This window comes from Consotaella aegiceratis (assembly GCF_036541425.1).
GTDB classification, from domain to species: domain Bacteria; phylum Pseudomonadota; class Alphaproteobacteria; order Rhizobiales; family Rhizobiaceae; genus Consotaella; species Consotaella aegiceratis.
Window position 1 is genome coordinate 53929 of record NZ_JAZHFT010000007.1, and the last position, 54787, is coordinate 108715.

Below are 54787 nucleotides of genomic sequence, written 5' to 3' on the forward strand. Positions count from 1 at the left end.
CTGGCGGTCCATGAGCGCGACGCTTCGGACCGCTCGGGGCTTCTGGAGATCCTGCAGTCGATTCAACCGCCCGCCGGCCTGTTCGTGCGCGAAGACCCCAGCGGATGTCCGATCGCCGTCGCGCTGGCCATTCAGGACCGGGATCTCGCGGGAGTCCTCGATGTGGCCGTCAGTCCCGGTATGCGCCGCCAGGGCGTGGCGCGCGACCTGGTGGCCACGGCCTTGCGCTTTGCCATGCACAAGGGCGCGCGCACCGGTTGGCTGCAGGTCGAGGCGGACAACGCTGCCGGGCTGGCGCTCTATCGTGGCCTGGGCTTCGAGGAGGCTTATCGCTACGTCTACCGGGCTCCGCCGGACGCGGGTCTGGACGCGGCGCCGGTCGACCCCGCCTAGGAGGTGCCGCCGATGGCTCGATCGAAGCTTCTGCTGGTTGCCGCTTGCGCCCTTGTCGACGCCGATAACCGTGTGCTGATCGCTCAGCGTCCGCCGGGCAAGACGCTCGCCGGTCTCTGGGAGTTTCCCGGTGGCAAGGTGGAGGAGGGCGAGACGCCCGAGGCGACGCTGATCCGCGAGTTGGAGGAGGAGCTCGGCATTCGGGTGAAGCAGGCCTGCCTGGCGCCCCTGACCTTCGCCAGCCACGCCTATGACGACTTCCACCTGCTGATGCCGCTCTATATCTGCCGACGCTACGAAGGCATCCCGGTGGCCCAGGAAGGCCAGACGCTCAAATGGGTGCGCGCCAAGGCGTTGCGCGACTATCCCGTGCCGCCGGCCGACGAGCCGCTGATTCCGTTCCTCATCGACCTGCTGTGAACCCGCAATCGGGCGGGCTGCTTCGGCGCGGACGCTTTTGCCTTGCTGGAAAAGGCTTCTCGGCCAGCCGGTTATCCTCGGCTTAAGCCAAAATTCACGCCTTTCAGGCACGCTCGACCTCAGGTTGATCATGCGGTTGGACGACACCGCAAGACCACGGGCGGAGAGTGTCGTGGACGTGTTTGAGGGCAACGATAGAAACGCCGGCTATTCGGGCTCGAACAGCCTTCGGGTTCTGGCCGACGCCAGCACCGGGCTCTTGCGGGCCACGCTGCTGTTCGGGTCGATCGTCATCGCCCTGTCCCTCATTCTCGCTCCCGCTGCCGACCGCGAGGCTCGCACCCGGATGGCCGACGGCGCGGAGTTCCTCGACCCCGTGATCACCGGGTCGGTCAAGCAGCCCGGCGGCAGTCACAGCACCTACGTGGTCATGCGCAGCGTGCTGCAGACGCCCGGCGCAGGCCCGTGCCTGCTGTTTCCCGACGGAAGGCGGAAGGGGGAGTGCTGGGAATGACCTGGTCGAAACCTCGCACGCTCTTCTGGCCTCGCGAAATCGCCGCCTTCGCCGCCAACGGCTGCGGCGCCACGATGATCGAATACGCGCTGCTGGGCGGTCTTCTCGGCATCGTCGCCATCGGCGCCCAAGAGATGGCCGACCCTTCGGCCGACCCGTCACGCCCCGGCGTCTTTGCGGTCGCTTCAGCTAAGTCGCATTGATCGGCCGACGATCGCGGCTGGCCGCAGGCTTGTCCACCCAATGACGGGCATTGCCCTACTGAAGGCGCTCCGTGATCTGTCATGGACGCCAACGAGCGCGCGCGGGTCGATCTCCGGCTTAGGACTGAGATGGGCCGGAGGAGACTGTCAGCTCCACAGCATCAGCTGGCGGAAAGTTGCCAACCCGCAAGCGATCTATGCCCTTCTGGAGGGTCTATCCGCAATTCGAAAACGGACATTTGTTTGGCGGCTGCTTTCCATTGAGAGGGGCGCAAGAAGAGGGCAGCGCTTTGGATGGCGGACCTGAGTGTGGTCGTTTCAATCAATTGCGGCGTTCCCACATCGAAATCAGCAGCTGCACTATGACAACATGCCCATTTTTTTCAGCCAGGCGATCACCAAGTTGGGCCATTGCCCGATCGGCAGATCCGGCTTTCGCAACGCGAACGCGTGACCGCCCTTGTCGAAGATGTGCAGTTCGGTTGTCACGCCTGCTTTCTTGAGCCTTTCCGCGTAGACCAAACTATTGCACACATTGTCGACGTCGTCGTCGCGCGCGTGAACGAGAAATGTCGGCGGCGCGTCCTTGGTCACCTCGAAATTCGTTCGCCGCGGCTGGCCAGAGTCGAAACACATGTGCCCCGGGAAGGCGGCGATCGCGAAGTCAGGCCGGCTGCTTAGCGTGTCCACCTCGTCTACGGGTGAATAGTTGGTCTTTAGGATATTGCTTGCTTCCGCCACCAAAAATCCGCCAGCGGAAAACCCGATCACGCCAATCTTGTGCGGATCAACATTCAGGGCCTGCGACCGTGCTCTGACAAGTCGGATCGTGCGTTGAGCATCCTGAAGGGCCCTGCGGATCTTCGGGATTACCCGGCAATGGCATTTCGTGTCCCAATAGTCATCACTTCCCGGCACCCGATATTTGAGAAGCACGCAGGTCATGCCATTTGCGGTTATCCAATCGCAGATCTCGGTGCCTTCCAAGTCCATCGGCAGGGCACGAAACCCGCCGCCGGGAAAAACCACGAGCGTAACGCCGGTGTTCTCGCCCTTTGGCGGATAGATCGTCATCGTCGGATTGGAGACGTTGAGAACCGTCTGGGTTCCGGGCTTCAGACTTTCGGGCGGCAGAGAAATTCCCTGCATGTCTAGCGCGCCGTGCGGCCAGATTGGAATTTGCCGGGCACCCGTCGACGGTTGCCAAACTTGATCTTCTGCGGCCTGGGATTGCCAACTCGCTGTCAACACGCCGGCCAGAGCGCATAGGAGCAAGAAAAATATCCGTGACATCTTTCCGCGTTTCCCTTGTTGTTAATCGGCTAATTTTTTTTTTGGCGTTCATGACAATTGAAATGTCTGCATTCGGACGTCTACGCTCAAAATTTTGAGCGTCCCAAATGGGCGCTGCCCGGCCACAAATGCGGAACGAGAGCTCTATGGTCGACCGCTACCGCTCCTTTGACGATCTAGCCAACAACGCGCGGCTAGGAATCGACTATCGCATTCGCTTCGCGGACCGCAGCACGGCGTGTGTGATTATTGCGCCGCACGGCGGATGGATCGAGCCGAACACGTCGGAGATCGCCGAGGCGATCGCGAAAACAGACCTCTTGTTCTACACCTTTGAGGTGCTGAATAACGGCGCTCACAGCGACTTCCACATAAGCTCTCACCGCTTCGACGAACCCAATGCTATCGACATTGTCGGCAAATGCGCGACCGCAGTCGCAATCCATGGCCGGCAGGACGATGGGAGGGAAGCGGTCTGGTTGGGTGGTAGGGCCACCGCCCTATGCGATGCGATCGGCAATTCACCGCACGCCGCCGGTTTCGAGGCCAAGCCCAACAAAAAGCTGCCCGGACACAACCGTACAAACATCTGCAACCGCACGCTTTCAGGCGAGGGAGTGCAGCTTGAGATTCCGCGATCGCTGCGCCGCCAGCTGGCGTCCGATGCGAATTTCCTAAGGGTCTTTTGCCAAGCCGTCCGAAACGCGATCTTGTCTTCGCGCCGTAAGTGAACGACTGCTTTCAGCAGCGGTCCGAACGGCATTTGGATGGCAGACTGGGCGCCATTTGGCCGATTTTGGCGAGCGATCGGAGGTCGTCTTGCGCTCGCTCATCCCTCAAGCCGTGCCGCCGGCAATCATCCTCTGCCGCCGAGGGGGCCGCCGGCGTTAGCCCAACTCGTCCGACCGGTCTTTCAGGGCCGAGGCGAGGCTGACCTTGGCACTGCCTGGCCGAAGCGGCTTCTGCTGGCTTTCGTGCGGCTTCCAGCCCGACAGGTAGACGATCTCGAAGGTCGCCCGCAGCCGCCCGTCCGGGTCGGCAAAGCGCTCCTGGTAGATTTCGGCGGCGCGGAAGAACAGGCCGCGCGGCGTCGGCGCCCTGCGTCGTTCGACCAGCATGTTGGCCATGCCCATGGCCCTCAGGTCGGCCATCAGGTGGAACAGGGTCGCATAGCGGACGGTGAGCTGGTCCTGGTCGACCACGGGCAGGGCAAATCCGGCGCGTTGCAGCAGCGCGCCGGCATCGCGGATATCGACGAAGGGCGCGACGCGCGGCGATACGCCGCCGGAGAGCTCGGTTTCCGCCTGGAGCAGCGACGCCCGCAACTCGGCCAGCGTAGCGCCGCCGAGCAGGGCGGCCAGAAACAGGCCGTCGGGCCGCAGCGCGCGCCGGATCTGGATCATCGCGCCCGGCGTGTCGTTGGTGAGGTGCAAGGCGAGCGGCGAGAGCACGAGGTCGACGGCGTTGTCGCGTAAGGGGAGGGCTTCCTCGTCGCCCACCACCGCACGGATCGTGCCGGCCAGCAACGCGGGATCGCGCTCGACCCGGATCACCTCCGCGACCTGCGATCCGGCGGCCAGCCGATGGGCGAGTTCGCCGGTATGGCCGCCCAGCTCGACCGCCGTCTCGAAGCGTCGGTCGACCAACGACAGGCGGTCGACGAGTTCGTCGCAGACGGTATCCAGCAAAAACCGCGCCTGCCGGGCGTCCGGCCGCCGCGCCGCGGCGACGCGCCGCCGGTCGAGCAGTCGCCTGTCGAACAGATGCTCGCTCATTCATGCTCCTCGTTCCGGCTCGCCCCGGTCACTTGCCGCTTGTAGCTGATGGTAAACGGAGTATCGTCAAGGCGCTCTGGGATCGGAGGGATGCTGCCATGGCGTTCTGGAAGCGGGGGAGCAGTGTGCTCGGCGGGCCGTTGTCGCGACTGCTGTTCCCACCGATCTGTCCAGGTTGTCAATCGGCGACGGTGCGGGCCGGCGCGGTGTGCCCGGCCTGCTGGAAGCGGCTGCGCTTCATCGAGCGGCCCTATTGCGAGGTGCTGGGCCTTCCCTTCAGCTACGATCTCGGCCGCGGCTTCCTCTCGGCGGAAGCGATCGCCGATCCGCCTCCCTTCGCGCGGCTGCGCGCCGCCGTCCTTTACGAGGATCTGGCGGCTCGGCTGGTCAGCGCCCTGAAATACGGCGACCGGGCGGATCTCGCGCCGATGATGGCCGCCTGGATGGCGCGCGCCGGCGCGGAGCTGCTGGAGGAGGTCGACGTCGTGGTGCCCGTGCCGCTGCACACGGGCCGGCTGTGGCGGCGTCGCTTCAACCAATCGGCCGAACTGGGTCGTCATCTCTCGCGACGATCGAACCTGAAGATGGCGCCCTTGGCGCTGGTGCGCGTGAAGGCGACCAAGAGCCAAGTCGGGTTGGGACCCAAGGAGCGTCACGACAACGTGCGCGGCGCCTTCCGGGTGAAGGACGAGAGACGCTGGGAGATCGAGGGCCAGCGCGTGCTCCTGGTCGACGACGTCTACACGACCGGCGCAACCGCGGCGAGCGCCACGCGTGCCCTGCAGCGCGCCGGAGCCCGCGACGTCGACGTGCTGACCTTTGCCAGGGTTGCGGCGGGCGCGATCTGAAGCCATATGATCCAGGCTTTTCACGAAAGAGGTTCTGGATGGCGAAGGTCACGATCTATACCCGACCGGGGTGCGGCTACTGCGTCAGGGCGAAGCATCTGCTCGATCAGAAGGGCGTGGACTACGACGAGAAGAGCGCCGGTTCGGCGCCGGAGCTGCGCCAGGAGATGATCCAGCGCGCCAACGGCCGCTCGACCTTTCCGCAGATCTTCGTCGGCGAAACCCATGTGGGCGGCTGCGACGATCTCTACGCGCTGGACCGCTCCGGCGGTCTGGACCCGCTCCTTGCAGCCTGACATTGGCACCGATCGCCGTATAATGCGCTCATGACGACCTTCACCGCCGCCGTTCTGCAGATGCGCTCGGGCCTCGAGCCGACCGACAATGCCCGGATGTTCGAGGACTTGGCACGCGAGGCGGCAGGGCAGGGCGCGACCTATCTGCAGAGTCCGGAAATGACCGGCATGCTGCAGCGCGACCGCGCCGCGCTGATGGACCGCCTCAGGCCGGAACGCGAGGATCCGGTGGTGACGACCGCCGCCAGGCTTGGGCAGGAGCTCGGCGTTCACATTCATCTCGGGTCCGTCGCGGTGCCGGCGGGCGACGGCAAGGTCGCCAACCGCTCCTTCGTCTTCGCGCCGGATGGGCGTCGGCTCGCCAGCTACGACAAGATCCACATGTTCGACGTCGACCTGGACAATGGCGAGAGCTGGCGCGAGTCGCGCACCTACCGGCCCGGCGAGACGGCGCGGCTCGTCGATCTCCACTTCGGCAGCGAGACGGCGCGGCTTGGCCTGGCCGTCTGCTACGACCTGCGCTTTCCGCTTCTCTTCCAGCGCCAGGCGCTCGCCGGCGCCGAGATCCTGAGTGTGCCGGCGGCGTTCACGCGGCAGACCGGCGAGGCGCATTGGCACGTGTTGCTGCGGGCGCGGGCCATCGAGAACGGCGCTTTCGTCATCGCGGCCGCTCAGGGCGGCCGGCATGACGACGGGCGCGAGACCTACGGTCATTCGCTCATCGTGGATCCCTGGGGGCGCGTTCTTGCCGAGGTGGACGGCGACGAGCCGGGCATTGCGCTCGCCGTCATCGACACCGACGCCGTCGGCGCGGCGCGGGCGAAAATCCCCAATCTGGCCAATGCGCGACCCTTCGAGTTGCAATTCGCAGGCCAGCCGGGCGGGGCCGCGTCATGATCCGCTTCGATCTTCGTTGCACGCCGGCGGGGCACGGCTTCGACGGTTGGTTCCGCTCGAGCGAGGACTACGAGACGCAGGCCGCCCGAGGTCTCGTCACCTGTCCGATCTGCGGCGCGACCGCGGTGGAAAAGGCCCTGATGAAGCCGGCTGTCTCGACCTCGCGCAAGGCGGCGGCCCGCTCCGAGGTGATGAACGCCGAGGCCGCCAAGGCCTACGCGAAGCTTCAGGAGATCGCCCGGCACGTGCGCGCCAACGCAGACTATGTCGGGCCGAAATTCGCCGAGGAAGCGCGCAAGATCCACTACGGCGAGATCGATGCGCGGCAGATCTACGGGGAGGCCTCGCCTTCTGAGGTCAAGAGCCTGTCGGAGGAGGGCATCGAAGCCGTCCCCTTGCCGCCCTTGCCCGAGGATAAGAATTAGGGCCGGTCTCGCTCGCCGAGCGGCATCCCGACGGCGTGGTTCCGGACGCGAACGGTGGCCTTCGAAAAACGGTTTCCCGAGCCCGCGACGAATCATTAAAGACTGACCCTCGACATACACGGCCGGTAAGCCGGGCTGACGGATCGGCGCTTTCGATATGTCGACGTGCAGCCGGCCCGTGCCATATATGCTCGCGATGCTGCATATGCCCGTGATGCCGCAGGGAGATTCGAGTGCGTTTGTATGCGTTTATGCAAGGCTTGGCATGGCCTCGCTCCTATGTCGGCAAGTTGCTCGCAATCTGCTTCGTCGGGACCCATGTGCCTTTGATCGTTCTTTGCGTCTGGGCTTTGTCGCGCGGCGATTTCAGTGATCAACTGCCCACTCTTGGGGTTGCGCTCGTCGCGACCCTTTTCGGTACCGGGCTGACGATCTATGCGGTGAGCCAGATGATGGCAACGACCGGGGCGCTCGACCGCTACGCGGCGGAGCGCGAACTCCCAAATCTGCCGTCCTCCTATGGCGATGCGGCCGGCCGCTTGATGGCACGCGTGCAGACGGTCGTGGTCGACCTCGACAATTGCCTGGGCGAGCTCGAAACCCAGGCGGCCACTGACCCGCTCACCGGCCTGGCGAACCGACGCTGGCTGAGCGCATCGGGCAATCAGGAGGTGAACAACGCCCGTCGCAAGGATGGCAAGCTGTCGATGCTTCTGATCGATGTCGACAACTTCAAGGCCCTCAATGACGTCCACGGCCACGAAGTCGGCGATCGTGCGCTGATCGTCGTCGCCGATGCGATCCGGGCGTGCATACGCGACAGCGACCGGGGCGTCCGGCTCGGCGGCGACGAGTTCTGTGTGGTTCTTCCAGACGTCGACGGAGCGACGGCGAAGCTCGCGGGAGAGCGCATCCGCGAAGCGGCACGCCGGGCCTCGAGCGATATCTTGGGCACGGACTGCCTGACCTTGAGCGTCGGGGTGACGAGCTTCGGCCCCTCGGATCGGTCCTTCCTCGATCTGTATCGCCGCGCTGATCGGAGCCTCTACAGGGCCAAGGCCTCGGGACGGGACCAGCTGACGTTCGGTTAACGAGGGACGCGCGTCTCAAGTCCGCACGCCTGGATCGTTCGCCAGCGCGGGAGGCCTAAACCAGGTCTCGCAGTCTCTTCTCTCTGGTCCAGAGGACTGCGCCCCACCCCGCCTCCAGGGCGGCTTCGACATTTGCTCGGGTATCGTCGACGAGAACCAGCGATTCCGGCCGGTGGCCGCTTTGGCATGCGGCCGCTTCGAAGAAGGCGCGCTCCGGCTTTCGCGCTCCGATTTGAGCGGAGTAGACGATCCCATCCACGTGGTGGCGCAGACCGAGATCATTCATCAGATGAGCGGCCCGCAGATGGTCCTGGTTGGTCGCCAGAACGATGCGAATTCCGCGCCGTCGAAGGTCGCTGCAATCGGCGAGGGCAGCCTCGTCGAGACGTGCGTCCATTGCGAACCAGTAGTCGATGAAATCTTGCGGTTTCAAGGATGGCGCCAGACCAGCGAGTGCGGTTTCAATCACGCTCCATAGCTGTTTGCGGCCGGTCACGATCTCGTTCCAGTGCGGCTCGAAGAGTACTGCGTGCAAGGCGTCGCGACTGATGCCGAGATCCGACCCGATGTCGGTCGCCCAGAACAGGCCATCGGCGGGCCGCCCGTTGACGAGGACGCCGTCGACATCCAGCATGAGGCATCGCTGCATCGTATCTGTGCTCCCCGCGGCAGATCTATCGCCAAGCGATCATCGATCGAAGAGCGGTCGCGTACAAGAGAACAGGACCGTCGCCGGCAATTCCAGAGGGACCGTCGATGACCGCGGTCCACGACCTCGTAGGTCGATTTCAGACTCCCGTTGTGGACCGCCGAGGCAAGTCACTGGTCCGAGGCGTCGGACGTCACCGAGAGTTCAGGGCTCAAGGGTCTGACAGACGGGATCGGGTGGCGAGTGTCGAGATAGAGCCAGGTGTCGACCTTCTGGCTGTCGCAGCGCGGGCAGCGAATGGGAAGTTTGGGCTTGGGGTGGCCGATCCAGACGAAGTCCGGCCCCACCGACTGTTGAACCTGCTCGAGATCGACGTCGAACGCTGCCCGGCACTCAAGGCAGAGCCCGTGCATGGTGGATCGAGCCTCCCGGAGGCCGCCGATAGTATGAAGTGGGCGTGCGCTGAGCGTCATTTTTCGGGAGATAGAGTCGGACACGGATGGCGGCAAGACGGTTTTAACCGTCTTGTCATCGATGGGGCTGGGGCAGAGGGCAAAGGCGACGCTGAATGCGATGATCCGATGCGTCTCCAGCACGATGCGGTATTGACAAGGGTTAGCTGGTAGCTAACATCATGGGTATGAAAGCCGTTCAATATCAGAAGCAGGCGCTGAAGGTATTGCGGCGCATGCCACGGAATACGGCTCAAACAATCCGCCAGAAGATCGAGCAATATGCGGAAGACCCAAAAAGCCTTCGCAACAACGTCAAACTGTTGGCAGGCAGGCCGGGCAAGCGGCTGCGGGTCGGAGACTGGCGGGTGATCTTCGACGAAGACGACTGCGTCATCGATATTCGTGAGGTCGGACCTCGGGGCAGCATCTACGAGTGACAGGAGCACGGTCGTGCAGGTTGATTTCATCGAGAAGGACGGTGTCCGTCTGGCCGTGCTGCCAGAGGCCGAATTTCGGCGTCTGGTGGAAAAGGCCGAGATGGCCGACGACATCGCCGCTTATGACGATGCCAAGCGTCGCTTGGCGAGCGGCGAGGACGAGATGATACCGGCTGAGTTTGCCCACCGCCTCCTCGACGGGGAGAACCCGATCCGCGTGTGGCGAGAATTTCGCGGCATGACTGCCACCCAACTCGCCGAGCGCATCGGCATCGCCAAAGCTTATCTGTCGCAGCTCGAGAGCGGTCGGCGCGAAGGCAGCATGCGGACGCTGCGCGCTTTGGCCGAAGTGCTCAAGGTCGACGTCGATGATTTGATTTGACGCTGAGCCCGAGGCCGTCGATCGCACACTTAGCGTGACTTAGGCGCGAGAATGGTTTCTCGCCCGTCGCGAGAGCGTTCTGCCAGCCGTACCGCGCGTTTTGCGGAGAAAGTGGTGGGTGATACAGGGCTCGAACCTGTGACCCGCTGATTAAGAGTCAGCTGCTCTACCAACTGAGCTAATCACCCAAACCGGCGACCTGCGCCGCAACGCTGTTCGCGTTGACGGCGGCTATATAACCAGCCTGTTCCCGCCTGTCCACCACCGTATCGGCGGAGTCTGTGCATTTTCTGTGATGCTTCGTATCGGCACCGGAAACCGGGAGAGGGCGAGCGCTCGCGGCGGGCTGCGGCTGGCCGACAACGCGGCGCGCCCAGGCGTCATACGCCGGGGACAGCGCCCCATCGGGCCCATGCCTTCTCCAACGCCGATCGTCGGATCGGCGCGACACGGCATAGGTTGGGATGAGGAGGATGAGGAATGCGACCGTGTGAGCTGGTCTCTCAGGACGCGGCTTTCCATTCCCGCCAGTGCGTCGGGTTCACGTTGACGAGGCGGCCCGTCTTGGCGTTGATCCAGCCTTCGATCGTGCGCCGGCACGGGAAGACGAGCGGATGCGGATCGTCGTCCTCGATGACGGCCAACTGCAGATCGCGGTCGAACAGGGCGCTGGATATTTCCTTCCACATACCCGTGACTATAGCCAACGCGTCGCGCATCCCCTTGATCTGGATTAACTCTTGCAAAAAAGCACGGGCAGCCTTTCACTCTGCGGGCTGCTCGGTTTCGCCCGGCCGGAGTGACGTCGGATCCAATCGATGAGGCGCGTGAGCACAAAGACCGTTTCGGACCGGAAATAGATTCAAGTCGTCATAAAGATCGTAACGCTGAATTCACCCTAGCCGAAAAGATCAGCCCACCAAACTTCCTTTACGCCACTCTGTTCATTCCCTGGCAACGCCGGCAAGACCAAGGTGTCCTCGTCGCGACATCAGCTCCTCGACGAAGAGCTGAAGAGAGGACAGGGTGGAATGGACGCCAGAGTCATCCAGAAAGTTCGACCGATCTATGTCGATCTCGACGGAACGCTGATCAAGACCGATCTACTATGGGAATCCTTGGCCATGCTGGCGCGCCAGCATCCGCTGACGCTGTGGCGCGTTCCGTTCTGGATGGCCGCCGGCAAGGCACGGCTCAAGGCCGAACTCGCCAAGCGCATCGACTTTAAGGCCGAGCTTCTGCCTTATCGCGAAGAGCTCGTCGCGGAACTGGCGTCGGCGCGCGCAGACGGTCGGCGGATCGTCCTGGCCACCGGCGCCAACGAGCGGCTCGCTCAGGCGGTCGCCGATCATCTCGGCATCTTCGACGACGTGATGGCGAGCAGCGACACGATCAATCTGACGGCCGATCGCAAGCTTCAGCGCATCGAGGCCGAGGCCGATGCCCACGGCTTCGACTATGTCGGCAATTCGCGTGAGGATCTCTGCCTTCTGGAGGCGTCGGCCGAGCCGACCGTGGTGGCGCCGGATCGCCATGCGGGACATTGGCAACGCCAGACCGGGGCACGGCGGCTGAATGACGACGGCAGCCGCGCACGGGCCGCGCTGCATGCGATGCGGCCGCACCAATGGGCGAAGAACGTCCTGGTTTTCGTGCCGCTGACGCTCAGCCACGACTTCCTCGACTTTCCCATGCTGATCGCTGGTCTGCTGGCCTTTTTCAGCTTTTCGTTCGCGGCGTCCTCGGTCTACATCTGCAACGATCTTCTCGATCTGGAGTCGGACCGGCGCCACAAGACCAAGTGCCGGCGCCCATTCGCCAGCGGCACGCTGCCCATTCCGGCGGGGCTCAAGCTCGCGGCCGGGCTATTCGTGGCGGCCTTTGCGATCTCGGCCTTCCTGCCGCCCGACTATCGCCTGATCCTGATGGCCTATTTGGTGATGACCTCCGGCTATTCGCTGTTCATCAAGCGGATGCTGTTGATCGACACGCTGGTGCTGGCCGGGCTCTATACGGTGCGCATCGTCGGCGGCGCGGCGGCTGCGGACGTCGGCATCTCGTTCTGGCTGATCGCCTTTTCGATCTTTTTCTTTCTCTCGCTGGCGCTGGTCAAGCGCTACACCGAGATCGTGGATTTCGGCGGCGGCGCGGAGCGCTCCAAGACCGGGCGCGGCTATGTCGACGTCGACCTGGAGACGCTCAGCCAGGCCGGCATGGCCTCGGGCTTCGCCTCCGTGCTCGTTCTCGCCCTTTATATCGACAGCTCCGACGTGCGGCATCTCTACGATGTGCCTTGGCTCATCTGGCCGCTCTGTCCGCTGGTTCTCTATATCATCGTGAGGATCTGGGTCCTCGCCCGGCGCAACCAGATGCACGACGACCCGGTGGTCTTCATCATGCATGACTGGCGCAGCCAGATCATGATCGGGCTCGGCGCCATCATGTTCCTGACGGCCTCCTATGTCTGACGCTCGCTACGAAAGCTGGGGACGCCTCGACCGCGATCCCGTGCACGCCCGGCCCCTGGACGAGGCGCCGTTCCGCCAGATCGGCGAGGGAGGGCTGCTGCCCTTCGGCAACGGCCGTTCCTATGGCGACAGCTGCCAGAACCGGGCCGGCGAACTGATCGATTGCCGCGGCGCCGACCGCATCCTGGCCTTTGATTCCGAACGCGGCGTGATCATCGTCGAAGCCGGCGTCCTGCTGCCCGAAATCATCCGGATGGCGGCGCCGAGCGGCTGGTTCCTACCCGCCACGCCCGGCACCCAGTTCGTCACCGTCGGAGGCGCCATCGCCAACGACGTGCACGGCAAGAACCATCACCGCCGCGGCACGTTCGGGCGCTGGGTCAGGGCCTTCGAGCTCGAGCGCTCCGATCGGGGACGGCTGGTCTGCTCGGCGGACGCCAATGCCGACCTTTTCGCCGCGACGATTGGCGGCATGGGGTTGACCGGGGTGATCCGCTGGGCGGAGATCCAACTCCTCAAGGTGCCGTCGCTGACCATCGACCAGACGACGCTTCGCTTCGACCGTCTGGACGACTATTTCGACGCGGCGGCCGAGGCTGACGACGCCCACGAATATTCCGTCGCCTGGATCGACTCTCTTGCAACCGGCCGATCGCTGGGTCGCGGCCATCTGATCATGGGCGACCATGCCGAGGAGGGGGACCTGAAGGGGCGGGCGGGCCGGCCGCTTTTCAGCGTGCCGTTCACGCCCCCGATCAGCCCGCTCTCCGGCCTTTCGCTCAAGGCGTTCAACGAGGCGTTTTTCCGCAAGATGCCGAACGGATCCAGCCGTCGCCGCAGCCGCTTCGAGCCGTTCTTCTATCCGCTCGACCGCGTCGGGCGTTGGAACCGGCTCTACGGGCCGCGTGGCATGCACCAGCATCAGAGCGTCGTGCCCGACGACGTGGCACGCGAGGCCGTGCGCGCGCTCATCGAATGCGCGCAGGCGCATGGCCAGGGCTCGTTCCTCACGGTGCTGAAGCGCTTCGGCGCCGTGCCGAGCCCCGGCATCCTCAGCTTTCCTCGCCCCGGTTACACGCTGACGCTCGATTTTCCGCACCGCGGCGAGGCGACGCTCAAGCTGCTCGCGGAGCTGGATCGGCTGGTCGTGGCCGCCGGCGGCGCGCTGAACCCCTACAAGGACGCCCATATGGCTCCGGATGTCTTTGAAGCCTCCTTCGCCAATTGGGGCGAACTGGAGCGGTATCGCGATCCGGCGATGGTCTCCGACTTCTGGCGCCGCACCGCACTGGCATTGCCGGCGCCCGCAGCCGCCCGGATCGCGGCGGAATAAACGCAACGGACGCGGTCCGGCCGGGTCGCCCGGCCGTCGCGGACTGCGATTGTGGGACCGCTTCGCGAGCGGCCTCGTCGAGAAAATCCTAGTGGCATTCCGCCAATGGTCGCGGGGGTGCCGGTCACCGGGAAGGTGCGAATAGCATGGCGAAGTACATACCCTTCATTCTCTTCACCGTGTTCACCAACGCGGCGGCCCAGGTCATGCTGAAATACGGCATGATGCAGCTCGGCCCGCTGTCGTTTGCGGGCGTGAACCCGGTGCTCAAGATCCTGCAGATCGTGTTCAGCCCGTTCGTCTTCCTGGGGCTCTGCACCTTCGTCATCTCGATGGCGTCGCATCTCTTCGTGCTGTCGAAGGTCGAGCTGTCCTTTGCCTATCCCTTTCTGTCGCTCGCTTATGTGGTCGTCGCGGTGATCGCCTATTTCGTCTTCCGCGAGGACCTCAACGCCTCGCGGATCGCCGGCATCGCGCTGATCTGCATCGGCACGATCTTCATTGCCCAGGGCGGCAGCCGCATCCACGAGGACGGCGACGTCGCCGCCCTTACCCCCGATTCCGCGCACGAGGTTTCCCGATGAAACACATCCTGTTCGGCGGCGACGGTTTCGTCGGCCGCCATCTCGCTCAGAAGCTGGTCGAGGACGGCGAGGAGGTGATCGTCGCCGACATCGCCAAGAGCCCGCTGCCGCACTACGCCCAGTGCCGCCACATCGCGACCGACGTCACCGATCAGGCCGCGGTCGACGCGGTGCCGATCGCGGCCGACGACATGGTCTACAACCTGTCGGCCAAGATGCTGTCGCCGATCATGCCACGCGCCAAGCGCCACGACTTCTTCTGGCCGGTGAACTACCACGGCACCGAGCACATCATCCTGGCGATGGAAAAGGCCGGCGCCGGGCGGCTCGTGCACTTTACCACCGACATGATCTATGGCCACACGGTCGTCACTCCGATGACCGAGGATCATCCCGTCGCGCCGCTCGGCGAATACGGTCTGTCCAAGCTCCGGACGGAGGAACTGGCTCAGGTCTGGCGCGACCGCGGCATGCGGATCTCGCTGTTCCGGCCGCGCCTCATCATCGGGCCGGGCCGGCTCGGCATTCTCGAAAAACTGTTCAAGCTGATCGATCGAAACCTTCCTGTCCCGATGATCGGCTCGGGGAAGAACCCCTATCAGTTCATCTCTGTTTTCGATTGTGCCGAGGCGGCCCGTCTCGCCTGGAAGGCGGGCGTGCCCAACGAGGCCTACAATCTGGGTTCGCTCAATCCGCCGCCGGTCCGGAAGCTCCTGGGCGACCTGATCAAGGATGCAGGGTCGAAATCCTTCCTGCTGCCGACGCCCGCCTGGGCGGTGAAGCGGACGCTGGATACCCTGGATCTCGTCAACATGCCGCTGATGGATCCCGAGCAGTATCTCATCGCCGACGAAGAGTGCGTGCTCGACGTCGGCAAGGGCGAGCGCGATCTCGGCTGGGTGCCGCGGTACCGCGACGAGGACATGCTGATCGCCGCCTATCGCGAATATCGCGCCAAGCTCGCGGGCCGGCTGTCGTCGGCCGCGGCCCATCCGGCCCCGGCCGAATAGCTGGCCAAACAAGGAGAATTGGGATGCTCGATCGTCCGACCGTCGTCGCTCCGCCGCTGGCCGAGCCGCTGCATCAGGGGCCGCCGAAGCCCAAGCTGATCAGCCTGGAGGAGGCCAAGGCGATGGACGTCGCCACGATGGCCAACCTGTTCAAGGATCATATCAACCCCGGCCAGTTTCATTTCATGAAGCTGCTCGGCTTTCACAAGGTGAAGGTCGAACGCGCCGAGGGCATGTACTATTTCGACCAGAACGGCCGGAAGATCCTCGATTTCTTCGGCGGCTTCGGCTCGCTGGCCTTCGGCCACAACCATCCGCGTATCATTGAGGCGCGCAAGCGCTTCCAGGACGAGCAACGCCACGAGATCGCCATCGCCTTCCTGTCGCAATATGCGGCGGCGCTGGCCAAGAACCTCGCCACCGTCTCGCCCGGCGATCTCGACATGGTGTTCCTGGGCTCGACGGGCTCGGAGGCGATGGAAGCCGCGATCAAGGTCGCCGAACGAGCCTCGGGGCGCAGGAACTGCAAGATCCTGCATGCCGAGAACTCCTTTCACGGCAAGACCAAGGGCGTGCTTTCGCTCACGGATTCGCCGCTTTACCGGGGCGAGTTCAAGCTGGTCGACAACACTGTCAAGGTGCCGTTTGGCGATCTGAAGGCGCTCACCCGAGCCATCGAAAGCGATCCGGACATCGGCGTCGTGGTGCTGGAGACGGTCCAGGGGGGAGCCGGCATCGTCGAGGCGCCGGCCGAGTACTGGCAGGGCGTGCGCGCGGTCTGCGACAAGCACAAGGTGCTTTGGGTGGCCGACGAGGTGCAGTGCGGCTACGGCCGGACCGGCCGCTTCTATGCCTTCGAGCACTACGGCGTGGTGCCGGACGTGACCGCGCTCGCCAAGTCGTTCGGCGGCGGCAAGGCGGCGATCGGGGCGATGATCGCCCGGCGCGAGGTCTACATGAAGGCCTACGGCACGTCGAAGACCGCGATGATCCACGCGCATGCCACGTTCGGCGGCATCGGCGAGGCGTCCGCAACGGCTCTCGAGGCGCTGGAGACGCTCTACGACGAGGACCTGATCGGCAACAGCGCGATGGTCGGTGCCTATCTGAAGGAGCGGCTCGAGACGCTTCGGGCGAAATATCCGACGATTATCAAGGAGGTGCGCGGTCGGGGCCTATTCGTTGGTCTGGAGTTTCAGGATTTCTCGCGCACACTGCCGTTGGCTCTGCGGCCGATGATCGCCGTCCTCGACGACAAGCTGAAGGGCTCCCTGTCCGGCTTCATCGGGGCGCTGCTGCTGCGCGACTACGACATCCTGGTTGCCTTCACCGAGTACAACCGCAACGTCATCCGCCTGGAGCCGCCGTTGATCTGCCAGGACGAGCACGTCGATACCTTCTGCGACGCGCTCGACGACTTGCTGTCGCGCGGCATCGTCGCAATCGTCAAGGATTTCGTGAAGTCCCAGATGGGGTGAGCTGTCCTCGGCCCCACTGACAGGAAAAGCCGGGATGCCTATCGGGCGTCCCGGCTTTTCCTATTGAACGGGTGCGGTGTCGCCGGCCGGTCGGTCGGCGGAGCGCAATCCGGTTCTGATGTAGCCGTCCCAGCAGGGCGACAGCGCGACCCGCTGGTGGCCCTCCAGGCCGGCCTGGTAGATGGTCCTTAGCGCGATATTGGCGCCGGTGATCGGGCATTTCGGATAGAGCACGAGGTCGGTCCGGGCGACCTCCGCCAGCACCGCGTCGCTGGGCGGCGGGACTGCGCGATAGGGATCGGCGCCGATGGCGACCAGCCGGGGCGCGTGGCGGTCGAGCAGCCAGGGGAACGGGTTGACGAAGTTCAGGTTCATGATCGTTTCGAACCGGACGGCGTGGTCCGCCTCGTAGCCGAGGATTGCATCCACCGCCTGGTCGACCGCCATCAGCCAGGTGATCTGGAAATCCGGATCGGTGTAGAGCGTGAAGCCCGGCAGTTCGCCCTGGTCGGCGATGTACTGATAGGTCTGCGGAAAACGCTGGTAGACGTCGAGCATGGTTCGGGCGTGCGCCATGAATTCGGAGCGCTGGTTGACCGCGCCGAGTGTCTTCAGGTGCTGGTTTGCGAGCTTTTCGTATTTGATCTGCCCGATGAAGGCGCGGGCGCTGCGATGCAGGATGTCGACCGTGGTCGGCAGGACCGTCGCCGCCACCAGGCTGAAGATCACGACGAGCCCGCGGCCGTGGAACCGCGTGGCGTGGATGAGGACGACCAGCAGCACCGGCCAGATGAAGATGAAGGCCTGCCCGCCGGTGTTCTGGGTTTCGAAGAACAGGGCGGCGAACAGGACGACGGCGAGCCAGCATGCGTCGCCGTCCAGGAAGGTTTGCACCCTGACAAAGGCGGATGGGGGAGGAGAGGCCGGCGAGGCCGGTCGCTGCGGCCGCATCAGCAGCAGCGCGAGAACCAGCAGGCAGCCCGAGGCGAAGACGCCGAAATGGATGGACGCCGCCTGGACGAAGCGCGGCAGCAGCTCGCCTTCGTTGAGGAATACGAGCGCCAGAATGTCCCTGACATAGGCGCTGACGACGCCGGTCAAAGCCTCCAGCGCTCCCAGCCCCGCCAGAAACACGAGTGCCGCGCCGAACGCCACCGACAAGGCGAGGCGTCCGACGGCGAAGGCGAACAGGCAGAGGATCATCGCCGCGACGAAGCCGGTGATCTTGCCGAGAAAGAGAGCGAGCGCGCAGACCGCCACGACCATCAGCAGCGTCTTCTTGCCGCGAACCAGGGCCAGGGCGGCGGTCAGCACGTAGAGCAGATGAACGGTCTGGCGATTGTAGATGCCATAGCCATCGACGCTCGGAAAATGCGAATATTCCTCGATATTGACGGGCAGGATCGAAAAGATCAGGAAAGGAACGAGCAGGGCCAGCGCGACGCTGCGCGACCGGCGATCGACGTCGAGGAGGATTAGCGCCATCAACGGCGCGGTGACCACGAGCAGCGACCACTGCACCAGAAACAGCGGCTGGGCCCGGGGAAAAATCTCGATCAGCAGAGCGAACAGCCAGTAGCCGAGAGGGCCGACCGGGGCGAAGAAATCGACGCTGGGGAACTGCCCGTCGAAGATGCGGTTGGCCGCGTCGAAATAGATGAAAAGGTCCCAGTATTGCGGGCCGATCGGTACAGTCAGCGGCAGCGCAAGAAGAACCGCAAGGACGACGACAACGACGGCAAGCAGGACAAGGGGCGACGATAGCATCATCCGCCTGTCCGTCGTCGGATGATCGCTGGTTGTCGATGTCACCGGAGTCTCCCCGTCGTTCCTTTGAAATCAGCGTGGCAGAGCGCCTGATTCGCTGCAGACGTGATCCGCGAGGTCGCAAATAAAGGTGCGATCATTTGGTTAATGAACTTTTGGCGTCACATGGAAGCTGGGCCGAGAACCGCGGCATCTGGCGTTTTCACTTATGCCGCAATGTGTTGACTGACGAATTAACGCTCTTGTGAATTGCGCGCCGGCGACCTTGATAAGACCGTCGGCGAATGCGGACCTTAAAACGATTCTTCCCAAGACCTCAGATCGCCGCCGTGGCGGCTTGCTTCTGTTCTCATGCCGGCGGCGCGATGGCGCAGGCTGAGAACGGGGAGCGTGTTGACGTCGAGCTGGTTCTCGCCGTCGACGTCTCCTGGTCGATGAACGGCGAGGAGCAGGAGATTCAGCGTGCCGGCTACGCGGCCGCCTTCCGGAGCGAGGAGGTGCAGAGCGCCATTCTCGAGTCGGGATGGGGTCGGGTGGCCGTGACCTATGTGGAATGGGCCGGCAGTTTCACCCAGGAGACGGTCATTCCCTGGAGCCTCATCGACTCCAAGGATGCGGCCGATGCCTTCGCCTACCGCCTGGCCAACGAAGAGCCCGGCCGCGGCCGGCGGACCTCGATCTCCAACGCGATCGACTATTCGGCTTCGCTGTTCGACGGCAACGGCTATGCCGGACTCCGGCGGGTGATCGACATTTCCGGCGACGGCCCCAACAACGAGGGGCGGTCCGTCGTGGACGCCCGTGACGAAGCCGCATCGAAAGGGATCGCCATCAACGGGCTGCCGCTGATGACGTCGGGCTTCGAGCATGGCTATTCGTCCTGGGGATCGATCCAGAACCTCGACCGCTACTACTCGGACTGCGTGATCGGCGGACCCGGCGCGTTCATGATCCCGGTAAACGACTGGGAACAGTTTCCCGAGGCCGTGCGCCGCAAGCTGGTGATGGAATTGGCCGGCGGCTGGCCGCAGGAGAGGGCGCCCGAGCGGCCGATCATCCGCGTTCAAGCCGAGCCGGCCATCGATTGCCTGATCGGCGAGAAGATGTGGCAGGAGCGGCAACAGCGCTGGATGCAGCCGTAGCGTTGCCCGATCCGCCTCGCAGAAGCGGACCGGGCAACGCTTGCTAGGGTTCGCGGCCGCCGTTCGCCACTAGACGGCGCAGCCGCGCAGGCCCGTAGCTTCGGTCGAGCTGCTCGATGAGGCGCCGCACCTCCGGTTCGGGATCGTCGGCTTCGATCTCGACGCGCGACGTGCGAAACTGGCTGGCATCGGCGGCCGGCGAATCCAGCCCTTCGCTGGCGGCGACGGCGTCGATCGCGTCGCCAAAGCGGATCGGCATTTCCCGGCGCACGGACCGGCCCCGGCCGTGCACGGCAACCAGGGCCGGAATATCGCGCCAGAAGGTCACTTCCAGCTCAGCCACGTTCACCCCGCTCGCACCACGATGCCGAAGTCTCGGCCGGTATCGCGCAGCAGTCTAGACGATGGCCAGAACGGCCAGAAGAGCCGCACCGTAGAAGACCGCGAGAAAGAGGATCGAGCCGGCTGCGACGATGGTGGCGGCCGCCAGCCAGATGCCGTCGCGCGCCGTCAGTGCCATGCCGAGAAGGGCGATGGCGACGCCGGGAAACATGTTGGTGAACGGCATCGGGATGGAGACCAGAACGGCAAGAGCCAGCGCCAGCCAGCCGATCGCCGAGGCGACGAGCACATCGCCGGCCGGCCAGAAACGAGGGCGGGCGAGGCGCTCGAGGCGGCGCAGCATCGGCCCGATGCGGGTGCTGAAGCGGTACAGGAGATCGCGGCTGACCCGCGCCCGGCGGATGCGCTCCGGCAGCCAGAGGCGCCGCCGGCCGAGAGCGAGCTGCAGCGAGATCAGAATCAGCGGCAACCCGGAGATCAGGGATGCGCCCGGCGGCAGCGGAATGAGGTTGAAGCCGCCGAACAGGATGAAGAAGGCGCCGAAGACGCGACCGTCGAACGCGGTCGACAGATCGCCGACGGTCATATGTTCGCCATCGCGCCGCGCGGCCAGATCGCGCAGGATCGCAGAGATGCGGCGTTGTGTCCGTTGCTTGGTCCGGCGCGTCGAGGTTTGGGGGATGGCGGACAACGAGCACTCTCTGGGGCTTCTGAACGACGGCAACGGCTAGCACAAACTCTACAATCGGGTGAAACAAAATAAGATGAATGAACTTTGTTCCGAGAACGGCAACTCTGGGGCAGACACACACCCGCGTCAGCGCCGATCGATCGGCAACGCCGCTTTGCAGTCCCAAGGAACCGCAAGAACCGCCTCCTCGTTCATTGAACATCAGTCAGTATGAGGAGATCGACATGCCCCGGCGCCTTGCCATCATTTCTCTGGTTCTCGCCACAAGTTTCACGCTCGTCGCTTGCGCCAACACCGTTCGCGGTGTCGGCCGGGACGTCAACGCGACGGCTGATGCCGTTCAGGACAGCGTCAACTAGTCATCTCCCCCACGGGGTGACCAGAAAAGACGATCCTTTAGAAAAGTTCCAGGTCGGCCGGCAGGCTACGAATGCCGGCCGATTACCATTTGTTAACTATAAATGGTATTGATGAGTGGCAATGCTGATTCGTCGTGACCTGGGCCTGGATCCGCGATGCTTCCGTGCTTTCTAAACGATACCCTGCCACCGCGACTCGATGATCCCGTCTTGCTGCGTCAGACCGTCGAATGGCTTCTGGATCAAGAGTTTGACCGGTACGCGATCGAACGGGCTCTCGTCCAGACCGTCCCGGTTGATCTCGACCTTCTGGCCGATTGCTTTACGGCCTGCTCTTTCCGTCACGCATGATCTTTGCCGACGCGCAGACTTGGTGTCGCTACCGAGTGCTGGCGCGTGCGTCGTTTTGTCGTCGGGATTTCAATATTTCTTTGCGAGCTGCCGCGCCGCGTTAGTCACTCGGTAAGACCTCCTGAGTACAAAGGATGTGCTTGACGAGCCTCCGTCCCAAAGCCTCGGCCAAAGGTCTCGCGTACCGGGGCAGGGACTGGCGGATCGTCTTCCGCCCCACCGCCTGCGCGATGCGCGGACGAGAGGGCCAGCATCCACCCGACCGCAGACAGGGCCGGTAACGGGCGAAAGCCCGCCGCGTCAGCTTTCGCGCGGCTCCTTCTCCAGCACCATGTAGTCCAACGGCAATTCTGTCGTGTACTTGATCTGCTCCATGGCGAAGGCGGACGACACGTCGCGGATCTCGATGCGGCCGATCAGGCGCTTGTAGAAAGCGTCATAAGCAGCGATGTCCGGGACGACCACGCGCAGGAGATAGTCGACGTCGCCGCTCATCCGGTAGAACTCCACCACCTCCGGAAATTCGCCGATCACCTCCGAAAAGCGTTTCAGCCATTCGTGGGAATGCGAGTTGGTGCGGATCGAGACGAAGACCGTCACTGGCACGTTGACCTTGCGCGGATCGAGCACGGCGGCGCGCCTGCGGATGACGCCTTCCTCCTCCAGCTTCTGGATGCGGCGCCAGCAGGGCGTCGTCGACAGCCCCACTCGCTTGGCCACATCGGCCACGGCGAGGGTAGAGTCCTCCTGCAGAAGCCTCAGGATCTTTTTGTCGAGCCGGTCCATGGGTCCTCATTCGATCGCATCGGTGGGCGCTCAAGATAGGCAAGCGGGGCCGAAACCGCATCCCGTTCCTTCCAAATCGTCCGGTGTTCAGCCCGTCGTTGCCCGGCGGTTCGTCAAAGCTCATCCGGAAAGGGGATGCACTGTCGAGCCGCCTGAGACAAGCGCCGACGTGTCGGTGGAACTTCATCGCTGAAATAAGCGGGCCTATGCCGCGGCCGCGGGCCAACGGCGATTTTTCGCTCTTCCTTAAGGCATTTCTTTAAACTTTCGGCAAGAAGATAGCGGCTCAGCCGTCCGCTCCGCCAGGGTCACCGATCGCGCTCACATGTCTGTCGTAGCCGAGTCAACTTATGACAAGAACGTGCTTGCACGGCGCAATACGCCGCGCGACGTCGAGCTTGCCAGGATGCTTCGGGCGACGCGCGACCGGCTGACATCGAAGCGAGGCGTTGCGCCGCGCTTCGACCGCGAACTGCTGGTCCAGCATGTGGCGGTGCTCAAGAGCGCTGCCATCGTAGCGCTGGCCTCGATCGTCGTAACCTGTTTCGCGTTGTCGGCCTTCATCGGTATGCCGGCCGCGCTCCTCTGGCTGGTCCTGTCGCTGCTCGCGCACGCGACCCTCACTCTCGTCATTCGCCGCTTCCAAAGCATGGGCCACGACGAGTGGAGCCTGGAGGCATGGAGCCGTCTGCTGCTGGCCGGCCATATGGCGGTGGGTCTGAGCTGGGCCTATTTCGCGGGACTGGGGTGCGACACCTGCGAGCCCCTGCGCTTCGACATCTTCCAGTTCGCGATCCTGCTTCTGGTGATCGCGCTGACCGCCATGGTCTCGTTCAACCTGAAGGGCACCGGCTTCGGCTTCCTCCCGGTGATCGCCGTCCTGGTCTACCGCATGGCGGAAGACCCCGATCCGGTGATGCTCGCCATGCGCGGCGTGCTCATCGTCGCCGTGCCCTTCTTCATGATGGTGTCCGACCAGCTTCGGCGCAACGCCTTGGATCGGCTGAAGCACCAGGCCGAAAAAGACGAGCTGATCGCCGAGCTCGAGACGGCGCGGATCGTTTCCGACGAGGCCCGTCGCCGGGCGGAGGAGGCCAACCTGGCCAAATCACGATTCCTGGCGACCATGAGCCACGAATTGCGTACGCCGCTCAACGCCATCCTCGGCTTTTCTGAAGTCATCTCGAACGAGATTCTCGGTCCGATCGGCAATCCGACCTATGGCGAGTATGTTCGCGACATCCACAATTCGGGCCGGCACCTGCTCAATGTCATCAACGAAATCCTCGATCTGTCGCGGATCGAGGCTGGCCGCTATACACTGAACGAGGAGGCGATCGACCTCGTCGGCATCGCCAAGGACTGCATCAGCTATATCCAGCTCAAGGCGCAGGCCAAGTCGATCTCGCTGGTGAGCCAGTTCGAGCGCGATCTGCCCAATCTCTGGGCGGACGAGCGCGCCGTCCGGCAGGTGATCCTGAACCTTCTGTCGAATGCGGTGAAGTTTACGCCGAACGGCGGCGAGGTGGTGGTGCGCGTCGGCTGGACGGCGGGCGGCGGCGAGTACGTCTCGGTGCACGACAACGGTCCGGGCATCCCGGAGGATGAAATCCCGGTCGTGATGTCGTCGTTCGGCCAGGGCTCGGCGGCGATCAAGTCGGCAGAGCAGGGCACCGGCCTCGGGCTGCCGATCGTTCAGGCGCTCGTCCAGATGCACGACGGCGTGTTTCGACTTCAGTCGAAACTGCGCGAGGGCACGGAAGTCATCGCGATCTTTCCCTGCACCCGCGTTCTGGAGATCATGCCCGCGATGGCAACGGCGTCCTGAGACGCGTCTTTAAAGCGCGCAGGACAGTTCCGCCGACGTCGTGCCGGTATGGGCAGGTGGCCGGAATCGGCGGCGCTTGCACGATCTCCGGGCGATCCCACTTTAGCGACAGATACACTGGTGCGATCGCGCCATTTCACGAGTTCCGATTCATGCGACGCGGCAGCCTCCTGTTCCTGCTTGTTGCTCTGCTGATCGTCGGCGGCCTGCTGCTGGTTCTCGATGGCGACGGCATGATCGGAGGCTTGCGCGACGGCGACTTTGCCCAATTGCTTCGGCTGTCGGCCTGGGGACTGTTCCTCGGCGCGGGACTGGTCATTCTGTTGCAAACGCGCTTGACCCATGTGGTGCGCAGCGCTGCCATCTGGGCACTGGTCTTCGCGGTTCTGATCGGCCTCTACAGTTTCCGATCGAAGTTCGTGGACCTGGGCGAACGCATTCTGGCGGCCGTGATCCCGGGGCGGACGGCGACGCTATCGAATGGCGAAGTGCTTGTCACGCGCGGCGCCGACAACCAGTTCGCCATCGACGCGGTGGTCAACGGCACGCCGCTGACCTTCCTTGTCGACACCGGCGCCAGTACGGTTGCCATCGATCGCCGGGCGGCCGCCCATATCGGCATCGACGTCGAGGCACTCCGCTTCGATACCCGGGTGGTCACCGCCAACGGCATCGCCAGCGCCGCGCCCGTCTGGCTCGACACGGTCCGTATCGGCGACATCGAGCGGCGAAATGTCCGCGCGGCGGTGACATCGGGCGAGATCGGCCTCAGCCTCCTCGGGATGAGCTTCCTATCGAGCCTCGAGTCCGTCGAAATCCGCGGCGACCAGATGATTCTCAGCGACTGACCGGTTGCGCTGCTCCGGCCGGTCTGCGTCATCCAGCCGGACCTGAGCGAAGGCTTCGTGCAGGACCTCCGGGCCGGCGTCGCGGTGGCTGGCCTTGGCGGCCAAAGTCTGGCGCCAGCGGCGTGCTCCCCCCAGGCCCGCGAAAAGCCCGGTCATGTGGCGCGTGACATGGCTCAGCCGGCCGCCGGCCGCGATGTGGCGTTCGGCATAGGCGGCCATGATGTCGATCAGCGAGGTATAGTCGAACTCGCGTGGCGGCTCGCCATAAAAGGCGGCATCGACCTCGGCGAGCTGGCCCGGCGCCTGATAGGCGCCACGCCCCAGCATGACGCCGTCGAGTGCGCCGATGGCCTCGGCGGCCATGGCGATCGTCGCGAGGCCGCCATTGAGGCCGACGAAGACATTGGGCAGCCGCCGCTTCAGTCGGTGGACGCGGTCATAGTCGAGGGGAGGAATGTCGCGGTTCTGTTTGGGGTTCAGGCCCTGCAGCCAGGCTTTGCGCGCATGCACCCAGAGGCCCGAGGCTCCGGCCGCAACGGCGACATCGGCGATGGCGTCGAGCGCCGGTTCGGGATCCTGTTCGTCGACGCCGATGCGGCACTTGACCGTGACGGGGACGGATACCGCATTGCTCATCGCGGCGAGGCATTCGCCGACCAGTGCCGGTTCGCGCATCAGACAGGCGCCGAACGTTCCCGACTGCACGCGGTCCGAGGGGCATCCGACATTGAGATTGATTTCGTCGTAGCCGAAATCCTGGCCGATCCGCGCGGCTTCCGCCAGCTTGGCCGGGTCCGACCCGCCCAATTGCAGCGCCACCGGATGTTCCAAGGCGTCGAACCCGAGCAGCCTGTCGCGATCGCCATGCAGGATGGCATCGGCGACAATCATCTCGGTATAGAGCAGCGCGCGGCGGCTCAGCTGCCGATGGAAGTAGCGACAGTGCCGGTCCGTCCAATCGACCATGGGCGCAACGGCAAATAGGGCCATGGGGCTTCCGTTATCCTTCATGCGCGATCACCAATCGACCTTGTGATCTGCGAGGCTCCGGCCGGCCGATCGCGATGCCATCACGGCTATATGAGAATGGCCGGTGCCGTCTACCACCCGCGCCCGGCCGGTTCGTCCAATGGCGCTCAGCGCGCCTCGGAATAGGCTGCGACGATGGCGGACAGTTGCGTCAGGTCCATGACCGACTTGATGCCGCGCAGATCGCACGTCGGAAGCATGCGTCTTAACCGCTCCAGCGGGACGGCCTCCGAGATCAGATAGCCCTGCATCACCTGGCAGCCTGCAGCCAGAGCCCGTTTCATCTGCTCGTCGGTCTCCACGCCTTCGGCCGTTACGTCGAGTTCCAGCGCCCGCGCCAGGCTGGCGATCGCCTGGACCACGGTATCGGCCCGGCTGCTGGAGCCGTCCAACTCGTGAATGAAGCTCTGGTCGACCTTCAAACCGTCGACCTTGAGATGCCGCAGATAGCCGATCGAGGTGTAGCCTGCGCCAAAATCGTCGACAACGATGCGAATGCGGGCCTTGCGCAGCTGCTGCAGCGAACGGTGAACGGTTTCGGAGTTTTCGAGCAGGGTCTTTTCCGGAACTTCCAGTTCGAGGCGATGGGCCGGCATGCCGGTTTCGCCGAGGATCGACATGACCCGGTCGACGAGGCGCGGATCCTTGACCTGGGCGGCCGACAGGTTGACGCCGATCCGAAGATTGGGAAACTCCAGCGCGGTTCGGCAGGCGGTGCGCAGGACCCAGTCGCCGAGCGGCAGGATCAGCCCGGTTTCCTCGGCCACGGGGAGGAATTCGAGCGGCTGGACGAGCCCCTTCGTCGGATGCTTCCAGCGCAGCAGCGCCTCCAGGCCGGCGAGGCCTCCGGTTTCGGCGTTCAGCAGCGGCTGGTAGTGCACCTCGAGCTGATCGTTCGACCACAGCGCGTGGCGCAGATCGGTTTCCATCCGGCGCCTGTTGTTTTCCGCCTCGACCATCGTGTCGCTGAAGATCGTGAAATCGCTGCGGCCACGGTTCTTGGATTGATAGAGCGCGAGGTCGGCCCGGCGGATCAATTCCTCCTGGCCTTCGGTGGTCGGGACAGCGATCACCGCACCGACCGATACCCCGACGAACGCCTGCACGCCGCCGAGGTCGAAGGGGGCGGAGATCCTTTCGACGATTCGGCGGGAGAGAACTTCCAGGTCTGCGGCCTCGTGGGTCTCCGTGACGATAGCGAACTCGTCGCCGCCGAGCCGCGCGACCGTGTCGGACGGACGGCAGATCGTCCGCAGGCGGTCGGCCACTTGGCGGATCAGCTCGTCGCCGGCCTGATGGCCGAATGTGTCGTTGACGTGCTTGAAACGGTCGAGATCCATGAACAGAACCGCGAAGCTGTTTTTGCTCCGGCGCGCATTGTCGAGATGGAGGTCCAATTGCTCGGCAAAGTTCGTGCGATTGGCCAGCCCCGTTAGCGGATCGTGGAAGGCCAGGTGATGGACATGCTCCTGGGACATCATCAGACGAGACGAAATCCGGTAGAGCCAATAGATCAGCGTGCTCGACAACAGCACCATCACCATGACGGCGGCGGCAAGCGCCGGCGTGATCTCGCGGAAGACGGCCAAACCGGGCTGCTTCACGGTCCAGACAAGATAACCGATGGGCCCGCCGCCGGAATCGAGCGGATAGTGAGCCTCGGTCGGCGCGGTTTCTGGGCTCAGTGAGAAGTGCGGCGTCTGGAGGAGGAGGTCGCGGCTCAAGGTGTGCAGGAACCAGCCGTCCAGGAACGACAGCACGACGTGGGTCGCCTGGGCGGGGTCGCCTGAGCCGGCCGTGACGTCTGCGATATAGACCATGGCCGGCCGGCGATCGACGACGACGTAGCGGCGAAGCCAAATCGACCGCGTCGAACCGTCCGCCATCGCCCGCTTCTGGGCAAGAAATTCGTCGATGACAGGAGTCAGTTCAGGCATGAACGCCCGGGGGTCGACATGCCGCCCCTCCGACATGGCATAGGTTCGTCGGCCGTCCTGGTCGATGAAGATCGACCGGTCGATCTTCAGATGCTGGTTCATCCACTCGGCCAACCGGTCTTCGAAACGCCCGCCATCGCCCTGCCGAATCGAGCCGCGCAGCGTACTGTCCAGGGTTGCGAAGGCCCGCTGGTTGGCGGAAATTTCTCCCGTCAGGTTGCCGAGAGCATGGGCCACCAGGCGCGTCTCGCGCTGATTCGTCGCCTCGTCCACCTTCGTTGCCGACCAATAGACGGCGCCGACGACGAACGATGCGGTCATCGCAAGAATCAGAAGAACCGGGATCAGAAACAGCAACGGACTGTAGCGGCGGCCGCGAATCTTCGCCTGGAGGGTCTGCGGGGAGTCAAACCTGCCTATCAACCGGCCGAACAGGTGGGACACCGTTATCCTCCCCGCCGAAAGTCATCAATGAGCTCACAGAGCGCGATCATCTGAGTATCTCGACAACAAGTCTTAATTCCCGCGAGGCTCTGCATACTCGTCGTCCACCCAATCAATGCAACTATAAGTATGGGTCTCAAATGCAAATATAAACTTACCGAAATACGCAAGGCGCACGACAAATCAGTGGCGAAGCACCCGGGGGAAGCCGAGAGCATCATACTCCCGCCCGCGTATGCCGCAGAACCAGGATCAATCAACTTTAAGGCGAGGGGTCTGGAAATCCCTTGCTAAGGCGATATTAGTGTCGGCAGCTTGCTGCTGCCCTAACGAAGAGCAGCGCATTTGATTCCATATTGGTTGTATGTGCGGCACATGGCCACAACCAAAAGGGTTTTTGCAGTCGACGCAGATGTTTAGGCCGGCAAGCCGCGGCCGGGCAGCCCGCCGCGGCCGCTTTGGTAGGCCTATTCGACGGGTACCAGCTCATCGCCTTGAAGGCGCTTCAGGATGCCGGTGTGAATGTCGAACTGGAAGCCTTCGAGCTTCAGAGTGCCCGCCTGAAGCGCCTCTTCGAGCCAGGGGAAGGTCCGTAGGTTGTCGAGCGAAAGACGCACGACGGCGGCTTCGCAGAGCGGCAGGATCTCGTGCTTCGGTCTGTCGTGCGGTACCTTGTTCAGTGCCGGAGTGGCAATTTCCATCCACCGGTCGACGAAGCCCTGCGCATCGGACGGTGCGCCTTCGACCATGGCCCGCACGCCACCACACTGGGCATGACCCAGCACGACGACCCGTGCCACCTTCAACACGCGGACCGCGTATTCCACGGCCGCGCTGGTGCCGTGATAGGCGCTGTCGGGCTGATAGGGTGGGACCAAGCCGGCGACATTGCGCACCGAGAACATCTCGCCGGGGCCGGCACCGAACACCCGCTGCGGATCGACGCGCGAGTCCGAACAGGCGATGACCAGCGTATGAGGGCTTTGTCCGTAGGTGGCCAAGGCTTCATAGGTCGCCTTCTCGCTCGGCCAAGTTTCCTCGCGAAACCGGCGATAGCCTTCGATCAGACGATCCATCTCAACCTCCGTTAGCGCTCTTCGAATATCGCACGCGCGTTATCAAGTCGTTGCTCGAAACGTTTGACTACACCCCGATCGGAAACGCCTCAACGTGGCGTGCGACAATCCGGCGGTCCGGGGTCATTGGAAGCGCCGTTTGCGCAGCCCGACCAGACGCAGCAGTCCGCGCCAAACGTTCGGAGGCCGCTCCGGATCGAACAGCTCGTTTTCCGCAATATGGGATTCGATCTCCGTGTTCTGCTTCGGCTTGTAGGGAACCAGCGTACGGCCGGAGCCTCGAAGACTGTCGATCGCGGGCACCAGTGCCCCGTCATGCTCGGCGACGTGAGCGTCCAAGTTTTCCGGCGTGATCCCGAGGTGCTCGGCGAGCAACAGTGATCGGATGCCGACGATTGCCTCGCGGATGTGGCCCGCATCCGGCGAGACGTCGTCCGCCTCGATGGCGACGTCGCATTCTGTGTCATACCCGAGCGAGCGGTTGTTGAAGTTCGACGAGCCCACTTTGAACAACCGGTCGTCGACGACCATGATCTTGGCATGCACATAAATCGGCTGGCCGCCCTCGGTCACCGGCGTGAAGATGCGAAAGCGATCGTGGTGATCCGCGGCCTGGACCAGTCGGAGCAGGCGCGACCGCGCCGTGTCCATCGCGATGGGCTCCAGGAATCCGTCGGCGGAGAGAGGATTGACCACGACGATTTCAGGTCCGTCAGGCTCACGGAGCCGTGCCGCCATGGCTTCGGCAACCCGGCGCGAGGCGAAGTATTGGCTTTCGCAATAGATCGTACGACGCGCCTGGCCGATTGCATCGAGGTAGAGAGTCTCGACCTCGCGAATCTCGGATTCGTCCTCGTATTGGCCGACGGTCCGGGAGATCGAGATGTCGACATTCGTGAGGGTGGTTGGAAGTCCCTCCGGCCAGAGCGGGTCGCGCGGCGGCGGCGCCTGCAGCGTCTCTCCGGTGGCGCGCTGCCAGCGCTGGCGCGCCAGTTCTCCGAGCGCCTGCGCCACCGGCCCGGCGATCGCCGAGGTCGCGTCGTGCCACGGCCCGTGCGGACGCCCGGCTGGGGTCCGCCGCCGTGGATCGTCGTCCAGGTGGCGCGGCGTGTCCCAGCGCCGCGCGGTGATGTCGATGCCGCCGCAGAACGCCAGAACGTCATCGATGACGACGATCTTGTGATGGTGAGCGGCGGCGGTCGGATGCGCGCCATCGAGCTGAAAACGAATGCGGGAGTCGGTCATCCAGTCGAGCAGCCTGAGCGGCATGGTGCCGCGCCCGAAGGAGGTGAGCAGACCCAGATCCCATTTCAAAAGATAGATGTGCAGGTCGGGCCGCGTCTGCACCATCCATGTCAGGAAGCGCCCCAGCCGGTTGGGGCCGTCCAGCGTCGAGCCCGTGGGCTCGAACTTGATTCGCGTGTCGAAGTCCCAGCCGATCAGATAGACGCTATGACGTGCCTGCAGGATCGCCCGCTTGAGTGCGGGAAAATAGCTTTCGGCGTCGACGATCAGCGCAAAACGCTCGGCCATCTCGATGCGCCAGCAGTTGCGGCCGGGCTTGATGATCCTGCTGTCTGCTACCTGATCCATCGTCGCTCCGCACTGCCTACGCGTCGGAGCGAGAGTCTAGGTTGGTCGACTGGCGGGTCAATCGACGGCTTTGCTTAAGTCGGTAGCCCGCAACGCTCCGGATTGGCCGGCAAGGGCCGGAGCTAGGCTGAGCTTAAGAATTTCCGATTGGCGTCGTCGAGCGCCTTCTCTCCAAGGCCCGGTCCAAGGCCGACAGGCCGACCTCCAGGCAGCGTCGCTCGTCCTCCGTCAATTCGTGCAGAATGACGGCCTCCGCTTCTTTGACCTTCGGCAGAAGATCGTCATAGGCGCGCCGGCCCTGCTCGGTGAGCGAGAGATATTCGAACCGCCGGTCGTACGTGGCGCGATTGCGCTTCACCCAGCCGCGTTCATCGAGCGAGGCTACTGCACGGCTGACCTTGGTCTTGTCCATCGCCGTCTTCTCGACGATCACCGTCGAGGTGAGGTCGCGATTCCCGGTGTCGCCGGCACCCAGAACCATAAGGACATGGAACTCGGGGCCCGTGAGGCCGCCGTTCCGGCGGTGGATTCCTGCAGTCAGGCGACTGAAGACCGTTGCGACGCGTCCGACGCGTCGCCCTATCGACCATTCCGCCTGGCGCCGAAACGACAAAACTTCTTCTGCAGGACGATGGACGACGCTCATCTCGGTGTCTTCTGTCTTGTGATCAATTCAAATGCTCATAAAAAGCTAATGGCGACTTTCTATCGCTGTCTCAAGAGGTTACTAGGGTTCTCTTTCAACTTGTCACGATTAAGTGATTGCATAGCCGGGAAATCAAATCAACTCATGGCTGTGCAGCTGAGCGCGATTCTCTTCTCTGCCCAAGCGCGGCGACGACGCGCCGGACGGCGATCTGCGGCACGACCTTTGCTTTTGCCCGCGAATTTTCTATAGCTTCCGACGGTCCCGACATATGTGAATTTCAAGGAAACGTTCTTTGTCTTCAACCTTCGACAGGGTCGCCGACATCATCGCCGAAACGAGCGAGATCGATCGCGATCAGATTACCCCGGAAAGCCATACGATCGATGATCTCGGGATCGATTCTCTCGACTTCCTCGACATCGTCTTCGCTATCGACAAGGAGTTCGGCATCAAGATTCCGCTCGCCGAGTGGACCCAGGAGGTCAACGAGGGCAAGGCGGACACGGCCGACTATTTCGTGCTCAAGAATCTCTGCGCCAAGATCGACGACCTGAGGCAGGCGCAGACGGCTTAAGGGCGGCTTCTGGCCGCTACGGCTCAATTCCTATTCGCGGTGGCGGCCGACCACGAGGCTTGGCATCTCGCGGCGGATTGGGCTTGCGATAGCCGAACAGCGAGGCTGATACGAAAGCATGACTCCCGCTCACGACGTCCTGATCACCGGCATCGGCCTCGTCTCATCCCTTGGCGAGGGCATTGCCGCGCACGCCGACGTTCTGTTCGGCGCCCCGGCTCCCCGACCGGTGGTCGAACGTGAGCGGTTTGCGCCCTATTTCGTCCATCCGCTGCCGCCGGTCGACTGGTCCAGCCAGATCCCGAAGAAGGGCGATCAGCGCCAGATGGAGACCTGGCAGAGGCTGGGGACCTTCGCGGCGGGGCTGGCGCTCGACGATGCCTCGGTCGCCAAGGACGAGGCCGAGCGCGCGACGGTCGACATGATCGTTGCGGCCGGTGGCGGCGAGCGTGATCCGGCGGTGGACGCGCTGGTGATGGAACGCTCGCGAGGTCTGGCGAATCCGCAGCCGGTCATCAATGAGACGCTCGGCAACGAGCTGCGGCCGACCCTGTTTCTGGCGCAGCTTTCGAACCTGTTGGCCGGCAACATTTCGATCGTCCACAAGGTGACCGGCTCGTCCCGGACCTTTATGGGCGAAGAGGGCGCCGGCATTTCGGCCATCGCGACGGCGGCTCGCCGCATCGCGGCGGGACAGAGCCAGATCTGCCTGGTCGGCGGCGCCTATTCGGCCGAGCGCAAGGATCTCCTGCACAGCTACGCGCTCGGCGGCTTCCTGTTGAGCGACGAATGGCGCCCGGTGCTGCAGCGGGACACGGCCGAAGGCGGCTTCGCGCCCGGTGCCGTCGGCGCCTTTCTCGTGCTTGAATCGGCCGAACATGCCGCGGAGCGCGGGGTGAGGGCCTATGCCAGGCTGGGGCGGGTCGCGGCCGATCGCGGTCGACGTGATGGAGATCGTTTGAAGAACCGGCTGGGCGGTCTGCTCGACGAACTCGATCTCGCCGCGGCCGAGGACGTTCTGGTGCTCTCCGGGGCGTCGGGCGTGGCGGGCATCACGCAGGCGGAGCGCGACGTGCTCGGCGAGCGGCTGCCGGGCGCGCCATTGCGTGCCTATGAGACGATGCTTGGTCATAGCTTCGAGGCCCAGTTCCCGGCTGGAATCGCGCTGGCCGCGTTGGCCCTGTCTCGGGGAGCGTCCTATGCGGCCTTCGATGCGCGGTCGGAGGCTGCCGCCACGTTGCCGCCCAAGCAGGCGCTGGTGACCACGGTCGGGCATGTCCAGGCGGAAGGAGTTTGCCTGCTCCATGCCGCAGACGAGGCGTAAAGAGGTTCGAAGATGACTGCCGATACGCTCGATTCCCATGGCCGGCCGCTCGTCGCGGTGACCGGCGTCGGTGTGGTCTCTTCGCTGGGACGCGGAGTGGACGAGAATTTCGCGGGGCTGAAGGCGGGGCGCTCGGGGATCCGGACGATCTCGCGATTCGCCACCGATGGCCTGCGCACGACGATCGCCGGCACGGTCGACATCATGGGCGTCGAGCCGCTGAATGCCGTGGATCTGTCCTTCGCGCTGGCCGACAGTGCCGCTGCCGAAGCGATCGGCATGGCTGCCGTCGACGGCGACGATTTCGGTGGACCGCTGTTTCTGGCCGCGCCGCCGGTGGAGCTGGAATGGCAGCATCGCCTGGCGCTCGACCAGCTTCAGGGCGACGCACGGGCCGAGGCCGGCTACGATCGTCTTCTGGAATTGGCGCGTTCGCTGCCGTCTCGCGAGATCTACGATCTCACCTTGTTCGGCCGCATCGCCGAGCGGTTGGCGGATCGTTTTGGCACGCGCGGGCTGCCCGTCACGCTCTCCACGGCCTGCGCCTCCGGCGCATCGGCGATTCAGCTCGGCGTGGAGGCGATCCGGCGCGGCGAAACCGACCGGGCGCTGACGATCGGCACCGACGGTTCGGTGACCGCCGAGGCGCTGATCCGCTTCTCGTTGCTGTCGGCTTTGTCGACCCAGAACGCCGTTCCCGAAAGGGCTTCGAAACCCTTCTCCAAGGACCGCGACGGCTTCATCATGGCGGAAGGGGCGGGGGCTCTCGTGCTGGAATCGCTGGCATCTGCCCGGGCGCGAGGCGCCGAGATCCTCGGACTTGTACTGGGCTGCGGCGAAAAGGCGGACGACTTCCACCGCACCCGTTCGAAGCCGGACGCCTCGCCGATCATCGCGACCATCAAGCATGGTCTGGAGGACGCCGGCCTCGCGCCGCACGAAATCGACTACATCAACGCGCACGGCACCTCGACGCCGGAAAACGACCGGATGGAATACACCGGCCTGCAGGCCGTCTTCGGTGATGCGATCGCTTCCACGCCGATCTCCTCCAACAAGTCGATGATCGGCCATACGCTGACGGCGGCCGGCGCCATCGAGGCGGTGTTCTCCGTGTTGGCGATGCGCGAGGGCATCCTGCCGCCGACCATCAACTACGATGTCCCCGACCCCGCCATTCCGCTGGATACGGTGCCGAACCAGGCCCGGGCCGCCGATATTACGACGGTGCTTTCGAACTCCTTCGGCTTTGGCGGACAGAACGTGTCGCTTGTCCTGGGCCGCGAGCCGCGCTAGTGCGCTGCCACGCAGCCGGCCGATCATCATAGGGACCAGACAAGGAACATGCGCGCACTTCAACTGACCGGGACGCGCGAATTGCGGGTCAAGGACATTGCCGACCCGGCGTTGCCGGGACCGGGGCAGGCGACTGTCGCCATCCGCGCGGTCGCGTTGAACCATATCGATGTCTGGGGCTGGCGCGGCATGGCCTTCGCCAAGCGCACCCTGCCGCTGACCGTGGGCGCGGAAGCGTCCGGCGTGGTCGAAGCGATCGGGCCGGGCGTCGGCAATGTGGTGCCTGGCCAGATCGTCTCGCTTTATGGCGCGCACACATGCGGTCTGTGCAAGCCCTGCCGCGAGGGACGGGACAATCTCTGCGAGGCGGTGTCTGGCGTGCACGGCTTCCATCTCGACGGCTTCGCGCGGGAAAAGATCAACATGCCGGCGCGCCTGCTGGTGCCTGCGCCGCCGGAGTGCGATTCGGTCGCTGCCGCATTGGCGCCGGTGACCTTCGGCACCGTCGAGCACATGCTCTTCGACAACGCCGGCCTGCAGCCGGGCGAAACGATCCTGGTGCATGCCGGCGGCTCCGGCATCGGTTCGGCCGCCATCCAGCTCGCCAAGCGCCATGGGGCCACCGTGATCACCACGGTGGGCTCCGACGAAAAGGCGCAGAAGGCGAGGGAACTCGGCGCCGACCATGTCATCAACTATCGCGAGGACCGATTCGAAGGCGTGGTGCGCAAGATCACTCGCAAGCGTGGCGTGGATGTCGTCTTCGAGCATGTCGGCGCCGATACCTGGGCTGGCTCGATGTTCTCGCTCAAGCGCGGCGGCCGGCTGGTCACCTGCGGTTCGACCACCGGCGTAAGCTCCGAGCTCAACCTGATGATGTTGTTCCAACAACAGCTTCGGTTGATCGGCTCCTTCGGGTGTCGGATGGAGAATATGCGCAACGCCATGGACAAGATGGCGCGCGGCCTCGTGCAGCCGGTCATCGACACCGTCGTCGGCTTTGACGACATCGAACTGGCGCTGGATCGGATGGAAAGCCGGAAGGTGTTCGGGAAGATCATCCTGGACGTCGGTCTCCCGCAAGGCGAAGTGCCCGTCCCATCGCGATGAATCCCCGGTTCGCAAGGCTGTTCAAGCGTGCCCGCAAGGCGCAGGACTGGCTCGTCGCGCAGATCACCTTCGCAGCGTTGGCCGTGCTGCGGCTGGTCCCGCCGCGCGTCGGTCTTTCCATCGTCGATCGCCTGGCGCGGCTGCTCGGACCGCTGACGCCGCGCCATCGCGTGGCAAAGACCAATCTGCGGCTGGCGTTCCCGGACAAGGACGAGGCGTGGATCGACGGGATCGTGCGCGCCAATTGGGGCCAGATGGGCCGGCTGGCCGCAGAATACATCTTTCTGGACGAGCTCTTCGATTTCGACCCGACCAGCGCCGAGCCTGGCGTGGTCGAGGTCGATGGTGTCGATCGCTTTGTCGAGCTGCGCGACCGACAAGGCCCGATCGTCTTCTTCACCGGACATCTGGGCAGCTTCGAGCTGTTGCCCATCTGCGCGGCGACGTTCGGGCTGAAGGTCACGGCGCTCTTCAGGCCGCCCAACAACCGCTTTATCGCGCGGCGTGTGCTGGCGACCCGCAAGACGCGCTCCGGCAAGCTGGTGCCGTCCAAGGCCGGCGCGGCATGGGCTCTGGCCTCGACGCTGGAAAACCACGGCGCGGTCGGCATGCTCGTCGACCAGAAGTTTCGCAAGGGCGTCCCGACGCAGTTCTTCGGCCGTTCCTGCCGCACCAATCCATTGTTGCCCAAGCTCGTGCGGCAGTTCGGCTGCGAGGTCTATCCGGCACGCTCCATCCGCCTGCCGAACGGACGCTACAGGCTGGAGCTCCAGCCGCGCCTGGACCTGCCGCGCGACGGCGATGGCGCCATCGATATCGCGGCGAGCTGTCAGCTCCTCAACGACGTCGTCGAGGGATGGGTGCGGGAACATCCGGAACAGTGGATGTGGTTTCACCGGCGCTGGGACCGTTGATCGCCGGCTTGCAGTCTCGCAGAGCCTTGCAGCCCAGCTTGCGCAAGACATTTCCGGACTTGTCGTGCGTCAAATATGTAGACGGGTGACAAAAGGCGCGGCGGGTCTCGCGAGTTGCCGCTGTTTGCCTGACGAATTCTTTACCTTCGCTGGTTAACGTGCCGCCATAACAAGCGAAAAGGCCCATGGCGATCAGCAAACTCCGGCGGTATGGATCTCCCGTTGCGGTAGGAGCGGCCGTCACAGCCTTCGTCGTCATTTCGACGCTGATGCTGGGGACCAACACCGTCGGGCATCTCATCGATTCCGCCATGCGGGAAAAGGGCGCGGCGTTTGCCGAGCTCCTCATCTCCGAGGAGGGCAATGTCGACGCATTCCTGACCGGGATCGCCCGCAAGGCCGATGCCGAGGCGACGGTTCGCGACGTCGCGGCTTTGTCCGATATCGGCAGCTTCGTGATCTTCGATCGATACGGCAAGGAGGTCTTCCGGTCTCGATCCGACCGCTATGCCTGGCTGCTCCGTGACCGGCCGGGTGGCGTGAGCACGGGTGACCGGCTGTCAGATACCGTCCTCGCTCGTAAGGGGTCTTGGCAGGTCGTCTACGACGATGGCCGCAGCAACCCGTCGGTGCTGATGCCGCTGATCCGAAACGGCCAGACCATCGGCTATGTCTCGGTCGATGCGAATATGAACGACGATCGCCAGACCTATGGAAGCACGCTGATGGGAAGCTCGTTGACGCTTCTGTGCATCGTGCTCTTGGCAACCGGGCTTCCGATGCTTCTCTACGTCCGTCGCCGCCGCAAGATGCAGGAGGCGGATGACCGGATCTACTTCCTGGCCAATCACGATCCACTGACGCATCTCCTGAACCGCACCCGGATGCAGGAAGAGACGGATCGTGTGCTCGGCACGGCGCGGGCGACGCGCGAACGCATGGCGTACTACTTCATCGACATCGACGGCCTGGCGGACATCAACGACAGTCTCGGCCAGGCCAGCGGCGACCAGCTCCTGCGCATCGTCGCCAGCCGGCTGTCCTCGATCGTCGAAAGCTCCGACCTTTTGGCGCGCGTGGGGCCGGACGATTTTGCGCTTCTGCATCGCCGCATCAGCGATTCGGGCGAACTCGACAGGCTGTCGAGCCGTATCGTCGACGCCGTGGGCGAGCCCGTCGAACTGATGGGGCAGGTGATCCGGCCGCGAATTTCGATCGGCGTTGCCCAGGCCCCGCTCGACGGCAAGACCCATGACGAGCTGTTCAAATACTCGCATCTGGCGCTCGCCTATCACAAGGCCGAACGCAACGGCGATTTCGCCCTGTTCGAGTCCTTCATGGACGAGGAGACGCACAAGCGGCGCGAGATCGAAGCCATGGTGCGCAACGCCGTGGAGACCGACGGCTTCTGCCTGTTCTACCAGCCGATCGTCAGCAGCGACGGCTCGCGCCTGCTCGGCTTCGAGGCGTTGGTCAGGATGCCGGATGGCAACGGCGGCTACGTTCCGCCATCCGAGTTCGTTCCGGTGGCCGAGGCGCGCGGTTATATCAAGGCGATCGGAACCTGGGTTCTTCGGGAAGCGACGCGCCAGATCGCGCAATGGCCGGACGACCTTTTCGTGTCGGTGAATCTCTCCGCCGTGCAGTTCCGCGACGGCGATCTGCTCGACATTGTCAGGCAGGCTCTCGCGGAAGCCGGAATTTCCGGCCGCCGGCTCGAGATCGAGGTGGTGGAATCCCTGCTGTTGCAGCGCTCGGACGACATCCTCGCGCAATTGAACGATTTGAAGGCGCTGGGCGTGTCCATCGACATGGACGATTTCGGCACCGGCTATTCCTCGCTCGGTTATCTCTGGCGCTTCCCCTTCGACAAGCTGAAGATCGACCAATCGTTCATGTTCGCCTATGAGCACGGTGAACCGAACGTCTCCGAAATCATTGCAACGATCGTAGCGCTGGCACACCAGATGCGCATGAAGGTGACGGCCGAGGGCGTCGAGACGCAGGCCCAGGTCGATCTGCTGCATTCCTTCGGCTGCGATCAGCTGCAGGGCTATTTCTTTGCCAAGCCGGCGCCGCCGGATCGCATCGCAGCAGAAGTCTTGACGCGCTTCAAGCAAAGAATGGGCTATGGGCCGGCCGACGGCCGCGACGATTCCCAGCCGCGCCGGCAAAGCGTCGGCTAAAAGAAGCCAAAGCTTGCAATAGCATGATCAATGGACGGCCGCGTCGCCGCCGTTCCGATCGTCAAGATATGCTTAATAACAATTGCGACACATATCGCTTAAAAGTTACAGCGTTATCGTAGCTTGTCCGCAACTCTTTCGTCGACCACGCATTTAGCGGAAAATTGAAGGGACGAAAGATGCGAGTTCTCATTCTGGAAGACGAGCCGATCCTCGCCATGGATCTGGAAGATATCGTCGAAAGTCGAAGCGGCGCGGAATGCGTCGTCGCCGACAGCGTCGAAGCCGGCCTGATGGGCATCGAGCGTGGCGTCGATTTCGCCATGCTGGATATCCATCTGGGCGGCGACGGTGAAACGTCGTTGCCCGTGGCCCAGGAACTGCTGCGGCGGCGCATCCCGTTCTGCTTCATATCGAGCCGGCTGGACGACCTTCCGTCGTCGTTTCACCGCGTGCCGAAGGTCGGCAAGCCGTTTCAGGCAAGGGATATCGCCGGCGTTCTGCCCGCGCTTGCTTGAATTACCATTGTACGCCTGCCAGCGGTTTTCGAACCGGCGGGCGTCAGTCGCACGATAGAAGTCGTCAGGGCTTCAACAGGCCGCTTCACCCCTTCAGCGTTCGAGGCGCGCCAAAAGCGACGAGGTATCCCAACGGGTGCCGCCCATCGCCTCGACCTCGGCATAGAACTGATCGACCAGCGCCGTCACCGGAAGGCTCGATCCGTTTCGCCGAGCCTCGGCGAGGCAGATCGATAGATCCTTGCGCATCCATTCGACGGCAAAGCCGTGGTCGTATTCGGCGGCCGCCATGGTCCGGTGCCGATTCTCCATCTGCCATGATCCCGCGGCTCCCTTGGAGATGACATCGACCACTTTGGTGATGTCGAGACCGGACCTCTTGCCGAAATGGATCGCTTCCGACAGGCCTTGGACGAGGCCGGCGATGCAGATCTGGTTCATCATCTTGGTGAGTTGGCCGGAGCCGGCCGGCCCCATCAGCCCGACCATCTTGGCATAGCATTCGATGACCGGCTTGGCCGCTGCGAAGTCGTCGTCCTCGCCGCCGACCATTACGGTCAGCGCGCCGTTCTCGGCGCCTGCCTGGCCGCCGGAGACCGGCGCATCGAGAAACTTGAGGCCGGCGTCACGGGCGGCCGCGTCGAGCTCGCGCGCGAGCTCCGCCGATGCCGTGGTGTTGTCGATCAGGATCGCACCGGGCTTCATGCCGGCGAAGGCACCGGTTTCGCCCAGGATGACGGAGCGCACGTCATCGTCGTTGCCGACGCAGCAGAACACGAAGTCGGCGCCGTCGGCCGTTTCCTTAGGGGTGGCGGCATGGTTGCCGCCGAACTCCGAGGCCCATTTCTCCGCCTTGGCGCCGGTGCGGTTGTAGACGGTGACGTCGTGCCCGCCCTTGGTCTTCAAGTGGCCCGCCATGGGGTAGCCCATGACGCCGAGACCGATGAAGGCGACTTTGGCCATGATTGCATTGCTCCTGGTCTGAGTGGTCGGCTTGCCAGCCCACTGCCGGCCCGGCCGTTGCTCTAGCGTTTCTGATGCCGCGTCAGGCGACGCTCCGCCAGATTCGTGAGGTTGCGTAGCACCTCGACGATCATGAAATAGAGCAGGGCGGCCCAGAGGTAGGTCTGAAAGTCGAATGTGCGCGCATAGGCGCGCCGCGTTTCGCCGAGCAGGTCGAAGACCGTGATGATGGCGACGATGGCGGACGCCTTCACCATCAGGATGATCTCGTTGGTGTAGGGGCGCAGCGCGACCATCAACGCCTGCGGCAGGATCACCTTCCAGAAGATGACGACCGGCCGCAGCCCGAGCGCGCGTGCGCCTTCCCACTGGCCGCGCGGTACGCTCTCGATGGCGCCGCGCAGGATCTCGGCCTGATAGGCCGCCGTGTTCAGCGACAGCGAGAAGATGGCGCAATACCACGCCTCGCGGAAGAACCACCACAGTCCGACGGCTTCGAACCCGTGGCGGAACTGCCCGAATCCGTAATAGATCAGGAAGATCTGCGCGAGCAGCGGCGTGCCGCGGAAGAAATAGACGAAGGCAAAGGACGCGCCGCGCGCGATCGGATTCGTCGACATCCGGCCGAAGGCGACGGGGATCGAAACGATGGCGCCGGCGACGATGGAGATCACGACCAGCGAGACCGTCACCCTCAGGCCGTCCAGATAGGTCGGCCCGTAGCGGGCGATGAGCTCCGGATTCCAGGCGTTGAAGAGGTAGGTGACAAGTCCGGCACCCGCGGCAACCCAGGCGCTCAGGGCCAGAACGCCGCCAATGCCGACGCGGTCGGCTGTGGTGGAAGAAGGAGGCGCGCTCATTTCGCCACCCCGCCGCGCTTCGTCCAGCGATCGATGCCGTTGATCCCGATCGAGGAGATCATCGTCAGGGCGAGATAGAGAACGCAGGCAAGGCCGAAGAACAGGAATGGCTCGCGCGTCACCCGAGCGGCGATCTGCGTCTGGCGGAGGATGTCGGTCAGTCCGATGACAGAAACCAGCGCGGTGTCCTTGAGCAGGTTCTGCCAAAGGTTCGCGAGGCCGGGCAGGGCGATGCGGATCAGTTGCGGCAGGATGACCAGCAGCATGATGCGCGACCGCGACAGACCGAGCGCCATGCCGCCTTCCCACTGGCCGTGGGGGATCGCCCGAAACGCCGAGAGAAACACCTCGCTGGCGAAGGCGGAAAACACGAGGCCGAGCGTTATGACGCCGGCCTGGAAACTCGATACGGTGATCGCCGGAAGATCCGCCAGTCCGGTGACGGCGTTGATCAGCCGCTGCGCGCCGAAATAGACCAGAAACAGCGTCAGCAGCTCCGGCAGGCCGCGAAAGATCGTGGTGTAGATATTGGCCGCCAGCCGCAACGCCTGGTCGTTCGACCGCTTGCCCAAGGCCATCAGCAGCCCGACGACCAGTCCCCCCGGCAGGGTGGCCAGCGCCAATGAAATCGTGAGGAGGACCCCCCACAAAATGTCGTCGCCCCAACCATACTCACCGAAGCCGATGAGTTGCCAATAGGTGGGGTCGTTCATGATCGCTCGACAACAAAAGCCGGCCGCCGCTCGGGCGGCCGGACATTATTGGAAACCAGGATTCTGATCACTCGCCGTACACGTCGAAGTCGAAGTACTTGTCCTGGATCTCCTTGTAGGTCCCGTTCTCGCGGATCGCGACGATCGCGTCGTTGAACATGTCCTTGAGCTTTTCGTCGCCCTTGCGCAGGCCGATGCCGATGCCCTTGCCATAGATCTCCGGATCGGCCGGCAGCGTGCCGAGCAGCTTGCAGCAGCTGCCTTCGTCCGTCTTCAGCCATTCGTCCAGCACGACCACGTCGTCGACTACGCCATCGAGGCGGCCGCTGGCGACGTCGAGCTTGTATTCCTCGGCGGTCGGATAGCCGCGGACGTCAGCGTCCGGGAAATAGGACTCGGCGGCCTGGAAATGGGTGGTCGCGGCCTGCGCACCGATGACCTTGCCATCGAGCGCCTCGGCCGTGGCCTCGGCGATGTCGCTGTCCTTGGGCACCGCGATCGCCGGCGGCGTCTGGTAGTATTTGTTGGTGAAGTCGATCTGTTCCTCGCGTTCCGGGGTGATCGACATCGAGGCGATGATCGCGTCGAACTTGCCGTTCTGCAGGGCAGGAATGATGCCGTCCCAATCCTGGGTGACGAACTCGCACTCGACCTTCATCTCGTCGCAGAGCGCCTTGGCGATGTCGATGTCGAAGCCGGCGAGTTCGCCGCTGGCCGTCAGGTAGTTGAACGGAGGATAGGCGCCTTCGGTGCCGATCTTGACCGTGGACCAATCCTTGTCCTGGGCGAAGCCTGCCGCCGTGGACAGGGCGAGGGCCGCCACGGCGAGGGTCAGAGACTTGATGGGACGCATGGAAACCTCACTGTGCATGGTTTGCGAATTGTCTTGGACGAGATCGCTTGTTGTTTGAGCACGTCTATTGAGGCGGCGATCATTCCATTGAAGGCGCTCCGAATGCAACAACCACATGGCGACTCCGATGTTGAAAAACGACGCGGCAACCGGGGAGGAAGTCCATTTGGCACCTTCGGAACAACAGCCGCATTACGGACCGGCCGTGACCAGCCACAAGACGGCGCTGATCGTGAAAAACGAGGCGCCCGTCATCAGCAGCATGGCAAGCGCCGCGCTGTTCTGCTGGCCGTAGCGCTGCGCCAGGATCGGATAGATCGTCATTGACGGGGAGGCGGCGAGCAGGACCGCGGCGTGGGACAGGGTGGCGTCGGCGACGCGCAGCCCTAGAATGCCCAGTCCGACGAAGGCGAGCCAGACGGCCAGGGGATGGAGGGCGAGCTTGCCGAGAACCACGACGAAGACCCTGCCGTCGAGACCGTTCAAGGACAGGCCGGCGAGCGTTCCGCCGATGACGATCAGCGACACCGCCACGCTGGAGGCCGCCACCAGGCTGAACGGCCGCATCACGACCTCGGGCAGTTCCACTCCGCTCAGCGCGATCGCCAACGCGACGATCAGCGCAAGCACCATGGGGTTGCGCAGGACGCGGCCAGCGATCGTCAGGCCCAGGCTCCGGCCCTCCTCCACCCCATTGGCCGTCTTTTCCGCGAGCGCCAGGACGAGCGGGATCATCAGGACGTTTTCGACCACGACGTTCAGCGCAAAGGCCGTTGCCGCGATCGATGGCATGGCGATCAGCAGAATGGGATAGCCGATGAAGCCGCTGTTCGCGCAGGAGGTGCCCATGCCCTGGAAGGTGCAGGCGAGCGGGTCGAGACCGAGCACGCGGCGGCTGACGAGATAACCGGCGGCGAAGGCGGCAACCGAGCCGAGGCCGTAGGCGCCGAGATAGGCGAGATCGACGATTTCGCCGAATTCCCGGGTCGACACCGACTGGATGATCAGCGCAGGCAGGGCGAAGCTGATCACGTATTTCCCGAGCGTCGCCAGTTCGGCGCTGGAGAAGACCGACCGTTTGACGGCGACGAAGCCCGCCGCGATGAGCAGGAAGACGACGCTCGTGGTGGAGATCACGTCAAGCATGGAAACTCAGCGGCGGGACGCGATACGGGCACGAGAGACCGGGCGATCGATGGACAGGCGCGACGGCTTCGCCAAGGCCGCCCGTCAGCGGGGCCGAGGCGATGCGTCGGAGGATGGACGCCGCTTCATGCCCCGCTATGCCTGGGCAGACAAGAGAAAAGCGATCACCCGGCCAGGAAAGCGGTGGCCTTCGCCAGATCCTCGTGCGTGTTTACATTGAAGAATGAATCGCCATGCGGCGCATGGTCGCTGGGAAGGAAATCGACCGGTTGGACGCCCGAGCGCGCCAGGAACGATCGAATCGAGCGGTCCGGAGTCTCCTCGAGATAGGCCGCCAAATCGTCCAGCCGGGCGAGCGGCCAGTAGGTTACGCTCGGCTGCAGGAGGCCTGAGAAGCGGGCCGAACGAACCTCGTCGCGCGGCCCGTCAAGCATTCGTTCGACGAGATCGAACGGCAGGAAGGGCGTATCGCCCGGCGTGCAGATGAGGCCGGAGACCTTCGGCTCATTCTCGCGCAGCCATGCCACCGCGGCATCGAGGCCGGCGAGGGGGCCGGCAAAGCCGGCCAGCCGGTCCGGCACCAGCGGCAGGTTCAACGCTTCGAAACCGCGGTCCGGATGGGTTCCGACCAGCACCGGTTTCAGAACCGGCGCCAGACGATCCAGCACGTAGGCGATCAAAGGCCTGCCGGCCAGCGAGATCAGTGGCTTGGGCGTGGTGCCGCCCATGCGGCTGCCACGCCCCCCTGCGAGCACAAAGCCGGCGACGTCGCTCAGAGCCGGCTGCCCACGGCAGCGCCACCCAGTCCGCCGGCGACACCGCCGACGATGGCACCCGGCGTATCGCCCACGGCACCACCCACGACAGCGCCACCAACGGCACCGACGGCGCCGCCTGCGACCGTCTTTTCGGTGTGCGTGCATGCGGCGGTCGAGGCGAGCGCGGCGCAGAGCAGGGTGGTTGTCATCAAACGCTTCATAGTACGAGCCTCCGGGGCTGCTGCAACAGGGTTCAGCCTGACAATCGTCGAGCCGGCGGCGCGGTTCCTTACGCCGTATGACAATGGCTATTGCCGAAAAGGGCCGGATTGGTGGCGGCTATTCGAGTGTCTCGGCCTTCAGCGTCATGGTGACGGGCCCGACGAGCGGATCGTAGGTGGAGCGGAGGTCCGGCGGATAGAGAACGGCGACGGAATGCACGAGATCGCCGCGAAAGATGTAACGCTCGTAGAAGATCTTGTCGTTCCGGTAGCCCGAGACCACGGCCCAGCTCTTGCCGGAGGCCTTGTAGGTGACGTCGTCCTCGGCTTCCCGCCCGGCAATCACATCCGCCGGTGTCTCGTTGCCGGCGTTTCGGCGGGCATAGATGTAGAGTTCGGCTCCATCGTCGGAGCGCCAGGCCATTCCGTCGCCATTGGTCGGCGCCGGCATGCGCTGCGGAAAGGCGTCGACCGGAAACGTCGCCGACGTGCCGAACCGGCTGTTGTGATAGGTCAGGTCGTCCGCGCGGGCACCACCGGCAGAGATCAGCACCAGGGCCGAGCAGACCGCCAAAAGCGCCGGTCTCTTCAACATCATCATCCTCCTGTCACGCTCATATGGCGCGACACCGAGGGACGGCGAGTGGCGCGGTCGATGACGAAATCGTGGCCTTTCGGCTTGCGCCGAATGGCTTCGTCGATCGCCTGGCGAAGCGTCTCGTCGCCTTCGGACGCGCGCATCGGCGCCCGCAGATCGGCCGAGTCCTCCTGGCCGAGGCACATGTAGAGCATGCCAGTGCAGGTGACGCGGACCCGATTGCAGCCCTCGCAGAAATTGTGGGTGAGTGGCGTGATGAAGCCCAGTCGGCCGCCGGTTTCCGCCACTTCCACATAACGGGCGGGGCCGCCCGTCTTGAATGGAATATCCTTTAGGGTGAAGCGGTTCTCCAGGGAGCGGCGGACCTCGGAGAGCGGCACGTACTGGTCGACGCGATCGGCGTCGATCTCGCCCATCGGCATCGCCTCGATCAGCGTCAGGTCCATGCCTTCGCCGTGCGCCCACTTCAGCATCTCGGGAATTTCGTCGTCGTTGAAGCCCTTGAGGGCGACGGCGTTGAGCTTGATCGAGAGCCCGGCGGCCTGGGCGGCGCGAATGCCTTCCATCACCTTGTCGAAGGAACCCCAGCGGGTGATCGCGCGAAACTTTTCGGCATCGAGCGTATCGAGCGAGACGTTGATCCGCCGGACGCCGCAATCCGCCAGCTGATCGGCGAAGCGGGGAAGCTGCGAGCCGTTGGTGGTGAGCGTCAGCTCCTCCAGCGCGCCGCTTTCGAGGTGCCGCGACAGCGAGCGGATGAGATGCATCACGTTTTTGCGCACAAGAGGCTCGCCGCCGGTCAGGCGCAGTTTCTTGACGCCGCGCGCGACGAAGGCCGAGGCCAGGCGATCGAGTTCCTCAAGCGTGAGAAGGTCGCGCCGGGGCAGGAACTCCATGTCCTCGGCCATGCAATACACGCACCGAAAGTCGCATCGGTCGGTGAGCGACATCCGAAGATAGGTGACGCGTCGTCCGAAGGGATCGATCATCTCCGCCGATCGCGGCGTGGCGCCTGGACCGGCCTTGAAGTCTGGTGAAAAACTCATGACATTGCGGCGCGAGCCGCTGCTCCTTTGCTCGCTGATGTCGCGGAATGTGGACGTCACGACGGAGTGGGTCAAGCGCTCGGGCCGATCACGAAAGCAAATCGGAGAGGAGATCGCGGCGATGACGGAGATGGCGAGCGCGCCGGAGGAGATCCGCGTGACGCGCGACCGCAGGACGCTCGTCGTTGGGTGGGCGGATCATCGCAGCGAAAGCTATCCTGCTGAGATGCTTCGGGTGCTGTCGCCGTCCGCGGAAGTGCAGGGTCATTCGCCGGACCAGCGCGTGACGGTGGCGGGCAAGAAGGACGTCGCGATCGTCGACGTCGTCCCCGTCGGCAACTATGCGGTGCGCATCGTCTTCGACGACGGCCATAGCACCGGGCTCTACACTTGGCGCTATCTGGTCGAACTCGCAGACGAGGGCGAGGAGCGCTGGCAGGCCTATCTCGACGAACTGGCTCAGAAGCGGCTGCGCCGCGAACCCTGAGCGCGCAGGGCCGCCGTGTTCACTCGCTGTTGCGGCGCGCTGCCAGCCGGGTGACGTTGTCGTCGACATGGAACGGCGGCAGGTGATCGAAAGCCGTCTTTAACGCGTCCGACCAGCCTTCGGAAATCGTCGAATAGTAGGGGTCGCGCGCCTCGAAACGGCGCCGATAGCCCGCCTTGAAGCTGTCGGTCTCGTAGAACTGCATGTCGATGGGCAGGCCTACCGACAGATTCGAGCGGATGGTCGAATCGAAGGAGACGAGCAGCAGCTTGGCGCATTCCTCCAGCGACAGGCCGGGATCGTAGGTCCGGATGATGATGGGGCGGCCGTATTTGTGCTCGCCGATCTGGAAAAAGGGGTTGTCGGGCCCGGCTTCGATGAAATTGCCTTCGGGGTAGATCGTGAAGAGCCGCGGCTGGCTGCCGTGGATCTGGCCGCCCAGGATGAAGGTGCCCGAAAACATGCCGTCGGCGTTCTGGCCGGTGGCGGCCGTCGAGGCGATGACCTCGCGCAGCGTCTCGCCGATCACCTTCGCCGTCTGGAACATCGAGGGCTGGGACAGGAACTCGGCCTCGCGGCTGGCCGGAGCCACGCTGCGCTGCTCGAGCATCGCAATGGTCGCCTGGGTGGTGGCGAGATTGCCGGCGCTCAGCAGGCAAAGAAAGCGGTCCCCCGGCACCTCCCAAGTTTTCATCTTGGAAACCACCGAGATGTTGTCGATACCGGCGTTCGTCCTCGTGTCGGACATGAAGACGAGGCCGCGATCAACCTGGATCCCGACACAATAGGTCATGACGGATGCCTCGCTCCTTCGAAAAAGGCAGGGTGGCGACGCCGATACTGTCAGATTTTGTCAGAATAACCGCATACGCTGGTGCCAGCCTAGCCTGTCGCCGCGACGCCGCCAATATGGCGGCGTCGAGATGTCGACAGTTTTTATCCAGAACCTTAGCCGAGCCCTTCGTGCGACGGCTCAGACGTAGAAGCCGTAGCTCTGGGCGATCTCGCCGGCCAGCCGGTTGTTGTCCCGGATGAAGGCCTCAAGAAATTCGTGCAACCCGCTTTCCACGATCTCGCCGGCATTCTCGTAGCGCGATAGCTGGCCGAAGCGCTCTCCGGCCGTGTGATGGCAGTCGTCCTCGCGCCCATAGGTGCGGGCCAGAAACGACAGGCTCTCGTGAATGCGCTCGTAGCTGTGCGCCAGCGAGCGCGGCATGCGCCGGTTGAGGATCAGGAAGTCGACCGTGTTCAGCGCGGTGTAGTCGCCGTGATATTCCCAGGTGTAGGAGCGATGCGCCGAAACTGATCGCAGGATCGAGCCCCACTGAAAGATGTCGAGCGGCGAGCCGACCGACGAATGATTCGGCAGCAATACCCAGTACTTGACGTCCAGAATGCGGGCGGTGTTGTCGGCCCGCTCGATGAAGGTGCCGAGATTGCAGAAATCGAAGATCTCGTTGCGCAGCTGGGTGCCGTAGAAGGTGCCGCGCACATAGGCGGTCTGGCGCTTGACCAGCTCGAGGACGGCCGGCAGCTCGCTCTCGGTAACCGGGTGCGACAGGCGGCGGTTGATATGGATCCAGCCCTCGTTCAGGGATTCCCAGACGTCGCGGGTCAGCGCGGTGCGCACCATGCGGCCGTTGGTGCGGGCGGTCTCGATCGACGACAGCACGCTCGAGGAATTGTCGCGATCCCTCAGGAGGAAGTTGATCACCGTCTCCGGCTCGAAGCTCTCGTGCTTGCTCCGGTAAACGGCTTCCACGCCGGCCGCCGTGACGATCGACTGCCATTCTTCCGGCCCGGCCGACAGATTGGTCATCGAAATTCGCAGGCCGGCATCGAGCAGCCGCGCCATGTTCTCGGCGCGCTCGATATAGCGCTGCATCCAGAACAGGCCCTGGGCGGTACGTCCGAGAAGCGCCATCTCAGTCCTCCAACACCCAGGTGTCCTTGGTCCCGCCGCCCTGGCTGGAATTGACCACCAGGGACCCTTCCTTGAGGGCAACGCGCGTCAGCCCTCCAGGCGTGATGCGAATCTTGTCGGACACCAGGACATACGGTCGGAGATCGACATGGCGCGGGGCGAGCCCGGCCTCGGTGAGGATCGGCACGGTCGACAACGCCAGGGTCGGCTGGGCGATGTAGTTGCCGGGGTTCTGGCGCAGCTTGGCCGCGAAGGCCTCGCGCTCCTTCGAAGAGGCGGTCGGTCCGACCAGCATGCCGTAGCCGCCCGATCCATGCACTTCCTTGACCACGAGGTCCTCGAGATGCTCCAGCACGTAGGCGAGGCTGTCGTCCTCCGCGCAGCGCCAGGTCGGCACGTTTTCCAGGAGCGCCGGCTTGCCCGTGTAGAACTCCACGATGTCCGGCATATAGGAATAGATCGCCTTGTCGTCGGCAATGCCGGTGCCCGGCGCGTTGGCGATGGTGATCCCGCCGTTCTTGTAGACGTTCATGATGCCGGCGACGCCAAGCACCGAATCGGGACGGAAGGCGAGGGGGTCGAGAAAGGCGTCGTCGACGCGGCGATAGAGCACGTCGATCGGCTGGTACCCTTGCGTGGTACGCATGGCGATGCGGCCGTCGATCTCCTGAAGGTCGGATCCCTCGACCAGCTCGACGCCCATTTGGTCGGCGAGAAAGGCGTGTTCGAAAAAGGCGGAGTTGTGGATGCCCGGCGTGAGCACGGCAATGGTCGGCGAGCCCTCGCAGGCCGGCGGTGCAACCGCCGCCAGCGACCTGCGCAGATCGCCGGGATAGGTCTCGACCGGCCGCACGCGGCAATGGGCGAACAACTCGGGAAACATCTGCATCATGGTTTCCCGATTTTCCAGCATGTAGGAGACGCCGGATGGTGTCCTGGCATTGTCCTCCAGCACGAAGAACTGGTTTTCTCCCACGCGCACGATGTCGGTGCCGATGATGTGGGTGTAGATGCCGCCCGGCGGCTGGAAACGCTCCATCTGCGGCAGATAGGCGTCGTTGCCCTGGATCAGGCGGGCCGGGACCTTGCCGGCCTTCACGATCTCCTGGTCGTGGTAGATGTCGTTGAGAAAGGCGTTGAGCGCCCAGACCCGCTGCTCGATGCCCTGCGACAGCCGATCCCATTCGCTCTTGGCGAGAATTCTCGGAATGAGGTCGAAGGGGATGAGACGCTCGGTCGCCTGCTCGTCGCCATAGACGGCGAAGGTGATACCCGTGCGGCGGAAAAACGCCTCGGCCTCGCTCGCCTTGGCCTTCAACAGCTCGGGGTCCTGCTGATCGAACCAAGCGGAGAAAGTCGAGTAGGGGTCTCGGACACCGCCTTGAGCGGCCCACATCTCATCAAACGGCTGCACGCTATACGACGCTCCCTTCCTGTTCTCTGTGATTAAAGAAAACGCGCCGTTTCAAAATCAAGTGGGCGATAAAGTCGAAATCGTTCCAGCCCCGTCGTTTGCTCCTTTAATCGGCAGGGTGCCTGCATTTTTGAAGGTAAATGCCCGCAAAATGCGCCGACCCTCGTGGTCGGAAACCGCAATGCGGATATGTGACCTTGCGGCAGAGGGGGGGCGATGCAGGCTATCCGTCGCTTCGCGCAACGGCCTCCCCGGCGCGGGCGAGGCCCCAGTCGAGGAGATGGCGGGCCGTCTCCGGGCTTGCCGCCTCGACATAGCAGCGCAGCTCCGGGGCATTGCCGGACGCCCGGAAATGCAGCACGGAACCGTCCTGGAGAATGCTGCGCACGCCGTCGATGCCGTTGACCCGCGCCACGGCGCCGACGGGCGCGAAGAACGTCGAGCGATAGTCCGCGTCTTCGGCGAGGCGAGCGAGAAACGGACCGCTGCGGTCGGCGCCGACGTGCTGCAGCCGATGAGCGGCCGTATGGCCTGTGCCAAGATCGTCGACGAGGTCCGAAAGCGGCCGGCCGCTTCGCTTGATCTCCGCCAGGACACTGACGATCGGCAGGATCGAGTCGCGCGTCGGCAGGGCCGAGATGCGCCGGCCGTCGCGCTCGAGATCCGAGCCCAGGAGAACGCCGCCATTGGCCTCGAAGCCGACGACGGCGGCGCCGGAGCCGGAGCGCAGCGCCTCCTCCATGCCGGCGATGACGAAGGGCGAGCCGACCCTGGTGCGGATCACGTCGGTGGCGACGCCCGAGGTCTCGATCGCCGAGCAGGACGTCACGGGCGTGACGATGGTGGTGAGCCCGAGATGCCGTGCGGTCAAAAGGCCGATCACGTCGCCGCGCAGGACGGTTCCCGCTTCGTCGGCGACGAGAGGCCGGTCGGCGTCGCCGTCGGTCGAGACGATGGCGTCGTAGCGGCTGCCGGCGGCCCAGCCGGCGATCAACTCGATGTCTTCGGGCCGATGGGCCTCGGTGTCCACCGGCACGAACCGGTCGGCGCGACCCAAGGGTCGGGCATCGGCGCCGAGCGCCTGCAACAGGTCGACGAGGAAGTCGCGAGCCACCGAACTGTGCTGATAGACACCGACGGTCAGACCTTTCAGCGCATCCGGTCCGAAGAAGTCGAGAATCCGATCGTGAAATGCCGGCAGCGCCGCCAGCGGCAGGCTGTCGGCCCCGAGGCCGGCCTGGGGGGCGGCGTGTTCGAGCAGGCCGGCGACGCCGGCCGCGATGGCGGCCTCGTCCGCCTTGGTGATCTCGCCGGCCGCGGTATAGAACTTCAGTCCGTTGCGATCGTCCGGGATGTGGCTGCCGGTGATCATGATCGCCGGCGAGCCGCGACCCAAGGCCGCATAGGCCAGGGCAGGGGTGGGAACGGCGCCGCAGGACAGTGCGGTGAAGCCGGCCTCGTTCGCGGCCGCGACGCAAGCGCGCAGGATGTCGGGGCTGCTGGCGCGCAAATCGTGCCCCAACAGCACCTCGCGGGCGCCGTTGCTCTCGCCCGACACGTGCCGGAGAAAGGCCAGCGCGTAGGCCGTGCTGGGCCAGCCGACGAGGTCGACGACCAGACCGCGCAAGCCGCTGGTTCCGAACTTGAGCGACGTCATGAGTGCTTCCCCATTTTGCTCGCGGGCGTGAATTGACCGGTCGGCAGGCCTCCGGAGCGAGGCTGAAGCTTGTGTGACAGAGTGGCGCGCTGCGTCAAGGCGCCGGCGCTCGAGCTCTGACCTGCAAGAAATGCCCCCATGTAACCACCCCCCTACGATCGATGGCGGTCATGGGATAGCGTGTGCCGCCCTCAAAGAAGGGATTCGCGAGAGGTTCGCCCCGGCCGGCTGGTTGGCTGTTCGCCGCCGGTGTGCTTGAGACCTCGAACCATCGAGAGCTGAATCTAGGATCAATCGAATGTCGATGTCGGAAAATCCCGGGCCAGCGGAACAGCTGCTGGCTCTCGAGCCGATCGCCATGGTCGCGCTGGAGGCCGGGCGGATGCTGATGGTGAGCGGCGGCAAGGCCGCCGTGGTGCGTCAAGGCATGACCTTGATCGCGCGCGGGCTGGGCGCCCGGCGGACCGACATCCGCGTCGGCTTCGCCTCGATCGCGGTGACGGTGGGCGACGGATCGCGCACCATCACGCGCATGTTGGATTTCGGCGCGCATGGGGTGAACATGCGGCTGAACCACGCCCTGCGCGAACTGTGCATCCGGGTCCATCGCGGCGGCATGACCTGTGCCGAAACGGGGCAGGCCCTGGCCGCTCTGGAGAAGGATCTGCCGCGCTATCCCGTGGCGGCGCTCTGCCTGGCTGCGGGTATCGCCTGCGCCTCGTTCGGCCGGCTGCTCGGTACCGATTGGAGCGCCTTCGTCCCGGTCCTGGTCGCCGGCGCGATCGGCCAGTGGATCCGCCTGCTTTTGATCCGGCACGGCGTCAACGGCTTCGTCACGACGGGGCTGGTGGCGTTCACGGCTTCGGCGCTGGCCGGACTCCTGTCGGGGCTCGTCGGCAGCGGCATGGTGCAGATCGCGATGAGCGCGGCGGTCCTCATGCTGGTGCCGGGCGTTCCGGCGATCAACGCCCAGACCGACATCATGGAAGGGTTTCCGACGCTGGGCAGCGCCCGCGCGGTGAGCGTCTTCATGGTCCTGGTGTTTCTGACCGTCGGTATCGGCGCGACCCGCATTCTGCTCGGCGGCATGGGGCTGCAACTGGACCCGTTGAGCCACGGCATCGCCCATCAGATGTTGTTCGGCGCCATCGCGGCCGCCGGGTTCGGCGTGCTGTTCAATTTCGAAGGCGTGACGCTGATCTGGGCGGGTCTGGCGGGCGCCATCGCCCTGGGCGTTCGCACTGCCGGCCTGGAGGCTGGATGGGCACTGGAGGCCGCGTCCTTTGCCGCTGCGGCTGCGGTCGCCGTCACGGTCGAACTGGCGGACACGGTGCCGGTGGACATCCGCCGGGCCGGCAACGCGCTGGCGGTGGCCGGCTGCATTCCGATGATTCCGGGCAGCGCCGCGGCGCACTGGATCATCGGCCTGTTCGAGATGACCGCGACGACCGCCGCCGAGGCCGATCAGATGCTCCTGACGATCATGCAGAGCGGACTGACGGTGATCTTTACGATCGGCGCCATCGGCGCCGGCCTGACGATCGTCGCCTCGCTGCTGCGCCGCCCGGATTTTCCGAAATAGCAGCGATCGCCATGCCGTCAGGATGTGCCGGGGCCGGCCGCGCTGTCCGGCCGGAACCCCGATGCGGGATCGGTGCTACGCGGCGGCCGCAACGTTCGGCAAGGCCTCGCGAGGATCGGCAAGCACCGGGCCGCGGACGCCGGCCCGCACCCGCATACGCTCGCAGATGTCTTCGGCGATGTGGAAGATGCCGGCATAGACCGGCCGCTCGCCGAAACGGCTGCTGCTGCCCAACACCGTCAGTTCGGCGCCGGCCCGCCGGTAGATCCTGAACATCGCCGCATCGAAGTTGGCGACGATGCCTTCGATACCGCTCTTGATCGCGAACTCGCCGCAGCCGATGAGCATCAAGGACGAGATGCTCGCGGCGGTCGCGGCGCCCTGGGGCATCGTTTCCAGCAAGTCCTCGTCGATGCAGAAGCGGGTGCACTCCCAGATCGTCGGCGAAGAGAACTGGGCATCGTCGCCCATCGTCTCGGAAAAGGTATCGGTGATGAGCGTGGGGCCCGACGTCGGCAGGAAACGCGCGCTGGCCAGCACCTCGCGCTTCGAATCGTCCAGCATGATCAGGTAGACCGGGCTCATCTCGTCGTACTGGTCTTTCTCAAGTCCATCGACGACCTGAACGTCCCATCCCAACTTGTCGTGGAATACCCGCGCCCGGAGGCGAAACATCTTTTCCAGGATGCCGGCATTTTCTGCAAACTGATACGGCTCTAGCAAGGTGAGCATCATCTTCTCCTTCTTGAGGGTGAGACGATTATTCACGCTTACCAATGCCCTGCTCAACGCCCACAGATTGGCGCGCGAGATTGAGGGCTGGCGGGCTCGGATTCAGGTTCGAAAGTGC

General features: G+C 64.3%; 60 protein-coding genes and 1 tRNA gene (2 of these 61 running past the window's edge). 30 read left to right on the forward strand and 31 right to left on the reverse strand.

Annotation, left to right across the window (positions count from 1 at the left end; translation table 11 throughout):
* From SMD10_RS07110 to SMD10_RS07125, 4 genes are all read left to right on the forward strand, one after another.
* Positions 1–393, forward strand: the 3' end of a protein-coding gene (locus tag SMD10_RS07110) for a GNAT family N-acetyltransferase (protein ID WP_331684974.1). Its footprint begins 420 nt before the window's first position; 393 of the gene's 813 nt are visible here — the last part of the coding sequence; its start codon lies beyond the left edge, outside the window; the stop codon is at positions 391–393.
* A gap of 12 nt (positions 394–405) precedes the next feature.
* Positions 406–813 (forward strand): 8-oxo-dGTP diphosphatase MutT, encoded by a 408-nt coding sequence (mutT, locus tag SMD10_RS07115; RefSeq protein WP_331684975.1) that lies wholly within the window; start codon positions 406–408, stop codon positions 811–813.
* Positions 814–985: 172 nt separating this feature from the next.
* Complete coding sequence (locus SMD10_RS07120) at positions 986–1327, forward strand: hypothetical protein (protein WP_331684976.1); 342 nt, start codon at positions 986–988, stop codon at positions 1325–1327.
* The gene (locus SMD10_RS07125) at positions 1324–1530 is read left to right on the forward strand and encodes a Flp family type IVb pilin (RefSeq protein WP_331684977.1); all 207 of its coding nucleotides are present in this window, start codon (positions 1324–1326) and stop codon (positions 1528–1530) included. Before SMD10_RS07120 ends, SMD10_RS07125 begins: the two co-directional genes overlap by 4 nt.
* A 360-nt stretch (positions 1531–1890) precedes the next feature.
* On the opposite strand, the gene SMD10_RS07130 is transcribed toward SMD10_RS07125, so the two are convergent.
* Positions 1891–2679 (reverse strand): alpha/beta hydrolase, encoded by a 789-nt coding sequence (locus SMD10_RS07130; RefSeq protein ID WP_331684978.1) that lies wholly within the window; start codon positions 2677–2679, stop codon positions 1891–1893.
* A gap of 290 nt (positions 2680–2969) precedes the next feature.
* Here SMD10_RS07130 and SMD10_RS07135 point away from each other — a divergent pair, with 290 nt between their 5' ends.
* On the forward strand, positions 2970–3554 hold the full coding sequence (locus SMD10_RS07135) for a poly-gamma-glutamate hydrolase family protein (RefSeq protein ID WP_331684979.1): 585 nt from the start codon (positions 2970–2972) through the stop codon (positions 3552–3554).
* A gap of 156 nt (positions 3555–3710) precedes the next feature.
* Here the strand turns inward: SMD10_RS07135 and SMD10_RS07140 are convergent, their stop codons facing one another.
* On the reverse strand, positions 3711–4598 hold the full coding sequence (locus SMD10_RS07140) for a class I SAM-dependent methyltransferase (protein ID WP_331684980.1): 888 nt from the start codon (positions 4596–4598) through the stop codon (positions 3711–3713).
* A 98-nt stretch (positions 4599–4696) separates the two neighbouring features.
* On the opposite strand from SMD10_RS07140, the gene SMD10_RS07145 reads away from it, so the two are divergent.
* The 5 genes from SMD10_RS07145 (at position 4697) to SMD10_RS07165 (ending at position 8155) form a co-directional block, all read left to right on the forward strand.
* Entirely contained in the window at positions 4697–5446 is a 750-nt protein-coding gene (locus SMD10_RS07145) for a ComF family protein (protein WP_331684981.1), read from the forward strand.
* Positions 5447–5484: 38 nt separating this feature from the next.
* Positions 5485–5742: a glutaredoxin 3 gene (grxC, locus tag SMD10_RS07150; protein WP_331684982.1), complete on the forward strand. Its 258-nt coding sequence runs from the start codon at positions 5485–5487 to the stop codon at positions 5740–5742.
* A 30-nt stretch (positions 5743–5772) separates the two neighbouring features.
* Positions 5773–6639, forward strand: a complete 867-nt coding sequence (locus tag SMD10_RS07155) for a carbon-nitrogen hydrolase family protein (protein ID WP_331684983.1) — start codon at positions 5773–5775, stop codon at positions 6637–6639.
* Positions 6636–7064 (forward strand): DUF1178 family protein, encoded by a 429-nt coding sequence (locus SMD10_RS07160; protein WP_331684984.1) that lies wholly within the window; start codon positions 6636–6638, stop codon positions 7062–7064. Before SMD10_RS07155 ends, SMD10_RS07160 begins: the two co-directional genes overlap by 4 nt.
* A 350-nt stretch (positions 7065–7414) precedes the next feature.
* Positions 7415–8155 (forward strand): GGDEF domain-containing protein, encoded by a 741-nt coding sequence (locus tag SMD10_RS07165; RefSeq protein WP_331684985.1) that lies wholly within the window; start codon positions 7415–7417, stop codon positions 8153–8155.
* Between the two features lie 55 nt (positions 8156–8210).
* Here the strand turns inward: SMD10_RS07165 and SMD10_RS07170 are convergent, their stop codons facing one another.
* Complete coding sequence (locus SMD10_RS07170) at positions 8211–8789, reverse strand: HAD family hydrolase (protein ID WP_331684986.1); 579 nt, start codon at positions 8787–8789, stop codon at positions 8211–8213.
* A gap of 185 nt (positions 8790–8974) precedes the next feature.
* The gene (locus tag SMD10_RS07175) at positions 8975–9217 is read right to left on the reverse strand and encodes a hypothetical protein (protein ID WP_331684987.1); all 243 of its coding nucleotides are present in this window, start codon (positions 9215–9217) and stop codon (positions 8975–8977) included.
* Between the two features lie 221 nt (positions 9218–9438).
* Between SMD10_RS07175 and SMD10_RS07180 the strand changes: the two genes are divergently transcribed.
* Together SMD10_RS07180 and SMD10_RS07185 are read left to right on the forward strand one after the other, a co-directional pair.
* Positions 9439–9696, forward strand: coding sequence for a type II toxin-antitoxin system RelE family toxin (locus tag SMD10_RS07180; RefSeq protein WP_331684988.1), 258 nt, complete (start codon positions 9439–9441; stop codon positions 9694–9696).
* 100 nt (positions 9697–9796) lie between these two features.
* The gene (locus SMD10_RS07185; protein WP_331684989.1) at positions 9797–10078 is read left to right on the forward strand and encodes a helix-turn-helix domain-containing protein; all 282 of its coding nucleotides are present in this window, start codon (positions 9797–9799) and stop codon (positions 10076–10078) included.
* 112 nt (positions 10079–10190) lie between these two features.
* Here SMD10_RS07185 and SMD10_RS07190 read toward each other — a convergent pair.
* A tRNA-Lys gene (locus tag SMD10_RS07190) sits at positions 10191–10266 on the reverse strand.
* Between the two features lie 315 nt (positions 10267–10581).
* The gene (locus tag SMD10_RS07195; protein ID WP_331684990.1) at positions 10582–10797 is read right to left on the reverse strand and encodes a hypothetical protein; all 216 of its coding nucleotides are present in this window, start codon (positions 10795–10797) and stop codon (positions 10582–10584) included.
* Between the two features lie 312 nt (positions 10798–11109).
* On the opposite strand from SMD10_RS07195, the gene SMD10_RS07200 reads away from it, so the two are divergent.
* From SMD10_RS07200 to SMD10_RS07220, 5 genes are all read left to right on the forward strand, one after another.
* Positions 11110–12546: a UbiA family prenyltransferase gene (locus SMD10_RS07200; RefSeq protein WP_331684991.1), complete on the forward strand. Its 1437-nt coding sequence runs from the start codon at positions 11110–11112 to the stop codon at positions 12544–12546.
* Positions 12539–13879: an FAD-binding oxidoreductase gene (locus SMD10_RS07205; RefSeq protein ID WP_331684992.1), complete on the forward strand. Its 1341-nt coding sequence runs from the start codon at positions 12539–12541 to the stop codon at positions 13877–13879. Before SMD10_RS07200 ends, SMD10_RS07205 begins: the two co-directional genes overlap by 8 nt.
* 146 nt (positions 13880–14025) lie before the next feature.
* Positions 14026–14463 (forward strand): EamA family transporter, encoded by a 438-nt coding sequence (locus tag SMD10_RS07210; protein WP_331684993.1) that lies wholly within the window; start codon positions 14026–14028, stop codon positions 14461–14463.
* Positions 14460–15473: an NAD-dependent epimerase/dehydratase family protein gene (locus tag SMD10_RS07215; protein ID WP_331684994.1), complete on the forward strand. Its 1014-nt coding sequence runs from the start codon at positions 14460–14462 to the stop codon at positions 15471–15473. Before SMD10_RS07210 ends, SMD10_RS07215 begins: the two co-directional genes overlap by 4 nt.
* Positions 15474–15496: 23 nt before the next feature.
* Positions 15497–16951: an aspartate aminotransferase family protein gene (locus SMD10_RS07220; protein WP_331684996.1), complete on the forward strand. Its 1455-nt coding sequence runs from the start codon at positions 15497–15499 to the stop codon at positions 16949–16951.
* 60 nt (positions 16952–17011) lie between these two features.
* Here SMD10_RS07220 and SMD10_RS07225 read toward each other — a convergent pair whose 3' ends face one another.
* Positions 17012–18763: a hypothetical protein gene (locus tag SMD10_RS07225; RefSeq protein ID WP_331684997.1), complete on the reverse strand. Its 1752-nt coding sequence runs from the start codon at positions 18761–18763 to the stop codon at positions 17012–17014.
* A 320-nt stretch (positions 18764–19083) separates the two neighbouring features.
* Here SMD10_RS07225 and SMD10_RS07230 point away from each other — a divergent pair, with 320 nt between their 5' ends.
* Positions 19084–19860 carry a DUF1194 domain-containing protein gene (locus SMD10_RS07230; RefSeq protein WP_331684998.1) on the forward strand — a complete coding sequence of 259 codons (777 nt, stop codon included), beginning with the start codon at positions 19084–19086 and terminating at the stop codon, positions 19858–19860.
* A 43-nt stretch (positions 19861–19903) separates the two neighbouring features.
* Here the strand turns inward: SMD10_RS07230 and SMD10_RS07235 are convergent, their stop codons facing one another.
* Both SMD10_RS07235 and SMD10_RS07240 read right to left on the reverse strand, forming a co-directional pair.
* Positions 19904–20203: a virulence factor gene (locus SMD10_RS07235; protein ID WP_331684999.1), complete on the reverse strand. Its 300-nt coding sequence runs from the start codon at positions 20201–20203 to the stop codon at positions 19904–19906.
* A 54-nt stretch (positions 20204–20257) separates the two neighbouring features.
* A complete protein-coding gene (locus SMD10_RS07240) occupies positions 20258–20893 on the reverse strand; it encodes an exopolysaccharide biosynthesis protein (protein WP_331685000.1) in 636 nt (211 codons plus the stop codon).
* A 224-nt stretch (positions 20894–21117) separates the two neighbouring features.
* On the opposite strand from SMD10_RS07240, the gene SMD10_RS07245 reads away from it, so the two are divergent.
* Positions 21118–21252 carry an entericidin EcnAB gene (locus tag SMD10_RS07245; RefSeq protein ID WP_331685001.1) on the forward strand — a complete coding sequence of 45 codons (135 nt, stop codon included), beginning with the start codon at positions 21118–21120 and terminating at the stop codon, positions 21250–21252.
* Positions 21253–21423: 171 nt separating this feature from the next.
* Here SMD10_RS07245 and SMD10_RS07250 read toward each other — a convergent pair whose 3' ends face one another.
* Both SMD10_RS07250 and SMD10_RS07255 read right to left on the reverse strand, forming a co-directional pair.
* Positions 21424–21597, reverse strand: a complete 174-nt coding sequence (locus SMD10_RS07250; RefSeq protein ID WP_331685002.1) for a hypothetical protein — start codon at positions 21595–21597, stop codon at positions 21424–21426.
* 306 nt (positions 21598–21903) lie between these two features.
* Positions 21904–22389 (reverse strand): Lrp/AsnC family transcriptional regulator, encoded by a 486-nt coding sequence (locus tag SMD10_RS07255; protein WP_331685003.1) that lies wholly within the window; start codon positions 22387–22389, stop codon positions 21904–21906.
* 325 nt (positions 22390–22714) lie between these two features.
* On the opposite strand from SMD10_RS07255, the gene SMD10_RS07260 reads away from it, so the two are divergent.
* Positions 22715–24217: a sensor histidine kinase gene (locus SMD10_RS07260; RefSeq protein ID WP_331685004.1), complete on the forward strand. Its 1503-nt coding sequence runs from the start codon at positions 22715–22717 to the stop codon at positions 24215–24217.
* A gap of 152 nt (positions 24218–24369) precedes the next feature.
* Positions 24370–25065: a retropepsin-like aspartic protease family protein gene (locus SMD10_RS07265; RefSeq protein WP_331685005.1), complete on the forward strand. Its 696-nt coding sequence runs from the start codon at positions 24370–24372 to the stop codon at positions 25063–25065.
* Here SMD10_RS07265 and dusA read toward each other — a convergent pair.
* The 5 genes from dusA to SMD10_RS07290 all read right to left on the reverse strand — a co-directional run bounded on the left by dusA (position 25009) and on the right by SMD10_RS07290 (position 31790).
* Positions 25009–26055 carry a tRNA dihydrouridine(20/20a) synthase DusA gene (gene dusA / locus SMD10_RS07270; RefSeq protein ID WP_331685006.1) on the reverse strand — a complete coding sequence of 349 codons (1047 nt, stop codon included), beginning with the start codon at positions 26053–26055 and terminating at the stop codon, positions 25009–25011. The two genes, SMD10_RS07265 and dusA, sit on opposite strands and share 57 nt — an antisense overlap.
* A gap of 146 nt (positions 26056–26201) precedes the next feature.
* Complete coding sequence (locus SMD10_RS07275) at positions 26202–28352, reverse strand: putative bifunctional diguanylate cyclase/phosphodiesterase (RefSeq protein WP_331685007.1); 2151 nt, start codon at positions 28350–28352, stop codon at positions 26202–26204.
* A 590-nt stretch (positions 28353–28942) separates the two neighbouring features.
* Positions 28943–29551, reverse strand: coding sequence for a carbonic anhydrase (locus tag SMD10_RS07280; protein ID WP_331685008.1), 609 nt, complete (start codon positions 29549–29551; stop codon positions 28943–28945).
* 123 nt (positions 29552–29674) lie between these two features.
* Entirely contained in the window at positions 29675–31144 is a 1470-nt protein-coding gene (locus SMD10_RS07285) for a phospholipase D-like domain-containing protein (protein ID WP_331685009.1), read from the reverse strand.
* 133 nt (positions 31145–31277) lie between these two features.
* Positions 31278–31790, reverse strand: coding sequence for a MarR family winged helix-turn-helix transcriptional regulator (locus SMD10_RS07290; RefSeq protein WP_331685010.1), 513 nt, complete (start codon positions 31788–31790; stop codon positions 31278–31280).
* 295 nt (positions 31791–32085) lie between these two features.
* On the opposite strand from SMD10_RS07290, the gene SMD10_RS07295 reads away from it, so the two are divergent.
* The 7 genes from SMD10_RS07295 to SMD10_RS07325 all read left to right on the forward strand — a co-directional run bounded on the left by SMD10_RS07295 (position 32086) and on the right by SMD10_RS07325 (position 39715).
* Positions 32086–32367: an acyl carrier protein gene (locus SMD10_RS07295; RefSeq protein WP_331685011.1), complete on the forward strand. Its 282-nt coding sequence runs from the start codon at positions 32086–32088 to the stop codon at positions 32365–32367.
* Between the two features lie 118 nt (positions 32368–32485).
* Positions 32486–33691: a beta-ketoacyl-ACP synthase gene (locus tag SMD10_RS07300; RefSeq protein ID WP_331685012.1), complete on the forward strand. Its 1206-nt coding sequence runs from the start codon at positions 32486–32488 to the stop codon at positions 33689–33691.
* Positions 33692–33703: 12 nt separating this feature from the next.
* The gene (locus SMD10_RS07305) at positions 33704–34987 is read left to right on the forward strand and encodes a beta-ketoacyl-ACP synthase (RefSeq protein WP_331685013.1); all 1284 of its coding nucleotides are present in this window, start codon (positions 33704–33706) and stop codon (positions 34985–34987) included.
* A gap of 48 nt (positions 34988–35035) precedes the next feature.
* Complete coding sequence (locus tag SMD10_RS07310; protein ID WP_331685014.1) at positions 35036–36097, forward strand: zinc-binding dehydrogenase; 1062 nt, start codon at positions 35036–35038, stop codon at positions 36095–36097.
* Positions 36094–37011 (forward strand): lipid A biosynthesis lauroyl acyltransferase, encoded by a 918-nt coding sequence (locus SMD10_RS07315; RefSeq protein ID WP_331685015.1) that lies wholly within the window; start codon positions 36094–36096, stop codon positions 37009–37011. The genes SMD10_RS07310 and SMD10_RS07315 overlap by 4 nt, the downstream gene beginning before the upstream one ends.
* A 185-nt stretch (positions 37012–37196) precedes the next feature.
* Positions 37197–39197: a putative bifunctional diguanylate cyclase/phosphodiesterase gene (locus tag SMD10_RS07320; RefSeq protein ID WP_331685016.1), complete on the forward strand. Its 2001-nt coding sequence runs from the start codon at positions 37197–37199 to the stop codon at positions 39195–39197.
* Between the two features lie 179 nt (positions 39198–39376).
* Entirely contained in the window at positions 39377–39715 is a 339-nt protein-coding gene (locus tag SMD10_RS07325; RefSeq protein ID WP_331685017.1) for a response regulator, read from the forward strand.
* A gap of 93 nt (positions 39716–39808) precedes the next feature.
* On the opposite strand, the gene SMD10_RS07330 is transcribed toward SMD10_RS07325, so the two are convergent.
* The 9 genes from SMD10_RS07330 to moaA form a co-directional block, all read right to left on the reverse strand.
* Positions 39809–40855, reverse strand: a complete 1047-nt coding sequence (locus SMD10_RS07330; protein WP_331685075.1) for an NAD(P)-dependent oxidoreductase — start codon at positions 40853–40855, stop codon at positions 39809–39811.
* Positions 40741–41538 carry an ABC transporter permease gene (locus tag SMD10_RS07335; RefSeq protein WP_331685018.1) on the reverse strand — a complete coding sequence of 266 codons (798 nt, stop codon included), beginning with the start codon at positions 41536–41538 and terminating at the stop codon, positions 40741–40743. Before SMD10_RS07335 ends, SMD10_RS07330 begins: the two co-directional genes overlap by 115 nt.
* Positions 41535–42251, reverse strand: a complete 717-nt coding sequence (locus tag SMD10_RS07340) for an ABC transporter permease (RefSeq protein ID WP_331685019.1) — start codon at positions 42249–42251, stop codon at positions 41535–41537. Before SMD10_RS07340 ends, SMD10_RS07335 begins: the two co-directional genes overlap by 4 nt.
* Before the next feature lie 67 nt (positions 42252–42318).
* Entirely contained in the window at positions 42319–43104 is a 786-nt protein-coding gene (locus tag SMD10_RS07345) for an ABC transporter substrate-binding protein (RefSeq protein ID WP_331685020.1), read from the reverse strand.
* 192 nt (positions 43105–43296) lie between these two features.
* Positions 43297–44250 carry an AEC family transporter gene (locus SMD10_RS07350; RefSeq protein ID WP_331685021.1) on the reverse strand — a complete coding sequence of 318 codons (954 nt, stop codon included), beginning with the start codon at positions 44248–44250 and terminating at the stop codon, positions 43297–43299.
* 164 nt (positions 44251–44414) lie between these two features.
* Positions 44415–45005, reverse strand: a complete 591-nt coding sequence (gene mobA, locus SMD10_RS07355) for a molybdenum cofactor guanylyltransferase (RefSeq protein WP_331685022.1) — start codon at positions 45003–45005, stop codon at positions 44415–44417.
* Positions 45006–45022: 17 nt separating this feature from the next.
* On the reverse strand, positions 45023–45217 hold the full coding sequence (locus SMD10_RS07360; protein WP_331685023.1) for a YMGG-like glycine zipper-containing protein: 195 nt from the start codon (positions 45215–45217) through the stop codon (positions 45023–45025).
* A 130-nt stretch (positions 45218–45347) separates the two neighbouring features.
* The gene (locus SMD10_RS07365) at positions 45348–45824 is read right to left on the reverse strand and encodes a hypothetical protein (RefSeq protein WP_331685024.1); all 477 of its coding nucleotides are present in this window, start codon (positions 45822–45824) and stop codon (positions 45348–45350) included.
* Positions 45825–45826: 2 nt separating this feature from the next.
* A complete protein-coding gene (moaA, locus tag SMD10_RS07370; RefSeq protein ID WP_331685025.1) occupies positions 45827–46873 on the reverse strand; it encodes a GTP 3',8-cyclase MoaA in 1047 nt (348 codons plus the stop codon).
* 130 nt (positions 46874–47003) lie between these two features.
* Between moaA and SMD10_RS07375 the strand changes: the two genes are divergently transcribed.
* A complete protein-coding gene (locus SMD10_RS07375; protein WP_432757202.1) occupies positions 47004–47360 on the forward strand; it encodes a gamma-butyrobetaine hydroxylase family protein in 357 nt (118 codons plus the stop codon).
* Between the two features lie 19 nt (positions 47361–47379).
* Here the strand turns inward: SMD10_RS07375 and SMD10_RS07380 are convergent, their stop codons facing one another.
* The 4 genes from SMD10_RS07380 to SMD10_RS07395 form a co-directional block, all read right to left on the reverse strand.
* A complete protein-coding gene (locus tag SMD10_RS07380) occupies positions 47380–48153 on the reverse strand; it encodes a proteasome-type protease (RefSeq protein WP_331685027.1) in 774 nt (257 codons plus the stop codon).
* 180 nt (positions 48154–48333) lie between these two features.
* Positions 48334–49284, reverse strand: coding sequence for an alpha-E domain-containing protein (locus SMD10_RS07385; protein ID WP_331685028.1), 951 nt, complete (start codon positions 49282–49284; stop codon positions 48334–48336).
* Between the two features lies 1 nt (position 49285).
* Complete coding sequence (locus tag SMD10_RS07390) at positions 49286–50698, reverse strand: circularly permuted type 2 ATP-grasp protein (protein WP_432757197.1); 1413 nt, start codon at positions 50696–50698, stop codon at positions 49286–49288.
* A gap of 223 nt (positions 50699–50921) precedes the next feature.
* The gene (locus tag SMD10_RS07395; protein ID WP_331685029.1) at positions 50922–52355 is read right to left on the reverse strand and encodes a phosphomannomutase; all 1434 of its coding nucleotides are present in this window, start codon (positions 52353–52355) and stop codon (positions 50922–50924) included.
* Positions 52356–52653: 298 nt separating this feature from the next.
* On the opposite strand from SMD10_RS07395, the gene SMD10_RS07400 reads away from it, so the two are divergent.
* Positions 52654–53937, forward strand: coding sequence for a threonine/serine exporter family protein (locus SMD10_RS07400; protein ID WP_331685030.1), 1284 nt, complete (start codon positions 52654–52656; stop codon positions 53935–53937).
* A 75-nt stretch (positions 53938–54012) separates the two neighbouring features.
* Here SMD10_RS07400 and SMD10_RS07405 read toward each other — a convergent pair whose 3' ends face one another.
* Positions 54013–54669 (reverse strand): acyl-homoserine-lactone synthase, encoded by a 657-nt coding sequence (locus SMD10_RS07405; protein WP_331685031.1) that lies wholly within the window; start codon positions 54667–54669, stop codon positions 54013–54015.
* A 102-nt stretch (positions 54670–54771) separates the two neighbouring features.
* A protein-coding gene (locus SMD10_RS07410; protein ID WP_331685032.1) for a helix-turn-helix transcriptional regulator crosses the window boundary here: on the reverse strand, positions 54772–54787 show its 3' portion. Its footprint extends 719 nt past the window's final position; 16 of the gene's 735 nt are visible here — the last part of the coding sequence; its start codon lies off the right edge, out of view; its stop codon occupies positions 54772–54774.

Excerpts from the sequence above, each read along its gene's own strand:
- SMD10_RS07155 (WP_331684983.1), top strand. The coding sequence starts at position 5,773 with ATGACGACCTTCACCGCCGCCGTTCTGCAGATGCGCTCGGGCCTCGAG.
- mutT (WP_331684975.1), top strand. The coding sequence starts at position 406 with ATGGCTCGATCGAAGCTTCTGCTGGTTGCCGCTTGCGCCCTTGTCGAC.
- SMD10_RS07405 (WP_331685031.1), bottom strand. The coding sequence starts at position 54,669 with ATGCTCACCTTGCTAGAGCCGTATCAGTTTGCAGAAAATGCCGGCATC.
- SMD10_RS07345 (WP_331685020.1), bottom strand. The coding sequence starts at position 43,104 with ATGCGTCCCATCAAGTCTCTGACCCTCGCCGTGGCGGCCCTCGCCCTG.
- SMD10_RS07380 (WP_331685027.1), bottom strand. The coding sequence starts at position 48,153 with ATGACCTATTGTGTCGGGATCCAGGTTGATCGCGGCCTCGTCTTCATG.
- moaA (WP_331685025.1), bottom strand. The coding sequence starts at position 46,873 with ATGAGTTTTTCACCAGACTTCAAGGCCGGTCCAGGCGCCACGCCGCGA.
- SMD10_RS07280 (WP_331685008.1), bottom strand. The coding sequence starts at position 29,551 with ATGGATCGTCTGATCGAAGGCTATCGCCGGTTTCGCGAGGAAACTTGG.
- SMD10_RS07365 (WP_331685024.1), bottom strand. The coding sequence starts at position 45,824 with ATGTTGAAGAGACCGGCGCTTTTGGCGGTCTGCTCGGCCCTGGTGCTG.
- SMD10_RS07135 (WP_331684979.1), top strand. The coding sequence starts at position 2,970 with ATGGTCGACCGCTACCGCTCCTTTGACGATCTAGCCAACAACGCGCGG.
- SMD10_RS07385 (WP_331685028.1), bottom strand. The coding sequence starts at position 49,284 with ATGGCGCTTCTCGGACGTACCGCCCAGGGCCTGTTCTGGATGCAGCGC.
- SMD10_RS07400 (WP_331685030.1), top strand. The coding sequence starts at position 52,654 with ATGTCGATGTCGGAAAATCCCGGGCCAGCGGAACAGCTGCTGGCTCTC.
- SMD10_RS07360 (WP_331685023.1), bottom strand. The coding sequence starts at position 45,217 with ATGACAACCACCCTGCTCTGCGCCGCGCTCGCCTCGACCGCCGCATGC.
- SMD10_RS07375 (WP_432757202.1), top strand. The coding sequence starts at position 47,004 with ATGGCGAGCGCGCCGGAGGAGATCCGCGTGACGCGCGACCGCAGGACG.
- SMD10_RS07395 (WP_331685029.1), bottom strand. The coding sequence starts at position 52,355 with ATGACGTCGCTCAAGTTCGGAACCAGCGGCTTGCGCGGTCTGGTCGTC.
- SMD10_RS07290 (WP_331685010.1), bottom strand. The coding sequence starts at position 31,790 with ATGAGCGTCGTCCATCGTCCTGCAGAAGAAGTTTTGTCGTTTCGGCGC.
- SMD10_RS07160 (WP_331684984.1), top strand. The coding sequence starts at position 6,636 with ATGATCCGCTTCGATCTTCGTTGCACGCCGGCGGGGCACGGCTTCGAC.
- SMD10_RS07210 (WP_331684993.1), top strand. The coding sequence starts at position 14,026 with ATGGCGAAGTACATACCCTTCATTCTCTTCACCGTGTTCACCAACGCG.
- SMD10_RS07310 (WP_331685014.1), top strand. The coding sequence starts at position 35,036 with ATGCGCGCACTTCAACTGACCGGGACGCGCGAATTGCGGGTCAAGGAC.
- SMD10_RS07220 (WP_331684996.1), top strand. The coding sequence starts at position 15,497 with ATGCTCGATCGTCCGACCGTCGTCGCTCCGCCGCTGGCCGAGCCGCTG.
- SMD10_RS07325 (WP_331685017.1), top strand. The coding sequence starts at position 39,377 with ATGCGAGTTCTCATTCTGGAAGACGAGCCGATCCTCGCCATGGATCTG.
- SMD10_RS07285 (WP_331685009.1), bottom strand. The coding sequence starts at position 31,144 with ATGGATCAGGTAGCAGACAGCAGGATCATCAAGCCCGGCCGCAACTGC.
- SMD10_RS07315 (WP_331685015.1), top strand. The coding sequence starts at position 36,094 with ATGAATCCCCGGTTCGCAAGGCTGTTCAAGCGTGCCCGCAAGGCGCAG.
- SMD10_RS07215 (WP_331684994.1), top strand. The coding sequence starts at position 14,460 with ATGAAACACATCCTGTTCGGCGGCGACGGTTTCGTCGGCCGCCATCTC.
- SMD10_RS07145 (WP_331684981.1), top strand. The coding sequence starts at position 4,697 with ATGGCGTTCTGGAAGCGGGGGAGCAGTGTGCTCGGCGGGCCGTTGTCG.
- SMD10_RS07205 (WP_331684992.1), top strand. The coding sequence starts at position 12,539 with ATGTCTGACGCTCGCTACGAAAGCTGGGGACGCCTCGACCGCGATCCC.
- SMD10_RS07230 (WP_331684998.1), top strand. The coding sequence starts at position 19,084 with ATGGCGCAGGCTGAGAACGGGGAGCGTGTTGACGTCGAGCTGGTTCTC.
- dusA (WP_331685006.1), bottom strand. The coding sequence starts at position 26,055 with ATGGCCCTATTTGCCGTTGCGCCCATGGTCGATTGGACGGACCGGCAC.
- SMD10_RS07125 (WP_331684977.1), top strand. The coding sequence starts at position 1,324 with ATGACCTGGTCGAAACCTCGCACGCTCTTCTGGCCTCGCGAAATCGCC.
- SMD10_RS07320 (WP_331685016.1), top strand. The coding sequence starts at position 37,197 with ATGGCGATCAGCAAACTCCGGCGGTATGGATCTCCCGTTGCGGTAGGA.
- grxC (WP_331684982.1), top strand. The coding sequence starts at position 5,485 with ATGGCGAAGGTCACGATCTATACCCGACCGGGGTGCGGCTACTGCGTC.
- SMD10_RS07195 (WP_331684990.1), bottom strand. The coding sequence starts at position 10,797 with ATGCGCGACGCGTTGGCTATAGTCACGGGTATGTGGAAGGAAATATCC.
- SMD10_RS07275 (WP_331685007.1), bottom strand. The coding sequence starts at position 28,352 with ATGACCGCATCGTTCGTCGTCGGCGCCGTCTATTGGTCGGCAACGAAG.
- SMD10_RS07130 (WP_331684978.1), bottom strand. The coding sequence starts at position 2,679 with ATGCAGGGAATTTCTCTGCCGCCCGAAAGTCTGAAGCCCGGAACCCAG.
- SMD10_RS07175 (WP_331684987.1), bottom strand. The coding sequence starts at position 9,217 with ATGCACGGGCTCTGCCTTGAGTGCCGGGCAGCGTTCGACGTCGATCTC.
- SMD10_RS07140 (WP_331684980.1), bottom strand. The coding sequence starts at position 4,598 with ATGAGCGAGCATCTGTTCGACAGGCGACTGCTCGACCGGCGGCGCGTC.
- SMD10_RS07170 (WP_331684986.1), bottom strand. The coding sequence starts at position 8,789 with ATGCTGGATGTCGACGGCGTCCTCGTCAACGGGCGGCCCGCCGATGGC.
- SMD10_RS07185 (WP_331684989.1), top strand. The coding sequence starts at position 9,797 with ATGGCCGACGACATCGCCGCTTATGACGATGCCAAGCGTCGCTTGGCG.
- SMD10_RS07340 (WP_331685019.1), bottom strand. The coding sequence starts at position 42,251 with ATGAACGACCCCACCTATTGGCAACTCATCGGCTTCGGTGAGTATGGT.
- SMD10_RS07255 (WP_331685003.1), bottom strand. The coding sequence starts at position 22,389 with ATGGACCGGCTCGACAAAAAGATCCTGAGGCTTCTGCAGGAGGACTCT.
- SMD10_RS07200 (WP_331684991.1), top strand. The coding sequence starts at position 11,110 with ATGGACGCCAGAGTCATCCAGAAAGTTCGACCGATCTATGTCGATCTC.
- SMD10_RS07260 (WP_331685004.1), top strand. The coding sequence starts at position 22,715 with ATGTCTGTCGTAGCCGAGTCAACTTATGACAAGAACGTGCTTGCACGG.
- SMD10_RS07350 (WP_331685021.1), bottom strand. The coding sequence starts at position 44,250 with ATGCTTGACGTGATCTCCACCACGAGCGTCGTCTTCCTGCTCATCGCG.
- SMD10_RS07335 (WP_331685018.1), bottom strand. The coding sequence starts at position 41,538 with ATGAGCGCGCCTCCTTCTTCCACCACAGCCGACCGCGTCGGCATTGGC.
- SMD10_RS07265 (WP_331685005.1), top strand. The coding sequence starts at position 24,370 with ATGCGACGCGGCAGCCTCCTGTTCCTGCTTGTTGCTCTGCTGATCGTC.
- SMD10_RS07245 (WP_331685001.1), top strand. The coding sequence starts at position 21,118 with ATGCCCCGGCGCCTTGCCATCATTTCTCTGGTTCTCGCCACAAGTTTC.
- SMD10_RS07300 (WP_331685012.1), top strand. The coding sequence starts at position 32,486 with ATGACTCCCGCTCACGACGTCCTGATCACCGGCATCGGCCTCGTCTCA.
- SMD10_RS07180 (WP_331684988.1), top strand. The coding sequence starts at position 9,439 with ATGGGTATGAAAGCCGTTCAATATCAGAAGCAGGCGCTGAAGGTATTG.
- SMD10_RS07305 (WP_331685013.1), top strand. The coding sequence starts at position 33,704 with ATGACTGCCGATACGCTCGATTCCCATGGCCGGCCGCTCGTCGCGGTG.